At 38.2% G+C, this 50,077-nt stretch carries 39 protein-coding genes and 2 tRNA genes; 16 read left to right on the top strand and 25 right to left on the bottom strand.

Annotation, left to right across the window (positions count from 1 at the left end; all coding sequences use genetic code 11):
* Positions 1 to 11: 11 nt before the first annotated feature.
* Positions 12 to 725, top strand: coding sequence for an IS5 family transposase (locus NEOC65_RS01140; RefSeq protein WP_502710342.1), 714 nt, complete (start codon positions 12 to 14; stop codon positions 723 to 725).
* Positions 726 to 923: 198 nt separating this feature from the next.
* Positions 924 to 2,360 carry an F-box/WD repeat-containing protein gene (locus NEOC65_RS01135; RefSeq protein WP_213152371.1) on the top strand — a complete coding sequence of 479 codons (1,437 nt, stop codon included), beginning with the start codon at positions 924 to 926 and terminating at the stop codon, positions 2,358 to 2,360.
* A 300-nt stretch (positions 2,361 to 2,660) separates the two neighbouring features.
* Here NEOC65_RS01135 and NEOC65_RS01130 read toward each other — a convergent pair whose 3' ends face one another.
* Entirely contained in the window at positions 2,661 to 4,922 is a 2,262-nt protein-coding gene (locus NEOC65_RS01130) for an ATP-dependent DNA helicase (protein WP_213155426.1), read from the bottom strand.
* A 307-nt stretch (positions 4,923 to 5,229) separates the two neighbouring features.
* A complete protein-coding gene (locus NEOC65_RS01125; protein ID WP_213152373.1) occupies positions 5,230 to 6,894 on the bottom strand; it encodes an RNA polymerase sigma factor in 1,665 nt (554 codons plus the stop codon).
* Positions 6,895 to 7,170: 276 nt separating this feature from the next.
* On the opposite strand from NEOC65_RS01125, the gene NEOC65_RS01120 reads away from it, so the two are divergent.
* The gene (locus NEOC65_RS01120; protein ID WP_213155425.1) at positions 7,171 to 8,043 is read left to right on the top strand and encodes a competence protein CoiA; all 873 of its coding nucleotides are present in this window, start codon (positions 7,171 to 7,173) and stop codon (positions 8,041 to 8,043) included.
* A 64-nt stretch (positions 8,044 to 8,107) separates the two neighbouring features.
* Here NEOC65_RS01120 and rpsT read toward each other — a convergent pair whose 3' ends face one another.
* A complete protein-coding gene (rpsT, locus tag NEOC65_RS01115; protein ID WP_166154374.1) occupies positions 8,108 to 8,398 on the bottom strand; it encodes a 30S ribosomal protein S20 in 291 nt (96 codons plus the stop codon).
* A gap of 140 nt (positions 8,399 to 8,538) precedes the next feature.
* Here rpsT and NEOC65_RS01110 point away from each other — a divergent pair, with 140 nt between their 5' ends.
* From NEOC65_RS01110 to NEOC65_RS01080, 7 genes are all read left to right on the top strand, one after another.
* Positions 8,539 to 9,384, top strand: a complete 846-nt coding sequence (locus NEOC65_RS01110; protein WP_166154372.1) for an RluA family pseudouridine synthase — start codon at positions 8,539 to 8,541, stop codon at positions 9,382 to 9,384.
* Positions 9,377 to 9,832 carry a DUF3592 domain-containing protein gene (locus NEOC65_RS01105; protein ID WP_213155424.1) on the top strand — a complete coding sequence of 152 codons (456 nt, stop codon included), beginning with the start codon at positions 9,377 to 9,379 and terminating at the stop codon, positions 9,830 to 9,832. Before NEOC65_RS01110 ends, NEOC65_RS01105 begins: the two co-directional genes overlap by 8 nt.
* A gap of 411 nt (positions 9,833 to 10,243) precedes the next feature.
* Positions 10,244 to 11,476, top strand: coding sequence for a hypothetical protein (locus NEOC65_RS01100; protein ID WP_213155423.1), 1,233 nt, complete (start codon positions 10,244 to 10,246; stop codon positions 11,474 to 11,476).
* An 82-nt stretch (positions 11,477 to 11,558) separates the two neighbouring features.
* Positions 11,559 to 12,170, top strand: a complete 612-nt coding sequence (gene rsmD / locus NEOC65_RS01095; RefSeq protein WP_213155422.1) for a 16S rRNA (guanine(966)-N(2))-methyltransferase RsmD — start codon at positions 11,559 to 11,561, stop codon at positions 12,168 to 12,170.
* A 260-nt stretch (positions 12,171 to 12,430) separates the two neighbouring features.
* Positions 12,431 to 12,841, top strand: coding sequence for an F-box protein (locus tag NEOC65_RS01090; RefSeq protein ID WP_349305279.1), 411 nt, complete (start codon positions 12,431 to 12,433; stop codon positions 12,839 to 12,841).
* 206 nt (positions 12,842 to 13,047) lie between these two features.
* On the top strand, positions 13,048 to 13,488 hold the full coding sequence (locus NEOC65_RS01085) for an F-box-like domain-containing protein (protein ID WP_213155421.1): 441 nt from the start codon (positions 13,048 to 13,050) through the stop codon (positions 13,486 to 13,488).
* A 391-nt stretch (positions 13,489 to 13,879) separates the two neighbouring features.
* Positions 13,880 to 15,514, top strand: coding sequence for a CocE/NonD family hydrolase (locus NEOC65_RS01080; protein ID WP_166154109.1), 1,635 nt, complete (start codon positions 13,880 to 13,882; stop codon positions 15,512 to 15,514).
* Positions 15,515 to 15,582: 68 nt separating this feature from the next.
* Here the strand turns inward: NEOC65_RS01080 and NEOC65_RS01075 are convergent, their stop codons facing one another.
* From NEOC65_RS01075 to NEOC65_RS01030, 10 genes are all read right to left on the bottom strand, one after another.
* Positions 15,583 to 16,656 (bottom strand): protein arginine kinase, encoded by a 1,074-nt coding sequence (locus tag NEOC65_RS01075; protein ID WP_166154111.1) that lies wholly within the window; start codon positions 16,654 to 16,656, stop codon positions 15,583 to 15,585.
* Positions 16,643 to 17,203, bottom strand: coding sequence for a UvrB/UvrC motif-containing protein (locus tag NEOC65_RS01070; RefSeq protein ID WP_166154113.1), 561 nt, complete (start codon positions 17,201 to 17,203; stop codon positions 16,643 to 16,645). The genes NEOC65_RS01075 and NEOC65_RS01070 overlap by 14 nt, the downstream gene beginning before the upstream one ends.
* A 562-nt stretch (positions 17,204 to 17,765) precedes the next feature.
* Positions 17,766 to 17,838, bottom strand: a tRNA-Lys gene (locus tag NEOC65_RS01065).
* A 7-nt stretch (positions 17,839 to 17,845) separates the two neighbouring features.
* Positions 17,846 to 17,920 (bottom strand) — tRNA-Glu (locus tag NEOC65_RS01060).
* A gap of 102 nt (positions 17,921 to 18,022) precedes the next feature.
* Positions 18,023 to 18,574 (bottom strand): ribosome recycling factor, encoded by a 552-nt coding sequence (gene frr, locus NEOC65_RS01055; protein ID WP_166154115.1) that lies wholly within the window; start codon positions 18,572 to 18,574, stop codon positions 18,023 to 18,025.
* Positions 18,575 to 18,623: 49 nt separating this feature from the next.
* A complete protein-coding gene (gene pyrH / locus NEOC65_RS01050; RefSeq protein WP_213155420.1) occupies positions 18,624 to 19,346 on the bottom strand; it encodes a UMP kinase in 723 nt (240 codons plus the stop codon).
* Between the two features lie 402 nt (positions 19,347 to 19,748).
* Positions 19,749 to 20,222, bottom strand: a complete 474-nt coding sequence (locus NEOC65_RS01045; protein ID WP_213155419.1) for a hypothetical protein — start codon at positions 20,220 to 20,222, stop codon at positions 19,749 to 19,751.
* Positions 20,223 to 20,231: 9 nt separating this feature from the next.
* Positions 20,232 to 21,278, bottom strand: coding sequence for a tetratricopeptide repeat protein (locus NEOC65_RS01040; protein WP_213155418.1), 1,047 nt, complete (start codon positions 21,276 to 21,278; stop codon positions 20,232 to 20,234).
* A gap of 223 nt (positions 21,279 to 21,501) precedes the next feature.
* Positions 21,502 to 22,431, bottom strand: a complete 930-nt coding sequence (locus NEOC65_RS01035) for a DMT family transporter (RefSeq protein WP_213155417.1) — start codon at positions 22,429 to 22,431, stop codon at positions 21,502 to 21,504.
* Between the two features lie 131 nt (positions 22,432 to 22,562).
* Positions 22,563 to 25,802 (bottom strand): DUF1347 family protein, encoded by a 3,240-nt coding sequence (locus NEOC65_RS01030; protein ID WP_213155416.1) that lies wholly within the window; start codon positions 25,800 to 25,802, stop codon positions 22,563 to 22,565.
* Between the two features lie 159 nt (positions 25,803 to 25,961).
* Here NEOC65_RS01030 and NEOC65_RS01025 point away from each other — a divergent pair, with 159 nt between their 5' ends.
* A complete protein-coding gene (locus NEOC65_RS01025; RefSeq protein WP_166154127.1) occupies positions 25,962 to 26,657 on the top strand; it encodes a response regulator in 696 nt (231 codons plus the stop codon).
* A 416-nt stretch (positions 26,658 to 27,073) separates the two neighbouring features.
* On the opposite strand, the gene NEOC65_RS01020 is transcribed toward NEOC65_RS01025, so the two are convergent.
* The 9 genes from NEOC65_RS01020 to NEOC65_RS00980 all read right to left on the bottom strand — a co-directional run bounded on the left by NEOC65_RS01020 (position 27,074) and on the right by NEOC65_RS00980 (position 36,202).
* The gene (locus NEOC65_RS01020) at positions 27,074 to 28,474 is read right to left on the bottom strand and encodes an NFACT RNA binding domain-containing protein (protein ID WP_213155415.1); all 1,401 of its coding nucleotides are present in this window, start codon (positions 28,472 to 28,474) and stop codon (positions 27,074 to 27,076) included.
* A gap of 3 nt (positions 28,475 to 28,477) precedes the next feature.
* Positions 28,478 to 29,659 (bottom strand): methionine adenosyltransferase, encoded by a 1,182-nt coding sequence (gene metK / locus NEOC65_RS01015; RefSeq protein ID WP_166154131.1) that lies wholly within the window; start codon positions 29,657 to 29,659, stop codon positions 28,478 to 28,480.
* Between the two features lie 212 nt (positions 29,660 to 29,871).
* Positions 29,872 to 30,687, bottom strand: a complete 816-nt coding sequence (murI, locus tag NEOC65_RS01010; RefSeq protein WP_213152200.1) for a glutamate racemase — start codon at positions 30,685 to 30,687, stop codon at positions 29,872 to 29,874.
* Positions 30,684 to 31,343, bottom strand: a complete 660-nt coding sequence (locus NEOC65_RS01005) for a LysM peptidoglycan-binding domain-containing protein (RefSeq protein ID WP_249270195.1) — start codon at positions 31,341 to 31,343, stop codon at positions 30,684 to 30,686. The genes murI and NEOC65_RS01005 overlap by 4 nt, the downstream gene beginning before the upstream one ends.
* Positions 31,344 to 31,405: 62 nt before the next feature.
* Positions 31,406 to 32,134: an OmpA family protein gene (locus NEOC65_RS01000; protein ID WP_166154135.1), complete on the bottom strand. Its 729-nt coding sequence runs from the start codon at positions 32,132 to 32,134 to the stop codon at positions 31,406 to 31,408.
* Between the two features lie 403 nt (positions 32,135 to 32,537).
* Complete coding sequence (gene tolB / locus NEOC65_RS00995) at positions 32,538 to 33,914, bottom strand: Tol-Pal system protein TolB (RefSeq protein WP_213155414.1); 1,377 nt, start codon at positions 33,912 to 33,914, stop codon at positions 32,538 to 32,540.
* Entirely contained in the window at positions 33,911 to 35,011 is a 1,101-nt protein-coding gene (locus NEOC65_RS00990; RefSeq protein WP_213155413.1) for a hypothetical protein, read from the bottom strand. The genes tolB and NEOC65_RS00990 overlap by 4 nt, the downstream gene beginning before the upstream one ends.
* A 13-nt stretch (positions 35,012 to 35,024) precedes the next feature.
* Positions 35,025 to 35,456: an ExbD/TolR family protein gene (locus NEOC65_RS00985; RefSeq protein WP_166154141.1), complete on the bottom strand. Its 432-nt coding sequence runs from the start codon at positions 35,454 to 35,456 to the stop codon at positions 35,025 to 35,027.
* A complete protein-coding gene (locus NEOC65_RS00980; protein ID WP_166154143.1) occupies positions 35,453 to 36,202 on the bottom strand; it encodes a MotA/TolQ/ExbB proton channel family protein in 750 nt (249 codons plus the stop codon). Before NEOC65_RS00980 ends, NEOC65_RS00985 begins: the two co-directional genes overlap by 4 nt.
* Positions 36,203 to 36,252: 50 nt before the next feature.
* Here NEOC65_RS00980 and NEOC65_RS00975 point away from each other — a divergent pair, with 50 nt between their 5' ends.
* On the top strand, positions 36,253 to 38,523 hold the full coding sequence (locus tag NEOC65_RS00975; RefSeq protein WP_166154145.1) for a protein-disulfide reductase DsbD family protein: 2,271 nt from the start codon (positions 36,253 to 36,255) through the stop codon (positions 38,521 to 38,523).
* Between the two features lie 474 nt (positions 38,524 to 38,997).
* A complete protein-coding gene (locus NEOC65_RS00970; RefSeq protein ID WP_213155412.1) occupies positions 38,998 to 40,173 on the top strand; it encodes a leucine-rich repeat domain-containing protein in 1,176 nt (391 codons plus the stop codon).
* A 547-nt stretch (positions 40,174 to 40,720) separates the two neighbouring features.
* On the opposite strand, the gene NEOC65_RS00965 is transcribed toward NEOC65_RS00970, so the two are convergent.
* Entirely contained in the window at positions 40,721 to 43,369 is a 2,649-nt protein-coding gene (locus tag NEOC65_RS00965; RefSeq protein ID WP_213155411.1) for a hypothetical protein, read from the bottom strand.
* Between the two features lie 274 nt (positions 43,370 to 43,643).
* Between NEOC65_RS00965 and NEOC65_RS00960 the strand changes: the two genes are divergently transcribed.
* From NEOC65_RS00960 to NEOC65_RS00950, 3 genes are read left to right on the top strand one after another with little or no spacing between them, the layout of a single operon-like run.
* Complete coding sequence (locus tag NEOC65_RS00960) at positions 43,644 to 44,837, top strand: TolC family protein (RefSeq protein WP_166154151.1); 1,194 nt, start codon at positions 43,644 to 43,646, stop codon at positions 44,835 to 44,837.
* Between the two features lie 24 nt (positions 44,838 to 44,861).
* Positions 44,862 to 45,998 carry an efflux RND transporter periplasmic adaptor subunit gene (locus NEOC65_RS00955; protein WP_213155410.1) on the top strand — a complete coding sequence of 379 codons (1,137 nt, stop codon included), beginning with the start codon at positions 44,862 to 44,864 and terminating at the stop codon, positions 45,996 to 45,998.
* Positions 45,991 to 49,212 (top strand): efflux RND transporter permease subunit, encoded by a 3,222-nt coding sequence (locus tag NEOC65_RS00950; protein ID WP_213155409.1) that lies wholly within the window; start codon positions 45,991 to 45,993, stop codon positions 49,210 to 49,212. The genes NEOC65_RS00955 and NEOC65_RS00950 overlap by 8 nt, the downstream gene beginning before the upstream one ends.
* 175 nt (positions 49,213 to 49,387) lie before the next feature.
* Here NEOC65_RS00950 and NEOC65_RS00945 read toward each other — a convergent pair whose 3' ends face one another.
* Positions 49,388 to 49,543, bottom strand: a complete 156-nt coding sequence (locus NEOC65_RS00945) for a hypothetical protein (protein WP_213155408.1) — start codon at positions 49,541 to 49,543, stop codon at positions 49,388 to 49,390.
* A gap of 170 nt (positions 49,544 to 49,713) precedes the next feature.
* Positions 49,714 to 49,935: a transposase gene (locus NEOC65_RS00940; RefSeq protein WP_213155407.1), complete on the bottom strand. Its 222-nt coding sequence runs from the start codon at positions 49,933 to 49,935 to the stop codon at positions 49,714 to 49,716.
* Between the last annotated feature and the right edge of the window lie 142 nt (positions 49,936 to 50,077).

Genomic DNA, 50,077 nt, shown 5'->3' with positions numbered 1-50,077 from the left:
CGCTGATTACTTTGCTGGCTTTGGGATTGCCTGTTCCTTGTTATACTCGCATTTGTAGGCGTGCTAAAGAGCTTGGGCAAGAGCTTACAAAGCTAAGCCATAAGCGTCCGACAGACATAGCCTTTGATTCCACTGGAGTGAAAGTTTATGGCGAAGGAGAGTGGAAAGTACGCCAGCATGGCAAAGCCAAGCGGAGGACTTGGAGAAAGATTCACTTAAGCGTTTGCCCAGACTCACATGAAGTTATGTTGAGTGAATTGACATTGAGCAATAAAGCCGATGATTTAGTGGCTAGCCAAATGATCCCCAAGCTGCCAAAGAGCGTAAAGACCATTTATGGAGATGGTGCTTATGATAGACAAGCTTTCTATCGATCGTCTTATGTTCGGGGTATAGATCCTGTAGTACCTCCAAGAAGAGGAGGAAGGTTAAGCCAAGAGACGGACAAACCTTGGATGAAAAAAAGAAATGATAACTTAAAAGTCATTCAAGGCTTGGGAGGAGATGATGAGGCTAGGCAGCTTTGGAAAAAGCTTAGTGGCTATCATAGAAGATCGCTTGCTGAAACGGCAATGTACCGCTTTAAAAGAAGCTTTGGAGGAGATTTTCGCTCTAGGAAGCTAGAATATCAGCGGGCAGAATTATATGCTAAGTCTTTGGCGATAAACAAGATGACAGCACTTGGAATGCCCCAAGGACAATGGACTAATTTGATAAGCTTTTAAACAGACCAACTATTAGGTCATTTACGCAACAAGGCCTAATTACATGCAAAGTAAAGAAGATCTTTAAAATTTGGATGTAATATTAGATTTTTTCAAATTTTTTTGTTTGCCTTTTAAGAAGTTTAGCAATATAAATGAGTGTTTTTTAATTAAAATAGATTTCATTTTAGTATAAATAAGAATGAATAAAAGGTAAAAATGCAAGTTAATATTCCATCTTATTCTACTTCTGCTCTGCTAAATCCTTCTTATTCTTCCCCTTCACCTGCTTTGCGCCTACCTGAGGAGCTCATTACCTATATTTTCTCTTATCTCTCTAGAAAAGATTTAGTCCATGCAGGGATGGTATGTCGCCAATGGAATAGGATAAAAGAAGACCCAATTCTTTGGAGCTCCCTCTATCGTTGTGATTTCCCATTCTTTACCTTACATCATTCGTTATCTACTAAAGCTATGTACATTAATAGCTTTATAACCCAGAGCAATCTGAAAGCAGGCAAGATTCAAAAAGAAATTGAGCTACCCCCTTATTTAGGTAGCAAGACATTGTTTGATTTTTCTAGTAGTGCTGGCCTGTTATTAGTAGAGGCAGCTAATAGGGTTCGTCTCTGGAATATAGCCCATGGTCGGTTTCAGGATTTTCCTCCCCAGCTTAAAGGTGATATTTGTTCTTTGTTTTCACCAGATGGAAGCCTATTAGCTACAGCTTCTTCTGATGGAACTGTTCAGGTGTGGAATGTTATCACCTCTACACTTGTACATGACCTTAAAGGTCCTACAGGCACGGTAACCCATGCATTTTTTTCGGATAATGGAGAAATGCTTGCCATCCTCTTTGATGACAGGCTAGTAATCCTTTGGAAAGTCTCGACAGGTGAATGTTTACATACTTTTTCTCATAAAGAAGATATTATTCATGCCACTTTTTCGCCGGATGAGAAAATTCTTATGGTAGAGTATGACAATAGTAACCTACATCTTTGGGAAATCGCCAGTGGCCAAACTATCCATGTTTTTAGGTATGATGAAGAAATTTATGAGAGCAGCTTTTCTCCTGATGGAAAGTTACTCGCTACCATCTTTGCTGATAAAACCGTACGTGTATGGAAAGTAGCCAACGGTAAACTTCTTTATGTCTTGAATCATGAAGGAGAAGTATCTGATTGCCGTTTTTCAGCTGATGGAAGCTTGCTTGCTACAGCCTCTCAAGATCATACTGTGCGCCTTTGGAAGACAGCGAGCGGTCAACTTCTTCATACTTTTAAGCACGCTGGGGAAATCAACCATGTCGCTTTTGCACCTGATGGAAGCAAGCTTGCCACTGCCTCACAGAAGAATGGTGCTATCTTGTGGGACATCTTTTCAGGGCATGCTATTCATCATCTTAAACACGACAAGGAAGTACAGAGTGTAACTTTTAATCCCGATGGTAGTATTCTTATAACGACTAATTTCCAGGGGCAAGTGTGCCTCTGGACGGTAGGAGAAGGAGTCCAATTTGCTAATTTAAAAAGCCCAGACACTATTTATAATGAAATACGCATGGCTTTTTCTAAAGATGGAAGTATAATTGCTTTTGCAACAAATTCCAATGTACGCATTTTAAGTTTTAATTCTCTTTTTCTTCCTTCTTAGTTTTCATAAGCTTAATCTTTATTTGGAACTTAAGCTACCAGGAGATAGCTTTTATACGCTAGCTAAAGCAGATTTGATTGTTGGCAATCTTGCAGCAGAAGCCTGCAGGAAAAGCTTGAGGAGGTTTATTTACCTATGCAATCGCCTTAAGTCGGTCTAAATTAAACTTAGCTAGCTATCCCTTAAATATTTAAGAGTTTTTTACTTTAACTCCTAGGAGGCTTTCAAGTTCTTTACCCTCTAACCAAAATAACCGTGCCACCGAATTTTCCTTATTCAAGGTTAACAAACTTTATCCTTTTAGCTAGAATTCTTTTTAGCTAGATAAGAAGTCCTCTTATAAAAATTTTGCATCTGTTCGCGTAAATTCTCGCTGGGAATAAAGATATGCTGGCAAGGAGGAAGGCTGTTCAAAAATTGCTGCCCATACTTTTTTGTAATTAACCGTGTGTCCAAGCATACAATACAACCTCTATCATTTTTATTGCGGATAAGACGACCAAAACCTTGCTTGAATTTCACGATTGCATTAGGCAGAGAATACTCCATAAAAGGGTCGCCCCCTTTAGCTAAAATTGCTTCGGTACGCGCTTGAGTAATAGGCTCGGTAGGTACCTTAAAGGGTAGCTTAACAATGATGACACAACGAAGGGCTTCTCCTACTACATCGACTCCTTCCCAAAATGAGTCTGTTCCAAATAATACAGATCGATCTGTTTTTTTAAATTTATTAAGGAGGGTTTGGCGATTGTCATCGCCTTGTTTAAAAAGAGAATATTTATATTGTTGAAGGCGTGCTTGCAACACTTGGCAGCACATTTTGAGCATGGTGTAGGAAGTAAAAAGCACAAAAGCATTTCCTTGGCTGGCCTGAATACATTCCCAAATTTTCTCTGTCGCTGCTAGGTTAAATCTGCTATCAAGAGGATTAGGAATATTGTTAGGAATAGCTAATAAAGCTTGTGTGCGATAGTCAAAGGGAGAATCATAAATATTTTCTGTTAGCGTAAGTTTGCTCATGTAAGAAGGGGTAAGCCCTAAGCGCTGCTTGGTAAAAGTAAATTGCTTATTGGTAGCCAAAGTAGCACTGCAAAGAATTACACTGCTAAAGGGTTTGAATAAATACTCGGCTAGAGCTTTTGCGATATCTAATTCAGCATCGGCAATATTTACATTAATCATCGTTTTAAGCATCTGGGCTTCAATCCACCTTACTTTATTAGGAGGAGGAGCTGTATCTACAAACTGCTGCAGGATAAAACTCGCTTCTGCCAATCTTCCGCAAAGAGCCTCAATTTCATAACGAATACCCTTAGAGACTTCATTAAGAGGCTCTTGACCTAGCGCTTTAAGAGCATTTTCGATGCTACCGATCACTTGTACATATTTTTGTAAACTGGTAGCTAAAGCGTGAACATGGCTTTTAATTTCTCCTACCCATAAAGTATGCTTATAATGTTCAGGCAATAAGCGTAGTTTGTTTTCATTAAAAGGTTCTTCATTAGGCCTTATGCCCGTTTTTGCTATGTTAATGAAAGTATGAAGCTTATCAAAGCCTTCAGTAATCAGCTTAAGAAGATCGATACGTATGCCAGGAAGATCAATATTGAATTTACTTAAAAGGGAGCTGATTTCTGCTGGGGGCGCTTTAGAATTATAGTGAGCAAGAATTTTTTCTTTAAGTTGAGCTAACTTTCCTTGGGTTTTACCACCTTTTTCTGCTGCTAAGCGTCCTACAATTCGCAAGAGATCTAGCTGATTTACTTTTTGAGCAAAATATTCCGTAGCAATATCTTCAATATGATGAGCTTCATCTAAAATAACTTTGGTATAGAGGGGCAAAATGGAAGGGTCTTGATAATTTTTAGATTCAGCACGGCTAGCCAAATCAGCAAAAAGCAAGTGATGATTGACGATCAATAAATGAGCTTCGTTAGCTTCTCTTCGAGCCTTAAAAAAATGGCAGTCTTGATAAAAAGGACACTGGCTTTTACTGCAAGTATCATTTTCTGCGCAAACTTTGTCCCATAAATGCCCGGAAGGTTCAAAAGTTAAGGAAGATTTAGACCCATCATTGGTCGTATGCGCCCAAGCATCAATTCGCGCAAATTCCTCTGCTTCTTGGGGAATGAGAAGAAGTTGCTCTGCTCGTGTTTCCTCCACTTTTCGCAAGCAAACATAGTTGCGCATCCCTTTTACAAGGACTGCTTTGACAGTGATATTAAGCGCTTGGGCTACGATAGGAATATCTTTTAAAAGAAGCTGCTCTTGCAGGGTAATTGTATGCGTGGAGATAACCGAACGTTCTTTTCTTTGGGCGGCCCAGAGTATAGCAGGAATAAGATAAGCAATGCTTTTACCCGTTCCTGTTCCTGCTTCTATTAAAGCTATTTGATCTTTATTATAAGCTTCAATGATGTTTTGCATCATTTTTTGCTGTTCTTCACGTGATTCAAAACCTCTTATAATTTTACTAAGGTTTCCTTCAGGTTGAAGAATTTTTAAGGCTTTCTGCGCATCAAGTCCTTCACTATTCTTTTCTCTGGGTAGTAGGCTGCTCATGAAAGTTAGAGAGGGTGAAGTAAAAATAAAATTATTTTAGAATTTGAATGGAACTATATCGCTTTACAAGGATCTTTTCAAGGCTCCTCTTCTTATATTAAAATAAAGGCTAACCTTTATTTTTAAATGGTAAGAATAAGAGCAATTTCAGCTTATGGATTAATTTTTAGGGCTACAGGTAAAAAATAGGGGAAGGAGCCTATTTTATTCCCTTCCTGCTTTTTATGATTACGGTTTGCTTTTTTGTTAAAGTGATAGATAGCTTTAACTTTTTTATAGAAAAGCGGAAAGTTAAAAATCACTTCCTCTATTCAACCTCTAGCAAATCTAAAAAGGCTTTTAGCTGTTTAGAGCGGGTAGGATGACGCATTTTCCTTAGGGCTTTGGCTTCAATTTGTCGAATACGTTCTCTCGTCACATTAAACTCTATTCCTACTTCTTCAAGCGTTTTAGGCTTACCATCTAATAATCCGAAACGTTGAATAAGAACTTTTCTTTCTCGATCCGTTAAGGTAGAGAGCACTTCATTCATTTTATCTTTCAAAATAGAGTATCCTGTGGCTTCTGCTGGTGAATCGGCAGTCGTATCTTCTAGGAAGTCTCCAAATTGACTCTCTCCCCCATCTCCTACTTCTGCTTGTAAAGAAATAGGGTGCTGGGCAATCTTGTAAATCTCACGCACGCGCTCAGCAGTGATACCCAGTTCTACAGCAAGCTCTTCAGGATTGGGCTCTCTACCCGTTTCCATCATCAATTTTTTAGCGCCCCGTAAGACCTTGTTAATAGTTTCAATCATATGGACAGGTATGCGAATAGTTCTAGCTTGATCGGCGATAGCACGGGTAACAGCCTGGCGAATCCACCAAGTTGCATAGGTAGAGAATTTATAGCCACGTCGATACTCAAATTTTTCCACGGCTTTCATAAGGCCCATGTTACCTTCCTGAATCAGATCTAAAAAGGAAAGGCCTCTATTCGTATATTTTTTGGCGATAGAAATAACCAAACGTAAATTGGACTCAACCATTTCTCTTTTAGCTTCCTGGCTCTTGTCCATCCAACGTTGCAGCATGCGTACATCTTTTTTAAACTCTTCTAATGTTCTGCCTGCGGCAATTTCACGTTTTTTAAGTTTTCGTTTAGCAGAGGCAAGCTTGGCAGCGGCAAATTTATTTCTTTCTGCCCGTGGAGTTAATTCTTGAATTTCCTTTTCTAATTGTAAAAAACGGTCATAAGCTCGTAAGATGAGCTCACCAAAGTCTTCAATAATATTGTGTCTAACATGAAAGCGGCGCAAGTAAGCTTGAGTACGAATACGACATTTTTCTATTTCTTCCAATATCGAGGGTTTATTCTCTTTATTTAGCTCTGGATCATCAATTTTCTTAAGAAGCTCTACCAGATGTTGTTCTTCCTGTTTAAGAAGGGCACATAATTTAGGTAAAAGGTTAAGAAACTCTTGTTTATTGGACACTTCTTTTTCTGCAACACACTTGTCAAAACGCTCTTTTCCTTGTAGCAAATATTGGGCAATTGCTATGGTCTCAGCCGTGGAGTAGCCAAACCTCATAATGATGCGTTCGATTTGGATTTGCGCTTTTTCGATTCGCTTGGAAATTTCAACTTCCTCTTCTCGGCTTAAAAGAGGAACCGAGCCCATTTCTTTTAAATACATTCTTACGGGATCATCAGGAGTGCCTTCAGAACGTTTAGGAAGGCCTTCTAATTCTTTCGCTTCTTTCTTACGCTCCTTTTGGCGCTCAACTTCAGATTGGTTAAGAATTTGAATGTCCATGCCACTTAAAAAGATCAACACTTGATCAATCTGCTCGGGCGAATCAAAAGACATGGGAAGAATATCGTTAATTTCCTCGTAGGTGATATATCCTTGCTCTTTAGCAATGGAGACGAGTTCATCCACTTTCTGTTGATGTTGGTGAGAAAAATTGCTTTTAAAGTTATCTTTATTCATGTTGCTTTTATGTAATGGGATTGACGAATTGCAAATTTTTTGTGTAATATGTTTTTAAAAGCCCTGTGGAAAAGGTAGCTTTGTTGGCTCATAAAACGTTGAGAAAGTAATATTACAATCAATATTTCCTTAAAAAGGGTATAGGAATATTTAACTATTATATTGATTTTTGTCAATCTATACCATCTTTTTCTTTTAAGTAATGTCCAAGGAAAAATTAAATTCATACTTGGATAAATGCATTTTGTCAAAAGATTTTTAAGTGGGCGAAAAAATATGCACTTTTATGCCTTCGATGAAAAAGGAAATCAGGTGTCTGCTCATCAAGCAGATAAAAGGCTGTATTATTTTTGCAGAGAATGTCTAGGCCTGGTCAAATCTCGGGGAGGCCTCTTGAGACATTTGCACTTTTATCATCTAGAGCCTAATCGATCATGTCGACAAGATGGTAAATCTCTTGTTCATTTACAAGTGCAGCATTATTTACAAAATTGCTTGCCTGGTTGTGAATTAGAAAAAAGATTTCCTCTTATCAATCGTATTGCAGATCTGTTTTGGGAAAAAGAGGGCTTAGTAATAGAAATTCAATGCTCTCCTATCTCTGCCCGTGAAATAGACGCGCGCAATCTAGATTATGCTAGCCTAGGCTATCGAGTTCTTTGGATATTACATGATCGCTTATTCAATCGTCATCGTTTGACAGCTGCTGAGTATTTATTACAAGATTCCTTTCATTATTTTACTAATATCGATTCTGAAGGAGTAGGATATATTTATGATCAATGCGATAGAATAGAAAAAGGTAAACGAGTGCTTACGCTAGGCTTTCGAAAAGTAAACTTTTTCTCCTACCATTCTCACCTCAAAGAATCCATGGTGTTTGGTAATTATCCACCTTGGATAAAAAAAAGGCTGGAATCATGGAGAGGATATTTTACAGGCGATTATTTAGATTATTTTTTAACAATGCAAGAACCAGAAAAAGCTGCTTTATTGTCAGCTCTTTCAGTAGATGAGCAATCAGGAGTTATGCAAGTAGGAAAAAAACTACAGCCAGGTATAAAGAGAAAGTTAAAAAAATTAATCCGTCTAATTAGCTATTTTTATCGCTTAGGATTAAATTTCATACTTGAGAAATTAGCAAAATAATATCCTGCGGAGCAAGTGCCCCTTATCTTCTAAAATTTATGGTGCAAATGCTTCGCAAAGGTGTTTATAAGGCTTTGGCCGCGCGAGCAGCAAAACGTGCTTTCGTACGATTGGCTTTATTGACTTTATAGACGCCTTTTTTTACACCCTTATCCATTAGGCTGTAGATTTCGCTTAAATGCTTATGATTTAACGCGGCATCTTTTTTAGAAAGGTTTTCTTCTAGAGCACGTACCGCTGTTCTGACTTGCGATTTGAACACTCTATTAATCTGATTTCTTTTGATGCTTTGAAGATCTCTTTTTAATGCTGACGAACGTTTTTCTTTTTTTTTCTCGGTAGGTGCTTGAGCCATTTTCCCTCTTAAATGTTTAATGACATAAATTTATATAAGAAGAAATTATAGGCATTGCTGTATAATTCGTCAAAGCCAAACTGAAATGCTTGGTATTAAAAACATCTACCCTTAATAGCATTAAGCTCAAGAAGTATTGTATGAAACTTATCTTAGACCAAAATCTTTCCTTGTTAGAGGCTTTAACCCTTTTATCCCCAAATAGTTCCAAAACAACTTTACGTTCCTGGTTAAAAGAGGGGCGGGTGTATGTCGATGAGAGTGTAGAAAAAGTCAGCAGCAAGCTTATTAAAAAAAATCAAACCATTACCGTAGGAGCAAGGCCAGATCCTTATATACAAGATTTACGAGTATTATATGAAGATTCTCATTTAATAGTGATTGATAAGCCTTCTGGTTTATTAAGTGTGACTAGCGCTTTCGAAAAAGAAAACACAGCGCATGCTCTTTTGAAAAAACATTTTCGTCCGCGCAAGGTCTATGTGGTTCATCGGTTGGATCAAGATACCTCAGGTGTTATGCTATTTGCTTTTTCAGAAAGAGCTTATGAAAAATTAAAAGCCATTTTTGCAGAGCATCATATTGTAAGAGAATATATAGCTATTGTAGAAGGTCGTATGGAGCAATCTCAAGGTAAATGGGAATCCTACCTTTATGAAGATGAAAATTATTTTGTACACTCTTCTTCAAATCCAGAGCGTGGTCGTTTGGCTATCACGCATTATCAAGTGATAGAAATGAGTAAGCACTATTCCTTGGTAAAATTTACCCTAGAAACAGGAAGAAAAAATCAAATTCGCGTTCAATGCAAAGCTGCAGGACATCCTGTGCTAGGAGACCTTAAGTATGGCTCTTCGGTTAGTCCTGTACGCAGGCTATGCTTGCATGCTCAAGGGCTGGGATTTAACCATCCTATCAATGGCAAACAGATGCAATTTAAATCTTCTCTTCCGCAAGCTTTTAAAAAATATTTTAAAAATGCATAAAAATCTGTTGTGGCTTTCTTTTTTATCTTTAGCCGCAGGCGTGGTCGGTTGGTTTACTTTTCGAGCGCTTTATTTGACCTATTTTTACCTAGCTTTTACGGCCTCTGCTCCTGTAGAAAACATTCAATGGGCAATTGTGCCCCTAAGCGAAGATCGTTTGGTAGTTAAAGCAGACTATCGCTTTGTGGTTAATGACAAAGAATATCATGGAAAAACTTTATTTAAAAATGATGTCTTTCGAAACCCCTGGGCAGCAGAAGAAGCTTTAAAAACATATAAGGGCCGTGAGCAAAGGGCTTGGTATTCACCTCTAGATCCTCAATATTCTTCTTTAGACCAATCTTTCCCTTTTAAAGAAAATATTTATGCAATCATTTTATGGATTTTATTGCTATATTTTATTTGGATAGGAAGGTCTGTAGCCAGGCTTACATGCGCGTTTACTTAGATAGCTAATATATGGAAAGTATTAATAAAAAACTACTCGCCTACAAAAAACGATTTCAGGGGACCTTAGCTTTTTCTTTTTCCACGCTACTAGATGGAGAAATCTTTTAACAATCTTTATTAGCCTTAAGCTTATAATTTCTATAAGACTAAATTATAAGCTAGCGGATAGCGATAGAGCTTATAAAGGCCTTGCCTTGTAGCCCAAGCGCTAATGCTAGCCTTTCTACCTCTTAAGATGGGCTAAGAATAAATGAAAAAGAGTTTATTTTTGCATGAGATCTCTTCAAAAAATTTAAAGATTTATCTTGTTTTGAGTTTAAGAGAAATAATGTATAAAAATTAATGTTGAGGTTTAAACTTATTAATCCTTCTGGCAAGATATCATCTTAATATTTAATAAATTGAACTTATGTATAAATCCTATAGCTCACGTTACACTATCCTACTTATCATTATTGCCTTCTACCTTTTGCCTGTCATGCTTTTGAGTAGCTATGGGAGGCTGTATATGCCTGTACAAAAAGGGTGGAATTTACTGGCTTTTGGGATATTTTGTAGTAGTATAGGGCTCATAGGAATTTTTTGGATGATGTGCCGTTTAAGCTATAGAGCCGAGCAGTATGCAAGGGATAATCAGTCATCTGTTCTAGAGGCTTCAGAATTTTCTCCTAAGCAGTCCAATATTGTTGAGCTAGACATGACTCAAGCCAAAGCTCTAGAAGAGCTTCAAGAACAGTATAATGAATTACATGCGCATGTGCTAGCTGCTCAAAAAGATTTAGAAGCAAAAACTAAAGAATTGCTGGAAAGAGAACAGAATAATCAGCATTTACAAGAAAAGCTTATTACTTCTGCAGCAGAGTATGAAATGAGCAAGCAGGCTTATGAATCCGCTTTAGACCAGCAAAAATTGCTTTTAGTCGATTCTCAAAAAACAATCACTGAGCAACGCGAATGCATTGATAAAAAATTGCAGCAAATTGCTCAACTAGAGATTAAAGTGTCAGATTTGACGTATGAAATTAAAACATTGATTCAGCTAGCAGAAATTGAAAATCAAAGCATGCCTATTTACTCAAGTCTTCCTTTAGAGCAGGCAAGCTCAATCTATCCTCCTCTTTCGAACATATTTGAAGAAGAAATTGCCTGTCTTCCCGAGAAAAAAGTTCGAAATAGCATGCAAGCCAATATACAATTAAAGCGCTGCATTGATATTGCCCAAAAAATTACGGGAGCAAGCCATTATTATAACACTTCTTCACGCTTTAAAGATTTGGCTGTCGATAACTATACTTTAGATTTAAGGCGCCTCTTTGATAGTTTACGGGCAGAAAATGCCAGCGCTATTATTTTTTATTCTCAAAAAGAAAATAAAATTTTATTTGTTAATAATCAATCCAGGAGCTTGCTAGGCTGGAGTCCAGACAAATTTGTCCAGAGCTTTAATGAGATTGTAGAGCCGAGCAAAGATATTTGGAGGCAGGGTATTGCCAGCTTAGCTATTAAGAATGACAATCATATCAGCCTAAAGATGAAATCTAAAGCAGGAGCACAGGTAGAGGTTCATGCTTTGTTAGGCATCATCCCTACTGGCATTTTTCGCTATCATGTGCTAGGCGTCTTATACTCTTCCTTATCTTAAACAAAAAGGGCAATAAATTTCCTTATAAGCAAAAAAGTTTAATTTTTTTTGTTTATGGAGGATTAATTTTTTAAAGTAATTTATGTTATATATCATTGCAGGTCGCTATAAAAACAGAAAAATTCAGTCCCCTAAACATACTCTCACCCGTCCCACTACCAATAAACTACGGGGAGCGCTCTTTAATATTTGTCAAACTTATATAGAAGATGCTTCTTTTTTAGATCTTTTTTGTGGATCAGGGGCGATGGGATTAGAAGCTATAAGCAGAGGGGCGGCTCAAGCAACCTTTGTAGATGAAGCTAAAGCAAGCCTTCAATGTGTGCGTGAGAATATACAATCTTTAGGGGTGGAAAAGCAAGCCCATCCTTTATGGGGAGAGGCTAGTACTGTATTAAAAAAGCTAGCTAAGCAAGGAGACCAATTTGATATCATTTATATTGATCCTCCTTACGAAACTAAAGGTCTATCAGAAGAGATCCTCAGAATTATAGATGAAAGCACCCTGTTAAAGGTTGAAGGAAGGTTATTTATTGAGGAAAGCAAAGCGATGGTAATAGATAAAGAAAAGTGGCTTACCTTGCAATTAGAAAGCGCGCGAAAGATGGGCCGTACCCAACTTGTGCAGTTTAAAAAGATTAGTTACCCTCAACCTCCCTGCTCCCATCAACATGAGTTACTTGATAAATATTAATTTTCACCGGGATAACTTATCTAATATCTTTTCTTACACAAGCTACTTTATTTCAGCTGGCATGCTTTCTGATGAATTCCTCTCTACCCGTGATTTCTTACCCCCTTTCAGAATAATAGAATTTTTGGGAAGGAGGCTTTAAGCATCTAAGGATAATTCTATGGCGTTCTTTCAAAGCGTTAAGAATGTTTTTAACTCTATTAATCAAGGATGCATTATAATGGGATGCTTTTTTTTTTAACTTTAATCTTTTTAATTGTATAGATCTGCACCCTTGGCGTCTTATTACTGAGGCTCCTCCCTCAATAAAAACGATCCCAGAGGAATTGATCGTGCATATTTTTTCTTTTCTCTCCCCCAAAGAGCTTGTGAATGCTCAACAAGTATGTAAACACTGGAAAAAAATAGGAGATGAAGAGACATTGTGGAAAAGATATCCTCAACAACATTTCAAAGACAAACCCTTACATATTAGCTTTTGTCTAAAAACACCTCGGTCTTTTAAAAATAGTTATCTTTTTTATAGCCGCGGGAAATTAATAGAACGGAAAATTAAGCTAGAGGCTGCTGCTTTGCGCGCCCATCCCGATTATAATGTAAGCTTTACCGAGATGATGGTATCGATGAATCAAAGTCAAAGCTTTAATCATCAAAAGAGATTAAGGTTTTGAGAGGAGACGGGCAAAGAGAATAATACTGATAAGATAATCTGTATAAATATCAAGAATATCAAGTTTCATTTTTTTTCTCTTCTTTTCAAAGAAAAAGATATATCTTTAGAATAATCTATTCAACTCATCTGCGCGTAAGATGTGTAACTTAAAAAGACTATTGCGGTGAGAATGTTTTTAACTCTATTAATCAAGGATGCATTATAATGGGGTGCTTTTTTTTTAACTTTAATCCTTTTAATTGTATAGATCTGCGCCCTTGGCGTCTTATTACTGAGGCCCCTCCCTCAATAAAAACGATTCCAGAGGAATTGATTGTGCATATTTTTTCTTTTCTCTCCCCCAAAGAGCTTGTAAATGCTCAGCAAGTATGTAAACACTGGAAAAGAATAGGAGATGAAGAGACCTTGTGGAAAAGACATCATCAACAGCATTTCAAAGACAAACCCTTACATGTTAGCTTTTGTCTAAAAACACCTCGGTCTTTTAGGAATAGTTATCTTTTTTATAGCCGGATGAAATCAAGAAGACGGCAAACTAAGCTAGATATTTCCGCTTTGCGCGCCTCTCCCGCATATAATCCAATTTTTTCCGAGAGGCTGTTATGGATGAATCAAAGTCAAAGCTTTAATCATCAAAAAACTTAAGGTTTTGAGAGGAGATGGGCAAAGAGAACAATGCTGATAAGATAATCTGTATAAATATCAAGAATATCAAGTTTCATTTTTTTCTCCTCTTTTCAAAGGAAAAAATATATCCTTAGAATAATTTATTCAACTCATCTGGTGCGTAAGTAGCTTAAATTTTTCAACAAAAAAGCAAGGGGAGTTCAAGAGGTAAATCAGCTGTAACTTTTTTTGAAAATTTAAATTAAAAACTGGCCTTACGTACAGATGAGTTAGTTAGGCAATTTTGCTCTTTTTTTATTTCTTATAATTGCTTCCTTTCTCAATTAAAAATAGCATCTACTTCACATATTTTTTGACTTTACCTCCCCTAAAATATTAAACTCATTCATTAACTTGAGGTAAAGAACGCATGCATTTAAAAATTTTGACAATTTTTTTTCTTTTAAGTACTTCATTATGTTGGGCCAAAGATAATTTTGTTGCCGATTTGACAGTTAAAATCCCCATGCGAGATGGTTATGAATTACCAGCAGATATTTATTTTCCCGCGGAGGGAAGGGAAAAAAAAGCTCCTTGTATCTTATTAAGATGCCCGGCAGGTCGCAAAGCAATGCCTTGGGTGGGATATACCTCCCTCACTCATTTTGGCTATGTAGTCGTTATGCAGGATACCCGGAATGCTTTAGATATCAATGGAAAGACGGCTCCTTTTATCACCGATGGCTGGGGAGCTTTACAAGATGGGTATGATACAGTTGAGTGGTTAGCAAAAAGCCCTTATACAAATGGAAAGATTGGGACCTTAGGTTTTTCAGCCGTAGGTTGCACCCAACTGCTGCTAGCACCTTCTGCACCCCCATCTCTTAAATGTCAGTATATTGGAATTGCCGCTGGTAGCTTATATCATCACGCCATTTTTCCAGGTGGACAGCTACATAAAAATCAGGTAGAAGGATGGCTAGGATATTATTCTAAAGATACAGGTGTGTTAAGCTTTGTAAGCTCTCAGCCTTTTTATAATGCATTTTGGGAGGAGTTAGACTCAATCAAGGTGGCACAAAAAGTGAGAGTACCAGGATTTTTATATGGAGGGTGGTATGACACCTTTTTGCAAGGGACCATCGATGCTTTCGTCTCTCGGCAGAATAATGGAGGAAAAGGTGCTTTAGGAAAGCAGAAACTGCTGATAGGGCCGTGGACTCATTGGTGGCCTATATCCTCCAAGCTAGGTGATTTTCCAGTTCCTCCTCAAGGATTTTCTCCTTCTTATGATATGTCTCCTCAACGTTGGTTTGATTATCACCTTAAAGGCATAGAAAATGGTGTAGATCAACTGCCTCCCGTTACCTATTACGTTATGGGTCCTTTTGATGGCTCGCCTTCGAAAGGAAATGTATGGAAAACTGCTGAAAATTGGCCTATACCTGCTAAAAATAAAGCTTTTTATTTGGGGCAAAAGCATAAATTAATAACCGAGATAACAAAAGAAAAAAGGGGTGTCTATTCCTTTAATGCTGACCCTAAAAATCCTGTTCCTACAATAGGGGGGCGTAATCTCTTTCTAGATTGTGGCCCTAGAGATCAGCGAACGATTGAAAGTCGTTCCGATGTACTGGTATTTACTACCGAACCCTTAGAAGAAGACATGGAAGTGACTGGACATTTATTAGCTAAATTATATGTAACTTCCAATGTTTCTGACACCGATTTCGTCGTACGTTTAAGTGATGTTTACCCCGATGGGCGTAGCATTTTAATTTCCGATGGAATCCATCGAACAGCCATCCAGTCTTCTCAACTAAAAAGATGGGCTTCTTTGCAAAAGCCTTATGAAATTGAAATTGATCTAGCTTCTACGAGTATGGTTTTTGCCAAAGGGCATCGCATAAGAGTCTCAATTTGCGGTTCAAATTTTCCTCGCTACGAAGTTAATCACAACGTGGGCTTATTAGAAGCGACTTCTGGGCGGTGTGCTGTGGCTCGCAATAAAATCTATACAGGCCCTGGTTATCCGTCACGACTTATTTTACCGCTAGTTGAGTAAGGCTTGCTTTATTTAATAAGGAAAGAGGCTTGCTAATTATAAATTAGCAAGCTAGGCAAGCTTTATTTTTAGACTCTTAGATGAGCTTGAAGAAGAGCTTTATGGATGAACTCGGCTCTTTTATGGACAATTTCTTCCTGGGGTAGATGGGTTTTCTCATGAAATTCTGCTAGCAAATGAGATCTTCGACAATTAAAGAATAGTTGATTGATGGATTGGCGGGAGATGCCTTCTACCCAGCCCATCTCTATTCCTAATTTAAGGAGGCTGATCGCATTGAGGGCTTCAATAGCATCAATTTGATAAGAATGCGTTAAAATACCAAAGGCACGGCTGATTTTATCTTTAATATAAGGATTACTACTCGCTCGAATTTGATTTCTGGCCATATTTTCTTCGACAACCATTTTAGTAGCAAAGGCATTTAAATTAGAGATAATCGATTCCTCGGTAACGCCTAAGGTATAATTGTTTTGCACGACTAGCAAATCACCAATGATTTCTTGGGGAGAGCCGCGAATGCCGGAGCAAGCAATGCTTTCCTCTTTATTTTTTTCTACTATTTCCTCCATTTTTCCTGTATGGACAAGAGCGGGAAGCTGAAGATAGATAGAAACAAGTAAAGCTGTTCCGCAGCTACCTATATCTGCAGTAAGAAAGCCATATTTAGCATTATAAGCAAAAGAAATGTTATGGCCAATAGTGGTTTCAATTTTTAGAAGTTTATTCCAAGCCTTCTCTAGTTCGCCTTTACATTCGATAAGTTGCAAGTGGAGGTGATTGCGAATATTAAAAGAAGCTAAAAATTGTCCCGACGCGTCAATGATAAAAGCTTCTCCTGAATGAGCCTGGATGAAATTATCATTAGACCAGAAATGTTCTCCTAGAAATTCTTTCTCAAAAGGTTCCATTTCTTCTGCCCGAATAAGAGTAGCTTTCTCAAGTAGATCTAAAGAGAGGATTTCTTTGCTTAAAACTGAAACCACCTGCTTACGTCGCTCTGTACTAAGTTTACCCGGGAAATTGAATTTTTCAAGGTTTCGATGTAGATGAAGAATGGAAGCTAGCCAAATATCATTATCATTGTCTTGCCAAAGTTTTTTCTGGTTAATAATAACATTAGATTTATCATTGGGGGCCATTGCTTTTCTCCACATTTTCTTCTGTCAAAGCTCTAATTTGATCACGTAGCCATGCAGCTTGTTCATAGTCTTCTCTTTTTAGAGTCTCATTGAGGGCTTCGTTAAGAGCTAGTAGACGCAAGGAGGGGCTGATTTCTCTAACCTCACCTGGGCTGCGCCCAATATGGAGTGGAAAAATTTTTTTATTAGCTTTTACGCGAGGAGGAACTTTATCAAGAATGAGGAGTTCTTGTAAGATAATGTCATCAAAAACCTCGTAGCAGTTGCTACATCCTAAAGAGGCCCCTACCCGTAATGCTTCTAAAGAGGTATTACATTCTCCACAAGCCAAGCTGGTTTCTCCCACCATATGGCCCATCTCTTTTTCACTTGTTTGGCCATGTAGCTTACGTCGCAAGATAGGGCAGTCTGAACACATGCCGGTTTGCGAGATGTTATTTCCTATGAGCTCCGTATACCAAATGGCGATAGGTTTCTTGCATTCTGTGCATTCAATGGGTCGTTCAGGAACTTGCTCTTCAAAAAATTCAAAGGCTTTTTTAACCATAGTCGATCTTTTGATAGATGTTATATATTTACACCTACTATAGAAAATGTGAGCAAAAAAGTATAAATTTATTTTCGTAGGGAGAGTTTTTTTTTTTGCTTATTTGGCTTTGGCGTCAATGAGCAGTTTTTTTTCTCTAGCTGGCAGGATTTTAGTAGAGGCTTAAAGCTTAGCATTAGCTTGCGAAAAGCTTAAAGTTTATCTATTCATTTATAAAAAGCTAATTTTTCTCTGATTTTTATAAGGCTAAGAGCATAAACTTATTTTAGTATCCTCTTCCTTTAAGTTTAATCAATTGATAGGATGAGGACGTTTAGTAAATGCAGAAGGTAGGTGGATAGGGAATTTAATTAGATCAATATAAAAGGGAAAAATGAAAAAGCAGATGCTTTGTAAGCTTAAAGGGCTTATTTAAAAGGTAAAGGATTTCTAACGAAAAAATAATCGGCTGGGCTTACTGGCAATGGGCTTGATAAATGCTTAACTTAAACTAGCATGAGTAGAAAAATAAAAGCAATTCAAGGGATGAGATGGAAAGCAAAGTAGAAATTGCTTAAAAGCTTGAGACTTGATGGACTCGAACCATCGACCCTCTCATTAAAAGTGAGATGCTCTACCGACTGAGCTAAAGTCTCGTGCAATTGACCCCAAGGGGATTCGAACCCCTGTTATCGGAATGAAAATCCGGTGTCCTAGGCCAGGCTAGACGATGGGGCCTGACTGGCACCTTATAAGGTTGAAAAACTTATAAGGTATTTTTTCTTCAAGTTTCCTTAAAGAGGCCTAATGTTACAGGATTTTGACTTTTATAAGCAATAACTAAATGGTGATAATTTCTTTTTCTTTTTTTTCTGCTAGCTCGTCAGCTTCTTTGCAAAACTTATCGGTCAACTCTTGAACATTTTTCTCATTCCTTTTCAGCCCATCTTCAGTAAGCTCACCAGCTATTTTTTGTTTTTTGGCAGCTTCATTAAACTCGCGGCGTATATTACGGATGCTAATTTTTGCTTCTTCTTTCTTTTTATGGCATTGCTTAACCATTTCTTTGCGCATATTTTCATCCATAGGAGGAATCTTAATGCGTATAGAATTAGCATCCACAATAGGCATGAAGCCTAAATTAGCTTTTTCAATGGATTTGCCAATCGCATTTGTTGTAGAAGGATCAAAAGGGGTAATTAAAAGCGTGCGCGCTTCAGGGGCAGTCACATTAGCAACTTCTTTGATACGCATGCTAGAGCCATAAATTTCTACAAAAATGCTATCTAACATACCAGCATTGGCACGATTAGTGCGTAGAGATTTTAAATCATTTTTCAAATGTTCAATTGCCACTAACATCTTGGATTTCGCTTGTTCAAGAATATTCATTATACAACTCCATTTTCCTAAATTCAGGCTGTCTATTAAGATACTTTTCTTAACTAATTAATGTTCCGTCTTCCGTTTTCGATAATATTTGTTTTAAAGATTCTTTTCCAAGAGCTTCCATGCTAAACACAAAAATAGGAAGCTGATTATTCATGCAAAGAGCGATGGAAGTTGTATCCATAACCTCTAGCTTTTCTGTAAGATATTGGGAGTAAGATAAAGTCCTATATTTTTGTGCTTGAGGGAATTTCAAAGGATCTTGCGTATAGACACCCTTGACTTTGGTAGCCTTAAGCAAAACATCAGCTTGTATTTCGCAAGCACGTAAGGCAGCAGCGCTGTCCGTAGTGAAATAAGGATTACCGGTGCCACCTACGAAAAGGACAATATGGCCAGCAGCAAGGTAATCGTTAGTGCGGTTCCAGTTATAGCTTTCAGCCACTTTAGGACATTCCAGGGCGCTTATTAGCTTAGTTGTACAGCCGATAGAAGTTAACGCTTGCTGTAGGGCTATACCATTCATAAGGGTAGCTAGCATACCCATTTGATCTGCCGCAGAGCGAGGGATTTTTGAGCCTTTTAATTGAATGGCTCGAAAAATATTTCCTCCTCCAATGACCAAAGCTAATTCGAAACCCTCTTGCTTTATACCTTTTAGCGATATAGCTAGCTGCTCCGTAGTCGGAAAATGGACGCCAAAAGGTTGCTCCCCTAAAAGGGTTTCTCCAGAAAGCTTTAACAAGATTCGCTTAGCGTTAGATAGATTTGTCATCGTTTTTTTCATCCTACAAAAAGGTATAGATTAAATAAAAAATACATTCTAGAAAACCTTAATTGCTACTTGCCTTAAAATAGCATTTAGGGTTGGTGCCATTAAAGCTAGCTTGCAGTTTTCCTTCCAGCGACGCATTGAAAGTTTACTTCAAGTGATTATAGCCTATTTAAGGCGCTACTCTCAAGCTAGTTTAGGTTAGGCAGGGAATGAAAAGGATAAAAAGCTTAAAATATACTTAAGAAGTAATACGCTCTCGAGCAACTCTTTATGTCATCATATACTTAGTAAAAAGCTTGTTTTTACGGGTAGGGCCAGCTTGGAAAAAGGTTAATTTCTTTTTTGGTTATGTAGATGTAGTTTCTTTAAAAGGTGTAATTGAGAATCTTAATAGATAAGAAATTAAGCCTGCTGGGAAGAATTGGTAGAGTAGCTTTTATAGATTTTGATATGCATAATTTTCCAATCGCCTTCTCGGTTTGCTAGGTGAAATTCAAGATAGAATTTCTGATGTGTTGACGAGCCTTTTAACAAGATTTGGTAAGTAGCTTGATCTTTGGCTACATTAGTAAACGAAACATTATTTCTGGTGAGTTGAGTAGTTAAAACCTTTCCATAAAGATCCTGGGTGAAAAGTCGAAAATATTTGAAAGAAGAAGCTTGTTGAAACTCTTTACTTGTACTAAGAAAATAAGCATCATTAATATTTCTTTGTTGAATGCGTTCTAGAAATAGGTGTACAGCTTGGACTACCGCTAATTCCTCTTGCTCCGTGGGAGGATGTAAAGATAAACGTTCTTCAAAAAAATCTATAACAGACTCTTCAGCAGCTAACGATAAAGACAGAGTGGTAAATAAAATAAACAAATATTTCAATGGATGCTCTTAAGAAAAAGGTTTAAATAAGCCATAATTTTCCATTAAGCTTTCTGCCTTTTTATAATGCGTACGTTTTAATTCTTCATACACACGTAGTCCTTGCGCATTAAATCCTTGTTGGAAGTAAAGAAGGCCCAGCTTATAGAAAGTTTCTCGATCACCCGGGTTTAATTTTAAGATGGTTTCATATTCTTTAATTTCTTCTTTAGGCATTTGCAGATCACGATAACTATAAGCTAGTTGGGCATGGACCCAAGGGTCGTTGGGTGCATAATCATTAAGAACCTTAAATTCTTCAATGGCTCGTTCGGCAATGGCACGGAATTTCTCTTCCATCTGAAGGGAATAGCGCTCTACAGGCATCCAGCGTTCCTCATCATATCCCTCTAACTTACGCGGATCTACATAAAGGCCGGAAAGCATAACGTAAGCATTGGCAAGCGAGGCGTGGACCTCCAAGCTAGTCGGCTCGCACTTGACAAGCTTGATATTTTCTTCTACAGAAGTTAGCAAGAGAAGTTCTTTAAAGCGATGGACATCTTGCCAATGCCACCAACAGCTAAATTTTTCTATAAAAGAATGTAAAGATTTTAGCCATTGAGGGAAGGAATAGAAATTATATTCTTTGCCGTGAAGGTTATTAGCTAATTTGCAACATGCATTGGCTAAAGCAATATGATGTTCTGGGCAGCCTTCTTGATAATTCAAAAGGCTTTTGCAAGCAGCCAAATAACGTTGAATGATCTCTTTATGCTGCTCAGGCTTCTTAGCCTGGTAATAAACTTTCAGGATGAAATAAGAAAAGAAAGTAAGAAATACTCCAGCTAAACACATAGCAAGTAAAGCTGATTGTGTCAATAAGCTAAAAAAGGTAACCATTAAGATACCTTCAATCACACCTAATATCAAAAAAATCAAGTGTAAGATCACATAAGAGCGCATCATCCCTTCAAACTGAGGAATAATAGAAGCAATGATAGGGTTGATATGATCGTTATAAAAGAAAGTATTAGCTTGAAAGTAAGTTTCTCCTTCAATGCGGGAGGATGACATGGTACTACTCTTGATAAAGCTTCAGGAAGACCTTTTATAAGGTTTGCCCTAAATTTAAACAAGGCTTTTTATGTTTACATCCCCTTTTTGTTAGCGGTGAGAGGCTTAATTCTATCATTCGATAGTAATTTTAAGGGAATAATGAGCGCCATGCTGGATAGCTATTCATGAAAAAAGTAATAAACTAGGGCAAGGCAATATAAACGAGGCAGATGCTTTTTCTTTAGCCGGTCGTTTGTCGGTTCACCCTAACGCTAGATTTTTTTAATTCTTCCTGATAGAAAAGACTCAAACCTAGCAAATTAAGGGCCGAAGAAGTGAAAAAGGCTAAGCCTAGTTCCTCTCCCAAGAGAGCCCACCCGAATAGAGCAGAAAACATTGAAGTGGAAAAGCCTGCAAAAGACATAAAAGTGGCAGAAAAACGTTTCATTAGCCAGCCGTAAAGATTATAGCAGATAAGATTTGAAACAAGTAACAACCAAGCCGCACAAATAAAGAAGGGGACAAGGCTGTTAAGATTAACAGGTACGGGCTTCCAATCTTCTACTAGCAGCGAGTGAAAAAGGGTAATGATTCCACCTATCAGCATGCTCATTCCATTGGCAAACAAAGGTGAATAAAGATTTTCATTAACGAGCTGACGTAAAAGAATCCATCCATAAACGCTTGTAGTAGCGGCAATAATCACAGCTAACTCTGCCCAAGAAAACATAAAGAGATGGCCCGCTTTTTGCTCTGCAGATGTTTCACTAAGTAACATAGGAATTATGCCTACAAATCCAATCATTAATCCTATCCATTTTTTTATCGACATTTTCTCTGTGAAAATAAAATAGGAAAATAAAGCAGATATAAAGGGAGAAAGGCTATAGATAAAACAGGTTTTAAAAGAGGTTAAATATTTAAGACCCCAAAATTCGAGGACATTGGTAATGTAAATGTTAAAGAAAGCCAGGCGTAAGATACGACCAAAGCTGTGCCAATTCATGGAGATATGGGCACCCTTGCGGTAAAATTCATAGGCTAAAAGAAGTATACCCGCAACTAGCATGCGTGATCCAATCAGGAAAAAAGGCTGTGCATATTCTAGAGCAACTTTGCCGACTGTGAAAACGCTAGCAAAAAGGGCAAAAAGTACAAATACAAAAAACATCAATCGATCTCTTTTAAATTATCTATAGGATATAGTAAAAAGCAAAAAGATTCAATTAAGAAGGAGTAAAAGGATGGCGGGTACATTCATTGGCAACTTTAAATTTCCTGGATGCAATCGGTATAATTAATTTACGCCTTCTCTCTCCATTCTGTGGTATGTAGGTTAAAACTTAAATTTGCTAATTTGAGTAAATAAAGTGGGTGAAGGGGGTGGAGCTTTAATGCTTTACTCCAGGCTTGAATTGCATCGGTTAAATGATTTTGCTCTTCCTCTATACAAGCCAGCGAGCGCCATGCTTCTTCATCGCGAGGAGCAATTTGTAAAACTTGCTTTAGATGATAAAGAGCAGAGTCAAAATCTTTCTCAATTTTATTAATCAGCGCTAATTGCTTATAGGCTTCCACATAGTAAGGATTTAAATCAATCGCTTTTGAGAAAGCTTGTTTGGCACTTCGATTAAGTTTTAAATGAGTTAAGACTTGGCCTTGAAGATACCAGGCTTCTGGAAGATAAGAATGCTTTTCATTGATTTTCTTAAGAATATCGTATGCTAATAGAAGTTTTTCAGAGCTATCAGCGCAGCTATCCGTTGAATAATTAAAATAAGAAATAAGCTCTTTGGCTGAAAGTAGCTGAAGGGAGATACTTTGAGGGTATAATTGCAGCTGGTGGCTTAATAGCTGTGAGCTTAGATTGAAAGATTTATTCTCTTTGAGATCGATGCCCAAATTTTGAGGGATTGGGAATAAAGCAAGATGATCGATTTCAAATTGCCTAAAATGTATAGAGGCAAGATCAGCTCTTCCTAGAAGGGTAAGCGCTTGACCATATAATCGATGAACACTCAAATCTTGCCGACAATCTAAAGCAAATAGTTCTTTAAAAGAAGAGACGCTATCAGGATATAAACCAATTTCAAAATAAATTTGGCCTAAAAGCAAAAGAGCTTTTTCTCGTGGCGAGCCCTGGACATTCTGTAAGGCTTCATGTAAATCTTTAAGCGATTCGGGGTAATTTTTTAATGTATAAGCCAGCTGAGCCCTTTCTAAAAGAAGATCAGGAAGGGGATTTTTAACTTGGCGAAAATAACTTAAGGCTTGGACTAAATCTTTTTTAATATAAAGAAAATAGCGGGCAGCAAAATCATAGGCATTAAAGCTATACAAATGCATTTTAAGGATATTGTAAGGTGTAGAGCCCCTCTCTTCGAGGAAATAAAGGGGAATGTGCTTTAAAAAAGTAGCAAATATCTCTTCGGCTTGTTCTTTTTGATCCTGGGCAAGATAAGCTTGGATAAGCATGCCTTGAACGGCAGGAATTTGCTGCCTAGAAGGAGCCAGCTGAGGATATAAGTCAATCACCCGCAGCCAATCTTGCTTTTGAAAGGCTGCAATATAAAATCCTAGAAGGATTTCATCATGGAAGAGAGCATGTTGAGCCCTTTGAATTTGCTTCAGCCAACTAATGCTTGGTTCGGGCTGAGATACTAGTAAATAGCCTAAACCTAGGCGCAGCTTATTATCATCCGATAAAGGCTGATGAGCGCAAAGAAGTTGCAGGAAAGAGGCTCCTTGCTTCTCTCCCGTAATGAGCATAGAAATGGCCAGAGGCTCTAAGATAGAAGAATCTAGGCTGCTTAAATGCCTAGCATGTTCGACCACTTCAAAATATTTCCCTTCTTCATAAGCAGTCAAAACAGCTATACGGCGGGCTGCTTGATCGCAAGGAGTAGCTTTAAGTACTCCTAAAGCTTTATCGGCAGCTAAGGTAAACTGCTTTTTTTTGTACAAGTATTGTGCATCTGCTATTTGGTTAGCGATTTCTGAAGCCTCCAGGACTGGCAGAGAACTAAAATTAAATTGTTGTATAGCTTGTTGAATAAAGGCAAAATGATGAACGTTATCTTGAAGAACTGCCTGTTGATATATTTTAATTACTGCACGTTCAATGTCTTGCTGGAACTCTTTTAGCTCTTCTTCGAAGGGTAAGGTAGTAGCCAATCTTATAAGATCTATGGCTTTTTGAGGTTTATTTTTAAGCGACCAAAGACATTCGGCTTTTTGCAATAGCTGCTGAGCTAAGGTATAGCGCTGGAAAGCTCTTTTTTCTAAAGCCTGCCATAGGTCAAGATAGGCGTAGATTTCTTTAGAAATTTCAGCACCATTCTCAAGTACCTCCAAGATTTTAGATGCTAAAGCATGGATGAGTGTTGGCAGGCAGGAGGAATCAGAAGAGAGAAGCTTTTGGCTGAGAATCCAGCCCTCTTTCCAGTAATCAAGATGGCCCTTTTTTATCGCTTCTTGCATAGAGGCTGTTAATTGCGAGACCAACAGCTGATGAAAATTACTTTCATACAAATGGTCTGTTATTCCTTGAATAAATTGCGAAGCTTCTTCAATATTTCCTGTGCAAATCATTTCAGTAAATCTCTGAGCAAATCGCTTACTTATTTCCTCTAATTGAGGAAAAGCATGCATTCTCTCTAAGGTGTGAAGGTAAAGCGGTAAGCTTATAAATGTAAAACCTTCAATTTCTTGCAAAAGCTGGGCTTTAAAGGAATGAGCAAGGTAACTTTTTTCTTGAAGGTAATAGACATGGGCGTTGGACGTTAATTGGAGATAGCTTGCAGCTTTTTGATAAGCAAAAGGGCGTGCAGGTGGGGGCAATTTTTCGGCTTCTTTCACGTAGCTTAAAGCTAATAGCAGATTAGCATCCTCTTCGACAGCCGCTGGGGAGATGAAAAGCATGGCTTTCAATGCTTGGCGGGCTTCCTCTAATTGGCCTACCTCGATTTGAGCGTATAAACAATTAAGCCTCACTTTTTCTTCTGGAAGATGGCGTTGAAAACTTGCTTCCATCCATTTAGATAGCCAAGATCTAGATTGGCTAGCTTGCCAATGGGTAAGGGCTTGAGGATAATCTTTGAGCAAATAAAAATAATAGCCTTTAAAGAAAAGGAACCAAGGATGATCAACAGTAGTATACAAAAGGCATTGATCAAGCGCTTGATGTAAGGCGTCTATATCTTTTTGCAAAAAAGCATTTAAGGCTAAATTTAAAGATAATTCAAAAGCTTTATTACTTCTTTTATTAGTAAGATGCTGCAGGGCTTCTAAAAAATAAGGTTGTGATTTTTCTGCCCCTAATTTCTCACGAGCTATATACCCTTCATATAAATAAAAGTCTGCTGATGAGAGGGCATGATCGCCATGTAAGAGATGGAGGTGTGCTTCATCGTATTGTTGGCTAGCAAAATGCTCATAAGTTTGGTCAAGAAGGGTTCTTGAATCAAAAGTAAACCCTATAAAGAGAGCAATAAACAGCAAGCTAAAACAAAACGAAAGAGTAAAAATTTTAAAATAGGACATTAGAACCAACCCTAAAAATCTTCTACATTAAACTTTATAAAAAAAAATTTTAATGTAAGAAAAAAACTGTTAAAAAAAGTATTTTAAAATTTGATGAAATAAAAATCCAGCCTATGTTAAAATAGAGATAAAAAGAATTTACCTTGAGAAAGGCGTATCATGCAAAAATCAAAAATTGTACTGCTTGAAGATGAGGAAGATATAGCGGCATTGATTAAATTACAAGCAGATATTTCTGGCTATAAATTGCATACAGAAATTGATGGCCTGAATGGATTAAGGGCCATTGAAAGAGAGAAACCGGATTTAGTGATTTTAGATATTATGCTTCCTGGCTTAAGTGGCCTAGATGTTTGCCGAAAAATGAAAATTCATCCCGAATTAAAAGATATTCCGGTCATTATGATTTCTGCAAAAAGTGAGGAATTAGATGTGGTGTTAGGGTTGGAATTAGGGGCCGATGATTATGTGGCAAAGCCTTTTTCCCCTAAAGTTTTATTTTCACGCGTTCGAGCTGTACTGCGACGTGGCAAAGATACCCATGAAAAAGCTTTAAAAATTATTGCGTTTGGTAATTTTACAATAGAATTAGAACGTTATTTGGTAAGAAAAAACGATAAATCTATTTCTTTGACCCTTTCAGAATTTGGGATTTTAAAGCGCTTGGTAACAAATATGGGTAAGGTTTTAACCCGTAACCAATTGCTTGACGATATTCAAAATAGTGACGCTTTTGTGGTGGATAGAAATATTGATGTACACGTTGCTTCTCTTCGTAAAAAATTAGGTCCCAACTTTCAATGGATTGAGACGGTCCGGGGTGTGGGCTATCGCTTCTTAGAAGAGGAAGAATAACAAATAAAACGACTTATTCTATAGGCCGAGGAAAAAATCGCGCCTATTTCTTAAATTTCATGCTTATCTTTTTTCTAATACCTTTTAAAGAAATTACGTCTACATAACCAAAAAAGAAATTAACCTTTTTCCAGGCTGGCTCGACCGGTAAAAGCAAGCTTTTTATCAAGCATATGATTACATAAAGAGTTGCTCGAAAGCGTATAATTACATTTTTAATTAACTTTTTATAAATGCCACCTTTTAATTGATAGGTTTATAGAAACATAGAGGTCTGTTGAAAAGATAGTGTTCCTGTTTTTTGAAAAAAATGTTACCTTTCCAATAGCTTCCTTGCTATTTAAAGGTCTAGTCTTTCCATATGATTTTATAAAAAACTTGCTAAGCATCCCTATTATGTAAGGAAATTTTAAACCCTAAGAAAGGGTGGTAAACTTATTTTCTTTAAGTTTTTTTAGCCGCTCTAGATCTATTTTAGCGTAAGCGATACGTTGAATAGAGAGATGAACTTTTCCCGGAGTATGGTTTTTATAACGCGAGACATATTTACATTGAGTGATGCAAACTTCTCCTTCTTGGCGCTCTTTAGCTTTGCTGTAGAAAAGAGCTGCATGAATAGCATCTTGTAAAGACTCTTCATCGGGTTTAGGATGTTTATCCAGATGTAAAATGACATGCGATCCAGGGACATCTCTAGCATGTAGCCAATAATCCGAGCCACGGGCATAAGTAAAAGTTAATTTATCGTTAGCATGGGCGTTCTTGCCTACCCATATCTTTAATCCTGCTTGAGTCACAAATTCGTGATAAGGTAAAGATAAATTTTTCTTTGTCGAGTGATTCTTTGTTGTTTTCTTAGATAGCTCCTCCGAATGTATTTGGCAAAAACTTTCAAGCTTTTGCTTAGTCTCGAGCTGTTGCACCTGTTCTAGCATTAAAGATAACTTTTCTATGGCTAGATGGGCTTGCTTTAACTGAGCGGAGAGGGGGGCAACCGCTTTTTTTAATTTTTTACTTTTTTGAAAGCGTTTAGAGGCTTCTTCAGAGGGTGAAAAGGTAGGGTCTAAGTTTAGGATGACTTCTTGATTACCTTTCAACCAATCATTGACCCTGACCTGGCTTAACCCCTTCGTTATTTTATATAGATTGGCTTGAAGAAGGGAAGCTTCATGGTGTGCTTGTTCCCAAAGAAGAGCTTTCTGTAGCTCTTCTGAAAATTTGGCTTCGGCTTTCCGAGTTTTATTTAATTTATTTTTTAGCTCGGCAACCAGTGCATTTCTTTTTTCAAGAAATTCAGCTTCTAATTCTTTCTGTCTGTAGATAGCTTCCACTGAAGCACTAGTAATATTCTCAGGCGAGTCGAGTGGCAAAAGAGGAGGCAGAGTTTTAGGAGGAGTATAAAAAGTATGGATAGTGGGATGCAAAGAAACTAGAATGCACTGTTGGATATCAACAAGATAGCAATTGGGTTTTTTAGGAATAAGTTCGCTGATAAGAGTTTGGGTGAGCTTTCCTTTTTTAAAAACCATCCATAAAATTCTATCTTCATTGATAAGCTCGCAGCTTTCTAAATACCAGGTCCGTAAATGATGGGTCAGTTGCTTAGAAAAGAATGAAGAAATATCTTGACCAGGGTATTTGGTAAGATGGAAGCGCAAAAAGGCTTCTTGAAAACAAATCAATAAGGAGGGTGCGTCTTTGAAATGAAGGATAATCTTTTGAGGATGTGACGCTGTGCAGTGATCAAAAAGCGCTTCCTTTAAAGAAGAGTTAAGTTCTTTAAGAATTTTTTTCATTTGATCGATTGTTAATGACATACTCTATCCTGCGGCAAAAGATTCCATTTTTACACATTCTAACAAGGAAATAATCTTATCTGTTTTTTCCCAAGTAAAGTTTTCTTCATGACGCCCAAAATGCCCACCAAAAGCAGTAGAGAGATAAATAGGTTTTTTTAAGTTAAGCATTTGAATGATGCCTTTAGGTGTTAAATCAAACACTAAAGGGACGGCTCTGCTGAGAATATCTTCACTCACTGATCCTGTACCAAAAGTATCTACTTTAATAGAAAGGGGATGGGAAACACCGATAGCATAAGAAATTTGCACTTCACAGCGCCGGGCTAATTTAGCTGCCACGATGTTTTTTGCCACATAACGAGCTGCATAGGAAGCGGAACGATCTACCTTAGAGGGATCCTTGCCTGAAAAAGCCCCACCTCCATGATGGCCCATTCCTCCATAGGTGTCTACAATAATCTTTCTTCCGGTAAGCCCACAGTCGCCCGCAGGGCCTCCAATCACAAAACGGCCGGTAGGATTAATGTAGAAAAGAGTATTATCCGTAATAAAGCCTTTAGGAGCTATCCTATGCACAAGTGCTTGCATATCATGGACGATTGTCTCTCTTTTAACTCCTTCTGCATGCTGCACGGAGATCACAACGGTATGAAGACGGATAGGTTGATTTTTTTCATCATACTCTATTGTAATTTGCGTTTTCGCATCAGGTCTTAGATAAGGAAGCTGTTTGTTTTGTAGGATGTGATGGAGCTCTCGAACAATTTGATGGGCTAGCGTGATAGGTAAAGGCATTAATTCGGGTGTCTCTTCACAAGCATACCCAAACATTATGCCCTGATCGCCTGCACCTTGTTCTTTATAAAGGCCTTCTCTTTCATTGATACCTTGAGCGATGTCTAAGGATTGCTTATGAATAGAGGTTAGCACGCCACATGAGCGATAGTCAAAGCCCTCTTCTAATTGATCGTAACCTATATATTTAAGAGTATTACGTACGATTTCTTGATAATCTACTTGTGCTTTAGTCGTAATCTCTCCTGCAACCACGACAAGGCCTAAAGTTACCATTGTTTCGCAAGCCACTCGGGAGTTTTCATCTTGCTCAAGACAAGCATCTAATATAGCATCAGAAATTTGATCAGCGACCTTATCAGGATGACCAATCCCTACTGCTTCGGAAGTAAATAGAGAATGCTTCATGCTTATCCCTTAAAGTTAGCAAAAACGATAGCAAGGCTCTTGTTATCGTTTAAATTAAAAGATTAGATAATCAAGAGAGGAGATTAAACTTTAAAGTTTAGCAATCTTTTTGTTTTTTAGCATAATAAAGTTATTAAATATTCTTGAGTATAGATAAGAATGTGTATTTCTCTACGTTAAGGAGGTCTACTTGTATGGATAGATAGGCGACTTTAAATCTCAAATTTCATTTTTAAAGGGATGTCTACTTTATCAATGGAATGTCCCAGAAACTTGGAGCCATGCAAACGAAATTTTTCAGGATAATCCGAAACATAAAAGCGATGAGGAGGTGTTTTACCAGGGGAGGCATGTAAATGATGAGTCTCTAAAGTGAGCGATACATGTTCTGCGCAGGTGCTAGCCGAGTCGACAATGCAGACATGCGGGCCTATTTCCTTTTGGATCAAAGAACGAAGAAGAGGGTAGTGAGTGCATCCAAGAAGTAATGTATCAATGCTGCTTTGCTTTAAAGGGGCAAGATAATCTTTGATAATTAGCTGGGTGGCCGGATGATCGAATAGGTGCTCTTCAATAAGGGGTACTAACAGGGGGCATGACATGGAGTAAACTTGGCAAGAGGGGAGCTTTTTTTTAATTTGTTGGGGATAAATACCTGATTCGGTGGTCGCTCGTGTAGCAAGCACACCTATTCTTAGTTGGCGTGAAGCTTTAGCGGCATGCTCCACCCCTGGCTGAATCACATCAACAATAGGGATTTTAAGGATCTGTTTCAACTTATCTACAGCATAGGCTGAAGCTGTATTACAGGCAATGACTAGTAATTTAATTTGGTGTTCCATTAAAAAGATTGCGTTTTCTATAGAATAACGCAGGATGGTATCGGCACTTTTGTCGCCATAAGGCAACCTGGCAGAGTCTCCGAAATAAATAATTTGTTCATGAGGAAGCTTATGCATGATTTGTTTCATCACTGTTAGCCCGCCGATCCCTGAGTCAAAAATTCCAATTGCTTGCGAATTACTCATGGGATTCTAAGATTTTGGCCAACAACGATTTTATCATGGGAAAGGCCATTAAGCTCTTTAATGGCTTGGATAGTCGTTTGATGCTTACGCGCAATCTTTTCTAAAGTGTCTCCGGGTACCACTTTATAAATCTTAACGGATGGAAGCCCAACTTTTTCTGAAACGCCGCTTGTGGGATTTAAGGCCTCTGCAACTGATTTGATCGCTTGATGAAGGCTATCGATGTTTTGATTTTGAAATTCAATAATTTTTTCAAGCTCCGTAAGCTTTTGCTTATATTGGGAGAGGGTGGTAGCTATTTCATTCGAGTAGGTTTTAAACTGCTTAGCGTCCGAAATGATCCCTTGAGTAAGGAGCTCCAGGCTATTAATTTTTATTTCTAGGGCTTTAGAAGAATCTTTCCATGCTTCTGTGTGCGCATGCCCTGCTTCCATCCATTGCTGGCGCATCGAGTCGATAATCGTTTCTAAAGTACGGACTTTCTCATCATAGGTTTTGATTTCAATTTCGTGATTGCCGACCTCATGGCGTAAATCATCCAGATTATGGCGCATTTCACGCAGAACAACGGCTGTTTGATCATTATAATAGCGATTAGGGGCTGCATCAATATTGCCTAGAAAGCAAAAAATTAAAGGGATGATAAGGAATATCATAACTTTTATAACTCCAGGTTGCTTGCGCAACCTGAGCCTTGGGAAGAAGATTTCTATAAACATTATTTTTGATAAATTTTAAATTCTGCTCGACGATTTTGTGCCCAGGCCTCTTCGTGGCTTTCCATCACGGCAGGACGTTCTTTACCATAAGAGATCGTAAAAATATTATCAGGGCTGGCGCCTTCGGCAATCAGAGCATTACGAACAGCGTTAGCACGCCGTGAGCCTAAAGCTAGGTTATAAGCTTCTGCTCCTCTTTCGTCGGTATGTCCTTCAATAAAAATATAGGTGTTAGGATTTCTTTGCAGATAGTCTACTACCTTGCGTAAAATACTCATGTTTTCCTGGCCTTTGATCAAATTGCTATTATAATCAAATTTGATGCTTTGGAAAATACCCGAAAGGCCTTGAATAGTACTAGGATCTTTGAAAAATTGAATGTCGGGGAGAGTACTGCCTGGATCACCTGGATTTTCTCTCGGCTGTGGGCTAACAGATTCTGCCATGGCTAACTCGGCAACGTTGGGCTGATCTTGTAAGGGTATAAAGTCTTCGTGAGCATAAATATTTGCAGAATTGCTTGGTTTACCCAGGGTATAAAATTCATCAGGAGAATAGACTTGGCGCGAATCGCCATGTTTACCGCCAAGAGATTTAACACCTCTTCCAATATGACGCCCAGCGGTTTTCGTATCTTCCCATACATCATCGCTCGTGCGCCTGCAGCTTGTAAAGGATAAGCTAATAAGAAGTATATTCAAAAGCAGGCAATAGGGAGTTAATTTCATAAAATCCTCAGGCTTTGTGGCTATAAATAATTACAAAAATAAGATAGTAACATAAAAGGGGAAATATTCTAAAAGAGCTTTTTTAATTAGCTTGTTTTACAAAAGAAAGATAAGAATAAGACTCTATCTTCCTTGAGAGGTTTTTAGGGTTTTATCTCTTTAATTTTAAGCAACTTGCGTTTTAACTTGTTTTAAGTGTATGAGCCTAGAAAAGCTCTAAAAAAGCTTTTTTATGGGTCTTAGTTTTTTTACTCTTACTTAAGAGGAGCTAATAGGATTTAGGGCAGCATTTTAATCCTAGGCATGCTCGAAGCAAAGGCTTTGAGGCTCAAGCGTAAGTAGCTCATGGGAGAAAAGAGCCATCAAGAGACTTAAAGCTTGACTGACACTATAAGGCAATGAGCTATTTGCTAAACTTAGGCTCCCATGCAGGAAAGCGTTTCAGGCCTTTTCCTGAGGAAATTTTTACTGCTTCTGTTTGATGCATATTGATCAAATAGAGTTCGCTGCTATTATCGCCCGCAGAGTTAAAAATAAGATGCAAGCTATTAGGAGCCCAGGTAGGATTTTCTTTGTGACCCCCTCCTTTAGTAATTTGCCTTTCTTGCTTTTTGTCAAAATCATAAACCCAAATTTGGCGGATATCCTGGCTTTTTGCGCAATAAGCTAGCTTACTGCCATCGGGGGACCAGGCAGGAGCTGTGTTCTCTCGATTTGATTTGCTAATCAAGAGAGCTTTAATGTTTTTAAGGCTTGCTCCGGGTTGCGGAATGTCTATGACATAAATACGGGGTGATCCATCTTTGTTAGAAACAAAGGCAACCTTAGTACCATCTGGGCTAAAGGTAGGGGTTCCTTGCGTGGCTAGATAGGTAGAAAAAATTTGTTGAGGTTTACCTAAAGCGCCTTTTTCAGGATTAAATGCTTGCAGGAAAAGATCAGGGTTGCCGGTATAATCGCAAATGAAAGCTACCTTATCCCTTTGTTTGGCAATAGCAGGCATCAATTGATTACCTTTAAGCAAGCTGAAGCGCCTGCCTACTCCATCTTTTAAGGAAGCTATATAGATTTTTGACTGCCCCGCTCGATAAGAAACATACATAATGCTTCCGCTCGTATGGCCTTCTTGAGGAGGAATATAGGTAGGGGTCACAATAAGACTGTTTTCATGGGTAATTTGTCTGGCGTTAGCGCCATCGTAATCAGCTTCCCATACTTCTGCGATAGACTTAAGACCCTGCGAGATTTTACACGTGTAAATGATTCGCGTGCTGGCTATGCCTTCGCTGCCAAATAAGCTTTTATGGAGGCTATCGGCTAAACGATGTATGTGCCGGCGATCTTGATTAAGGTCTCCACTTAAAGAAATATTATTGACTGATTTTTCATGCTCACTATTCATGGAAAGCATCTTTGCTGACAGTTGATTGCCTTTGATCAATATTTTCAATACATAGTAAGCATTCAGGCTTTTCCAGGTGGAGCTATTAATGGAATCAATAAAATCACCAACAGGTACGTTAGATTCATTTTTTATTGTAAAGGTCATGCCATTGTGATTTAAGTCAAACTGTAAAACTTGTTCTAGCTGTCGAATGTAAGAGATAGTAAAGGCAGAGCTTTCCTGATAAAAAGGAGCTAGATAAAGAGGTATTAGCTTATTTTCCGTGGCTAATCTAACTACAATTTTCTGATTGTCTTCGCTTGCTATAGCTGATAAATTGTGTTTAAAAACTAAAAAAAGAAGAAAAATTATTAGATAATATTTTAGGTGATTCATAATTCATTACTTAATTGAATGATAAAAGTATATTCTGGTATGCCGGCAAACTCCCTTCCTAGAGGAGGAAATTTTAACATAGGCAAGTTTTTTTCTACATAGAGGCGATTTAAATGGCTGGGAGATTTAATGACATTCACTCTAATGGCTCGGCCTAAGCGATCGACAGTTAATTTCAGTTGAACTTCCCCATGTTCGGGTAGTTTTAATAAAAGTTTAAGGCGGCTAGCTAGCTCATCTCTATAGCTTCTCTCTATTGCGGGGGAAGGAAGAGTCTGAGCTATAGGCAGATTATCTATTTGCAATGTAGGGATAGCATTAGCTGAGGCGAGTGCCGTCTGGCTTGCTTGAGAAAAAGAAGCATTTTGATGAGCTCGGTTCTGCTCAAGCTTGGCAATGCTGGCCTGGGCAGTAGCTAGAAGTTTTTTCTTTTTTTCTTGTACTTCAAGGCTTGCTTGTGAATTAAAGCCTTTAGGTTGAGGCTCTGGGGAAGACTTTTCTAAAAGAGCTTTCATAGGTTTCTTCTCAGCCGCCTTGGCTGCAGTAGATGCAGGACTAACGCTTTTTTTAATATTATCTTTTTTAAGAGAGGGCTTGCCGGTGGTTGAATGGGTGGATTCATGAATTGCATTCTCTTTTTTTATAGCTGCTTTTTTATTAGGCGTTTTTTTAGAAGCTGTAGGGCTTAAAGCTTTTATACTTTTTTTATCTGGCGAGGGAGGGGGGGCAATTTTTTTATTAGATTCTGCAGAAGCCAAAGAAGTTTTGCTAGGTTTCATCTCTTCTACGTTAAGAGGAAGAGGTGGAGGAGAGGTAATAAGTTCAGCGGCAATTTCTTTTGAAGGTTTAGGGCTGGGTAGAATATTAGAATTGGGAGCCATTTTTTCTTTGTTCTCACTAGGCGCAAGAGGGGATTTTGCTTGCACTCCTGGAGGAGTAAGCTGAATTGTATGCACGACTAGACGTTCGTTATATTGGCGAGGGGCTTGTTTGGAAAAAGGAAGCGAGATCATGCTTAAAATCATTCCTCCATGGATTATGAGGACCAAGAGAGTGATTTGCCATAACATCTTATCGCGGGGGTAGATACTACTCATAATTACTTAGAGACTAGGCAGGTTTAAGAATCACATCTAATTGAGTAAATCCTGCTTTTTCAGCTGTATTCTTAACGGCTTGATAGGTTCCGAAGTGGGCCGTGCGGTCATGATATAGCTGAGGCTGGGCATCAGGATAACGCTTTTTGGCCTCTTTTAACAAGGTAAATAATTGTTCTATAGTCACCATTTGTTTATTAAACCAAATAGTATTATCTTTGCGTACATGAATAGAGATAGGGCTGCTAGCTTGAACAAAGTTTGGGCTGCTTTCGCTCAGGCCAGAAGATGCTTGAGCAAGTTCAACATTATCAAGCTCCAGCAGAGGTGCTATCAATATAAATATAATTAAAATGACAAAGACCACATCGATTAGAGGAGTTAGATTAACAATAGGCTCTTCGATATTTTTATGGATAGAATTCTTAATGAATCGCCTGCTCATGAGAAGTCCACTTTTCTATATTGCATCTCTACACAACCCAAAATTTCGCTTGCAAAGCTTTCCATTTCAATCTCAAAGTCGCGAATAGCATGCTTTAAATAATTGTAACCAATCAAAGCAGGGATGGCGTCTATGAGTCCTAAAACTGTTGTTGCCAAGGCAAGAGAGAGCCCACCTAGTACCATTTGGGGTGTATTGCCTGCTGCTTGTACCTGAAAGTCGGAAAAGCTTGTCAATATGCCCCATACAGTGCCGAGTAATCCTAAAAAAGGGGCTAGACTTACCACCGTAGATAGAATAAAAAGATTTTTTTCTAAATTTTTAATTTGATGAGCAACCTGGGTAGCTAAGGAGCCTTGTAGAAAATCGATATCTGTAAGAGAAAGAAAAACTGCATCTTGCTCAGTTTCCTTATTTTTAGGTATAAAAAATTTATTTTTATTAAGGACTTCCAGAGTCTGTTTTTTAAGAAGAGAGTAAAGATCCATGTAAGGGTTGCTATAATATACTCTAGTGGCAGCTTCGCAATCTAAATTCAAAGGATTTTGCTTTTGCAGTTGAAAGATATCATAGAAACGGGCTGCTTGTTTCCTTGCCTGGTAGGTATGCCAGATCTTATGGAGTAAAATGATCCAGGTCATTATAGAAAGGAAAATGAGGCCAATAAAGATCAATTTGCCTAAAAAATCAGAATGCACATAGGCTTCATAGAAGGGATTAGTAGCTACAAAAATGTTTACATTCATTCATAAATCCTTTAAAATATAGCCTTTAATTAAAAAAGAAGGGGTTTACATTGGCAGCCAAGTTTCAACATATGGCCTATGGGTTACTCGGCTTTTTGATCATTTTCATCCCTCTCTTATACAGTGAAAATCCTTCTCAAGTCAATCAACTTCATTCATTTCCATCTAATCTGGGCTTGATCGAGCCCCCAGCGAATGACTCTTCTTTACCTATTAAAGCTTATGTGCATTCCGAAACGATAAATTTCAGGGCCGCCGAGCCCTTTTGGATAAAAGTCAGCCTTACCATAGCCCCCTCTTGGAATATTTACTGGAAAAATCCGGGAGATACAGGCATGCCTGTTTCCATTATTTGGGAGCTGCCACCTGGGTTTAAAGCAGATGAGCTGCAGTGGCCTTATCCGCAACGTTTTGAATCCCCCTCATTCATTGGTTTTGGTTATGAAAATGAGGTGCACTTTTTGTGTCGAATTTTCCCTCCTGAGCACCTAAGCCATTCTGAGATTTATAAGTTTAAAGCGACTATTAAATACTTAGCTTGTTCAGACTCTGCCTGTTTGCCAGGAGAAACTAACGTGCAGATGAACCTTACCCCTACTTCTTTTTCCCCAGTCATCGATAAGTCTTTAACTGCTGTTTTCGAACAAGCGCGCCGTTTGTTGCCCAAAACTAATGGGAATTTTACGGCCAAGCGTGTCAATGATTTGATAGAGCTCACCCTGCCATCTCCTTTAAAGCATGGAGAGAAAATTATAAATATTTATTTCTTTCCCGAAGAAGGACAAAGCATAGACTACCATTTAGAGCCTTCTGTATCCTTGCAAAAGCCTTCTTTTTCTTCTTACTCCCTTGTGTTTAAAGAGAAAGATTCATCGTTGCCTACAACTTTCCTTAAAGGTGTTTTAGTCTTGGCTATTCAGCAGGCCGAAAAAATTGTGACGGAAGCTATCGAGGTAGCCGTACCTATCCAAGACTTCAATAAAAAAAATTCTGCGTGGGCTTTTAAGGAGACTTTTCCTCGCCCCTTAGATATTACGTTGCCCTCCACACCTAGCGATTATGAGGGGGGATTGGGCATGGCTTTGATATTAGCTTTTTTGGGTGGAATGCTTTTAAATTTAATGCCTTGTGTTTTACCGGTAATCTCTTTTAAAATTTTAAGCTTCGTTAAAATGTCCGGACAAAGCCGCCAGTTGACCTTGCAGCATGGTTTGATGTTTAGTGCAGGCGTTCTAGTTTCCTTTTGGATATTGTCTGCAGCTCTTTTGATTTTAAAGGCTTATGGCCATGCTGTAGGCTGGGGATTTCAGCTGCAGGAACCTGCTTTTGTCGCTTTGTTGTCAGCGGTCCTATTCATTTTTGGTTTAAGCTTATTTGGTGTGTTTGAAATGGGAACTAAAGTGGGCTCTTTTGCGGGGCAGTTGCAGCATCAAGGGATAAAAAAGGGAAGGGGCGCTTCCTTTTTAAGCGGGGTACTAGCCACGCTCATAGCTACCCCTTGCACGGGCCCCTTTTTAGGTACAGCAGTGGGTTTTGCCATGACTTTACCTTTCTACCTGTCTTTTTTGATTTTCACTTCCTTAGGAATGGGAATGGCGTCTCCTTATCTTATCCTATCTGCTTACCCCTCTTTTCTGCGTTTTTTACCTAAGCCGGGAAAATGGATGGAGACCTTTAAACAATGCATGGGTTTTATCATGCTTGCTTCCGTGTTATGGTTAACGTGGGTCTTTGCAGCTCAAACAAATGCATTAGCTCTTATCCTGCTCTTAGGGGCCTTTTTTATGGTAAGTATAGCTTGTTGGATTTACGGGCGCTGGGCGACCCCTCTTCATTCCAAATTAAGCTACAGGATTGCTGTAACCCTCGCCCTTTTATGGCTGCTGGCTGCTCTATACGCTTTACTTTATGCTTCTAAGGTTGCCTCCCACTCTACCTCTTCTTCTCCTGCTATAGTTGAGCAAGAGGCTATATGGGAAGAGTTTTCTCCCCACCGGCTTGCAGAGTTAACCTCCCAAGGTATTCCTGTTTTTGTTGATTTTACAGCTAAGTGGTGTTTAATATGCCAAGCTAATCATATGATATTGGGAGGGGCGGACGTTCATAATCAATTTAGCGAGCAGGGCGTAGTACGAATGAAAGCGGACTGGACAAAAAAAGATGCCGCCATCACGGAAGAGCTGCAAAAATTCGGACGCCATAGTGTACCCTTGTATGTGCTTTATCAGCAGGGGCAAGAGCCTTTTATTTTTCCTCAGTTATTGACTCCTAGCTTAGTCATCAACAAACTAAAAGCCATAAATAAATTTTCTGGAAACTAAAATATCAGGTGATTGATTTTTTAAATCCTCTATTCGTTAAAAGTTCTTGTTACTCTCCAAAATGGCTGGATAGCTGATTATCTAGCTTCTTCTTGGCTAAAAATTTTAAAATTCAGTAAATTTTTCTTTCTTTTTATTTGGGTTGATCAGCATTCGGTTGCCTGCAACATACCTTTAGCTAACAAACAGAGCCTTATTATCTCTTTTTAATTGCCCTAATGGCTCTTGAGTTGTTTTATTAGAAGGCCTATACTAGGATATAAAAGAGAAGAAGGTGAGGAAAGAGCAGGACCATTTTTTCTCTCTAGATAGAGGTAGTTGTAACAATTGCTAATGAGAATATTTACCTAAATTGGGGAGCTTTTCTTGCCCGTCCTGTTTCTAAAATTTGTTTGCTTTTTTGCTTCTATATAGATATGTTTAATCTCATAAAAAGCACAAAAATAGATATGCAATTTAATAATAGGACCCTCTATGAGCCCAATTTCTATGACTCTCGAACTTCTCCCTGATGAAATACAAGTCCACATTTTAAAGGATTGCGCTAGCCCTTCCTTATTTGGCGTTTGTACAAGATGGCAACACCTGCTAGCTAATGAAGTTATACCCTCTCTTTATAAGCAAATAGGTAAAATGCACTTTCCTCAACGAAAAGCTACCGAGCAGGCTAACCTTTTAGATAAACTTTACAAGCTCCCAGCTGGGCTTTCTATACAAGCAAAGGTAAATGAAATTTTTAGGCAAACCTTCGCTCTAGCTAAATCTCTTGCTCCAGCGGAATTTAGAGGCCAAATCGAAGAAAGAAAATATTTTACCCTGGCTAATTATACTTTACTTCTTTTAAACATTAATCGTCTTTTAATAGAGTCTAGATTGCCGGGCTATAAAAAATATTTAAACCGACCAGACATCAAAAATCTGCCCTTAAAAAAGAAAGAAAAGCTTTTAGCAGGTTGGATTAAAAGGTATGGCAAAAATATTAAGAAATTTGAGCTAACAGGAAGCGAATTGACTTCTTTGCCTTCCGAGATAGGCCGATTGTCTAAGCTACATCAGCTTAAATTAAACGATAATCGCTTATTTACCCTTACGGCAAAAATAGGAGAGCTTTTTAATCTAAAAGAGCTTTGCTTGAACGGCAACCATCTCACCTCACTTCCTGCAAAGATAGGCCAGCTCTCTGAGCTCCAAGAACTTTTCTTAGGCGGTAACAAGCTAATTACCCTTCCTGCAGCCATCGGGCAACTTTCTAAGCTGCGAGGGTTGTATTTAAACGATAATCAACTTACCATTCTTCCCGCGGAAATAGGAAACCTCTCTCAGCTGCAAGAGCTTTTCTTAGGCGGCAACAAACTAACTACTCTTCCCTCAACAATCGGGCAACTTTCTAAGCTGCAAGAGCTGTACTTAAACGATAACCAGCTTACCATGCTTCCTGAGGAAATAGGAAACCTCTCTCAGCTAAAAGAGCTTTTCTTAGGTTGCAACAAACTGGCTATCCTTCCTCCTACGATAGGACTTCTTTCGCAGCTGCGGCTACTTTGCCTAAGCAACAACCAGCTAACTGTTTTGCCTGCAAGTTTAAAGCAGTTGCCCGCAGGAATAGATCTTAACCTGGATGGAAACCTGCTGGAGAGCATTCCCTCTTGAATTGAAGCAGCGTTTTAGCCTCACTATTTAAGTAATAATCTTATAAGGCGTTTTAAATCATTTTACCTGTGATTATAAAAAACGTAAGCGGTCACGCGAATTATCAATTGATTCGCGATAAATAAAACAATTTTTAGAGTTTGTGTTTACTTAATCATATGTTGAATAGTATGCAATCATTATACGGGCAGCTAGTTACAGAATAAAAGCCATGATTACCTACTGGTAAATCCTCCCTACTAAAGGAGGAAAAGCTGTTTTAGCAATTTCTTCTCTTTTTGCCTCTTTCTAAGCATTCTGCTTAAGGTTTTTAATTTCTTGTACATTGCATAGAGGGTGTGTGTGTTATTTTTCCTCAAAAACAGGTAGAAGTAATAGACTCCTTAGCTACTCCTTATGCAATCGCTTAGCCTAGCAAAGTCTCTCTTTAACTAAAAACGCAGTTTTTAGAGCTTGAGTGTGCAGACTTAGCTTTTCTTAAGCACTATAAATGCACCTCTTCCTATGAGGCTGGCAACTTTATAAGGAGAGTGGCTAGCGATAAACTTTAAAGGCGAGCATCATTGACCAGCTCTTTAATAAATCCTATAATTATTTGGTTTTCTTCGGGATTTAATCCTGGATTTATTCTTATAGTACTAGAGCCTTCTTCTGCATTAACGGCGATAATGATGCAATTAGGGTGATAAAATCCAAAGCTAGCTCGAGAATGTACCTTTATCCCTTTCTTTAGGCATTTTTTATAGAAAAGCCCCATAATAGCCCTACTTTTTATGGCATGACCTTTCCCTATAAGTTTTATATCGATAAAGGAACATTCCATCTCTGGATCTGCGGTGCTAATGCGTATCTTCTGGCTACTTTTCTTGCCTAAGGGCTGAAGAAGCCGGGGAACATGATCAAGGATTTCCCTAGTATTCTTAAAAATAGCCGCTCGATAACTATCCATTTGCTCAGTAGTATACTTATAAGCAAGAGAGAACCATTGAAGACTTAGTTTATCGGTTTTATGGGCAATGTCTTCAGTTAAGGAATCAAAGGCATCCCAGGGAGCTTTTCCATTATTAACCATGTAAAATGGGGACCCATAGTAGTTATCCATTCCAAACATATCAAATTTCTGTCCACTACGGAAAAAGACAAAGTTTAACTTACCCTCTTTTATTTCCTCCTGGAAGGTGGTAAGCAAATCGCGGGCTTTAGGAGAATTGATATAATCGATTGTGCAATCGACCGCTACCGTAAGTTGCTTATTTTCGTTTTTTTGCGCTAGTATTTGTCGGATATCTGCTGTGATATCCCTTACCGCATAGTGGGTATGTTTGGCATCAATTTCAATATTAGGATTAAATTGACAAGCGTATAGATCAATTTGCTTTAAGCTTGTATCTTGTAAAGCGTTCTCAATACGCTGGTCGTTGCCTATAAAGCTTGCTTGCTCATAATAAAAGCCTGTACTAAATACTCGGGTAGGGTGAGGGTTCAGTTTTGATAAGGCCGCATTGATTCCAGCGAATACGTTGACTGCCGTCTTACCTAAGCCTGCTTTTATCAAGGGACGCAGTTCTTCTGGAATGTTTGCTAACTGCTTTGGCAAAATAGTAGGGAATGCCTTTTCTTCAAAAGGAGCTGTAAGCGTTAAAAGGTTAGCAATTTCGCAATGAATCAGCTCAATTTCCTGTGCATACTTCCTATAATCGTTCATAAAAAGTTCTGCTGTGGCCAGATGTTCTTTTATTTTAAACAAGGAGATTTGAATGATTTCACGTTTTATTGGATGTTTTTGCAACTCTTTCCATTGCTTGCCCCTGATTTCATTAAGTAGACCCCTTAAAAGATGTAAGGTAGATTCGCCTAAAATAGCTAGATGAGGAGAGTGGGCATGCATTTTTGGAGAAGAAATTTTTTCTAAGAATCTTTCAAAGAGTGCTAGCTTGGTGAAATCAAGCCTATCAGGAAAATAAACATCTTTGTTAGGAAAACCTTTAGCATCAGGACCTTTAATAGGGTATTTAATATCCGGCCTAATATTAAAGCCATTAAGAATATGTGCACGCATGTTAATAGCGCCGATATACAAGCCGGTTTGCTCAATAAAATCTAAAAAGGCAGGGTGCTTTTGAAGAATTTTTTTACCTTGTAAGCTAGAAAAGAGAGGTAAAACTTTGATGCCTGCAATTTCGTCAAGCTTTAACCTGCAAATGCAGGTGCTATTTTTTTTCAACAATTTTTTAAATTTACCTGTAGAAATTTTACTAAATTCAGGATGCTGCTTTCTAAATTCTTCAATTGACCTATCAAATGAGCGATTAAGGCTTGTACGTAGTAAATTCAATTGCTTTTCAAAAGCTTTTTCCTTTTCTCTTTCTCCCTTAGTTTTGGCTAAGTCTTCCAAAGAAGGAGTTAAATCCACTAGTAAGCTAACATTCATCGTTTGGGAAAAAGCTTTGCGTGGTTCCTTGGCAAACTTTGAAAAATGTGCATGTAGGGCTTGAGTAAGTGTGTTTTCCCATTTAGCTTCGGGCATTGCATTATCAATCACATAGAAGTTTAAAGGAAAAAATTGAGTAACCTCGGTAGTATCGGTAAGAATGAGAGGGCTCTTACGAGTAAATGCTAAATTTTTATTAATTTCAGCTCCTAATTCTGTATTTTGTCGAAATCCCATGCGATGGTAATGATAATTCGTATAGGGTCCCACCTGGAATAATATTCCAATTTTTCTTTGCAATAATTTCATCATGTTAAGATAAATAGGGGCAGATTTTTCCAAATAATTGGTCGCCATGAACTCAATTTGTTTCTTTAACTGGGGATCCTGTGTTTTTTTATAGGAATCCTTCAGCAGCGCTAGGTTAAGACTCCAATCTGTTTGTGAATTCTCTATGGTTGCTACGCTTTCTAAAAGTCCATGATAGGATCGTCGCCTTATATGCAGAAGGCGGTGAGCTAGGTCAGATATTAACTGTAAGAGTTTAGTAAGACCTTCTTTTAGGATTGATACAAAAACTTCCCCTCCAAGGGTAATATTTCTTTTTAATACTTTAATGAAAGATGAAATACGCATTTTAAAAGATGCTAGGGCGCACTCATGGGTTTTAGATGAGCAAGAAGAAGAAATACTACTATAAATTTTAGGGGCTACGGCTTCTTGAGCCATTAAAGGATTTTTAGAATGATAGTTAGGAATATTCATTTCTATGTTATTATCCATAATTAAGTTATTTATTTTTCTAACAATTAGATATTGTATATTAATTGTAGTAAATAATAAAAGAATTATTTCTGTCAGTTTTATTTAAAACAAAAAAATTAGTCTTATTTTTTACTTGAAGGTTTTCTTCAAAAATCCTATAGCAGGTAATCACGTCAGCGGAAAATATTAACACATACTCTTGTAAATCCCTATGAGATTGTCTAAGTTCCCAAAATTAAGTTTAGCGCTTTACTTTTACCTCTGGCCTTGGCTAATGGAAGCAAGATTACTAACTTTAGATGAGGCTACCCAGCGAGCTTTAATTTATTCTCCTGCCGTAGCCATCGTTGAGACCGCATGGAAAGTTAGGCAATCGGAGGAATATCAGGCAAGCTTTCTACCAAATCCCTTAGCTTCCGTAGAAATTGATAAAGCTAATTTAATTGGGAAAGAGAAAAAAAGAGCCAGAGATCGAGGATTTTCTTGCAATTTATCGCAATCCATTGAATTAGGGGGTAAAAGACATCTTCGAAAACAGACTGCTGGGCTCCAAACCTCATTAGCCTTCAAAGAAATAGAAGTTACAAGGTTAGAGGTAAGTTGCCAGGTAAAGAAAGCTTTTATTGAAGTGGCTGCTGCGCAAGAGTATTTGCGCTTTGCTCAAGAACTCCAACTAAGTGCCCAAGAGGTTTTTTTTTCCACTTCGGCAAAAGTTGAAGGAGGAAAAATATCTTCCTTAAAAGGAAAGAAAGCTAAGTTATCGGTATTAACCGCTCATCTAGCTTTAGAAAAAGCTCGCAATAATTTTGAAAATTCTAAAAAAAAGCTCGCTCTGATTTGGGGAGATAGCCGTCCAGACTTTACTTCTGTTGATTATAATCTTTTAGAAATTACTTTAGTCGAGGATCTTGCTGCCTTCATTGCTGAGCAAAATGATAATATTGCAACGAAGCAATGGGATCTACAGATAGCAAATGCTGACCTCCTGATTGCGAGTGAAAAAGCGCAACGTATTCCTAACCTTGTAGTTACCGCAGGATATGTCAGCTCTGCTGAGGACGGAGAGGGACTATTGCTTGGATTTTCCATGGCTATTCCGATATGGGATAGAAATCAGGGCAACATTTCTAAAGCCAAGCATTTATTAAAGCAGCTTTATAACAAAAGAAATAAAGACAACTTGCAAGCGCGCCTGCAATTAGAAGCTGAGTATGCACAACTTCTCACTGCTTACCAAGAGGGCCTATTATATAATAATGATGTTTTGCCTATAGCTTTAGCGACTTTTGAAGGTGCCAAACAGGAATACTTGCAAGGAAAAAATGATTACCTTGAACTTCTAGAGGCCCAGCGTACTCTTCTTGATGTGCATGACAAGTATATGCATGCTTTAGTGGATTATCATCAAAGAAAAATAGAGCTCTATCGATTGGTAAGGGTGGGCTATGCAGATACGCAGGGGCGCTAAAAGGTCTGACTTAAGGAGACGTAAATGAAGAAAAAAATTTTTTTATATATAGGATTAGCTTTTCAACACTATTTGGCAGCAAGCCAGGAATTTAAACCTGAATCTTCCAACTTTATCTTTTTAAGTAATGAACAGATTATAGAGGCACAAATTGAGACATTAAAAGCTTCTCCTAGCATATTGCAAAAAACCTTTGGGGCGCCAGCTCAGATTGTCATCAATGAGCAACAGCAAGCCATCATTGTAGCTAGAGTTTCGGGGGTAGTGAGCGATATAAGCAAAAATGTTGGAGATTATGTAAGCAAAGGAGAAACATTAGCTGTATTACAAAGCCGGCCAATGGCGGCTTTTAAAGCTGCTTATCTTACCTTGCTGAAGCGTTCTTCCTTAGCGCAACAAACTTTTGAGGCTGAAGCTATTCTTAAAGAAAAGAAAGTAACATCTGAACAAGCCTATCTTCAAGCACTTTTAATCGCTGAAGAGGCTAGCATTAAACAAGAGCTGGCAGAGCAGCAACTCTATCTCTTAGGAATGAGCAAAAAAGATGTAAAACAACTGACCCAAGAAGAGAACTATGACTTATTCAGCTATCAGATTAAGTCTTCCTTAAATGGCGTGATAACTAGCAAAATTATCAATATAGGTTCATTGCTAAATGCAGATCAAGAAGCTTTTAAAATTGCTGATCTAGACACTGTATGGGTACAGATAGGAGTATATGCGCAAGATCTTCCTTACTTTAAGCTAGGGGATAAAGTGCAGGTGGCTCTTCTAAATGAAGAAAAATTTTCTGATGTAGCAGAAATTATCTATCTTAGCCCTATCCTTGATAAACAGACCCGTAGTGGAACAGCTATAGCTTTGCTAGCTAATCCATCTAGAAAATGGTATCCAGGCTCTTATGTTCGAGTAGAAGTTATAGCCGAAGAGGTGGAAGTGCCTATAGCTGTGCTTAAAGAAGCTGTTCAAGTTATTGAAGGAAAAACTTTTCTTTTTATCGCCCATTCCCAAGGATTTGAAAAATGCGAAGTAGAGATAGGAAGAGCTGATCACACTCATGTAGAAATTCTTTCAGGAATAAAGCAGGGCACTCCCTATGCAGCTACGCATGCTTTTATTTTAAAAGCAGAAGATGGAAAGAAGGCTATTAAAAATGATTGAAAAAATCCTAAATTTTTCTATTACTTATCGTTATCTCATCCTCGCAGCTACTGCTTGCGCCATGCTTTTGGGTATATCTGCTTTAAAAAATCTTCCTATGGATGCTGTACCCGATATTACTAACAATCAGGTGCAAATTAATACCCTGGCTATAGGGCTGACACCTATGGAGGTAGAAAAAAGAGTGACTTTTCCTATAGAAGCTGCCCTAAGCGGTATCCCAGGACTTGAGAGTACACGCTCTCTTTCACGCAATGGATTTTCTCAGATAACAGCTATATTCAACGATCAGGTAAATATCTACTTTGCTAGGCAGCAAATCAATGAAAAGCTAATGGATGTTCGGAATATTTTACCAGCTGAGGCTGAATCTAAAATGGGACCTATCTCCACAGGTTTGAGTGAAATATTTATGTGGTCAGTGGATTACAGTCCTGAAATGAGACAATCTAAGCAGCAGGAGGCAGGCCTAGGGTTGCATGCAGACGGAAGTTATTTAACGCCTGAGGGGCAATTACTTAAAACTGATGTGGAATTAGCTTCTTACTTGCGTACTGTTCAAGATTGGATAATCACCCCTCAAATTAAGGCTGTTAAAGGGATAGCCGGTGTTGATGCACAAGGCGGCTTCATTCGCCAATATCTTGTGGAGCCAAGTCCTGAGAAAATGATGGCTTTTAATATCAGCTTACAAGATTTACTTACCGCTATTGAAGAAAACAACCTTAATGGAGGAGCTGGTTACATTGAACGCGGGGGAGAATCCTTGATTGTTAAAGCTGATGGAAGAATAGAAAATCAAGAAAATATTGGAAATATCGTGGTTGCCATGCGTGAAGACATGCCGATTTTCATTCATGATGTGGCAGAGATAAGCATAGGAAAAGAGCTACGTAGTGGTAGTGCTAGTAAAGATGGTAAAGAAGTAGTGATTGGCACAGCACTGATGCTAATCGGCGAAAATAGCCGTAGCGTAGCAGAAGCGGTAAAGGAAAAATTACAATGGATCAATACAACCTTACCTCTCGGGATTATTGCCCAGCCTGTATTAAATAGAAGTAAATTAATAGATACAACTATTCAGACTGTAGCTAGGAATTTGATAGAAGGTGCTCTTTTAGTTATCGTCATATTATTCGTTTTTCTAGGAAATTTTCGTGCAGCTTTGATCACTGCCTTAGTGATTCCTATTTCTATGTTGATAACCGCTATAGGAATGGTTCAAGCTAAAATTAGCGGTAATTTAATGAGCTTAGGCGCACTTGATTTTGGGCTGATTATCGATGGAGCTGTTATCATTGTGGAGAATTGTTTAAGGCGTTTAGGAGAAAAGCAAAAGGCGCAGGGAAAAAACTTGCAGATAGAAGAGCGTTTAGAAGAAGTGAGGCAAGCTAGCAAAGAAATGATACAACCCTCTGTTTACGGGCAAGCGATTATTATCGCAGTCTATCTTCCTATACTGACTTTATCCGGGGTAGAGGGAAAGATGTTTCATCCTATGGCTTTAACAGTGCTTTTTGCTTTGTTAAGCGCTTTTGCTTTATCTTTGACATTTATACCTGCTATGGTAGCTATTTGGATCACCAACACCATACGCGAAAGAGAAAATTTCTTTATTTCCAAAGCTAAAAAAGTTTATGAGTGCCTTCTTTGGAGGATCCTTAGTTTTCCTTACCTAGTGGCTACAGTTGCTATCTTTATGGTGGCAGCAGCCCTAATTTTGTTTAGCTTTCTTGGGCAAGAGTTTATTCCCACTTTAGATGAACAGGATTTAGCCATTCAGGTTTCAAGAATTCCTAGCACTTCCTTAACTCAAGCTACTTCCATGCAGCTACAAATAGAAAAAGCACTTAATAAATTTGATGAAGTGGCTTTTGTTTATTCAAAAACAGGTACAGCTGAAATGGCATCAGATCCGATGCCTCCCTATGCCTCAGATACTTTTGTTATCCTTAAACCTCGTTATGAATGGCCAGATGCTAAACGAACTAAAGAAAATCTTGTAAAAGCTATAGAGACTAGCCTAAAAAAGCTCCCTGGCAATATTTATGAATTTACACAACCTGTGGAAATGCGCTTTAATGAGCTAATAGCAGGGGTAAGAAGTGATTTAGCAGTGAAAGTCTATGGGGATGACTATAAGGTGTTAAAGAAAACTGCAGAGGCTATTGCTCAAGTCATGCAACAATTACCAGGAGCGGCCGATGTTACGGTAGATAAAACTGATGGGCTACCTACTTTAGAAATTAATATAAATAGAAATATTTTAAGCCGTTATCATCTGAATATAAAAGAGGTTGTAGAAATGGTGGGAATGGCAATTGGGGGTGGAAAAGCAGGAACTCTTTTTGAAGGAGATCGGCGGTATGATATTATTGTTAGATTGCCTGAAAAGCTAAGAAATGACTTGCTAGCCTTATCAAGGCTGCCGATACGTTTGCCGCTTGCTACCCGTAAAGCGAATAAAAAAATTGATTTTCCTTATATTCCCTTAGGTGAAGTGGCTAATTTAGATGTAACGACAGGTTTAAACCAAATTAGAAGAGAAAATGGAAAAAGGGTAGTAATAATTCAGGCTAATATAAGGGGCGCTGATATGTCTACTTTTGTAAAGTTAGCCAAAAAGAAGATTGGTGAAGAAGTTAAAATCCCTGCTGGCTATTGGATAGCCTGGGGAGGACAATTTGAAAATTTAATAGCTGCTAAAGAGCGTTTATTGATAGTGGTACCAGCAGCCTTTCTTTTAATTTTTATCCTGCTTTATGTAGCCTTCCATTCGATTCGGCAAGCCTTTTTAGTTTTTAGTGCTATTCCCCTAGCTTTTACTGGCGGCATCGTAGCTTTATGGTGGCAAGGCATACTTTTTTCCATTTCAGCAGCGATCGGATTTATTGCCCTTTCGGGTATTGCCATATTAAACAGTTTAGTTCTTATAAATTGCATCAATCAACGGATCTTAAAGGAAGCTTCAGCTAAGGAAGCAATCGTGAAGGGCTCCATAGCACGCTTTCGTCCAGTTGTCGTGACAGCTCTAGTAGCAGCATTAGGATTTTTGCCTATGGCATTAGCACAAGGGGCAGGAGCTGAAGTGCAGAAACCTTTGGCCACTGTGGTCATTGGGGGTCTTATTAGCTCCACTTTGTTAACCTTAGTCGTATTACCAGCTTTATATATTCTTACTATCTCTTTAAAAGAATTTAAAACTTTTAAATAAAAATAACGGATTAATTTTTCTAAATTGATTTAAAAATCCAGCTTCTTCAGCAAGACGTTGGTATTTTAAGGGAGCTTTTCAATCCAAAATAAATAGCTAAGAATGTTGAATGGTAACTATTCAGACGGCCTTGTTGCGTAAATGAACTAATAGCTGTCTGTTTAAGGCGCAGCCTTTATCTAGAAGCTAGCACCCACTGCCCTTGGGGCATTCCAAGTGCTGTCATCTTATTCATCGCCAAAAATTTAGTATATAATTCCGCTCGCTGATAGGGCAGTTTTCTAGAGCGAAAATCTCCTCCAAATCTTCGCCCTCCGCTTTGCGTTGCCATGCTGGCGCACTTTCTACTCTCCTTCGCCATAGACCTTTACCCCTGAAGTCAAAGGCTATGTCTGTTGGACGCTTTAAGGCTTAAATTTTTAAGCTCTTGTCCAAGCTCTTTAGCGCGTCTACAGATGCGGGTATAGCAAAGAACAGGCAATCCCAAAGCCAGCAAAGTAATCAAAGACAAAAGAAATCCTTAGAATAGGTTAGGAAGGATAGATGATAAACAGCTCTAATCATCAACATGCATAGGATAGCGTCAGCAGAGTAAATTCTTGGGGGTCCTTTCTTACCCGTGCTTTTATTTTCTCTCCATCCTTTAATGGTTTCATCCGAAAACCATAAAGTTATGCTCCCTCTTTGTTCTAAAGCTTTGTTATACTCGGACCCATTACGCATGCGGTAGTTAAGCTTTTTTTCATAGCTTGCCTGTAGTTTTGCTTTAGCAAATTAAATTTTATAGCTCTTAGCTGTTAAAGAGCAATCTTATTGCCTACTCTTCTTAGCATTTACCTTATACACATCTCGAGCCCACGAGACT

The organism is Neochlamydia sp. AcF65, from assembly GCF_018342435.1.
Lineage (GTDB): Bacteria > Chlamydiota > Chlamydiia > Chlamydiales > Parachlamydiaceae > Neochlamydia.
Note: the sequence above shows the minus strand (reverse complement) of the source record. Positions and strands in the feature narration are given on the sequence as shown.

What these genes read in the sequence shown, in the direction of transcription:
- NEOC65_RS01075 (WP_166154111.1), bottom strand. Translation starts at nt 16,656, where the DNA reads ATGGCCCCCAATGATAAATCTAATGTTATTATTAACCAGAAAAAACTT.
- rpsT (WP_166154374.1), bottom strand. Translation starts at nt 8,398, where the DNA reads ATGGCTCAAGCACCTACCGAGAAAAAAAAAGAAAAACGTTCGTCAGCA.
- NEOC65_RS00960 (WP_166154151.1), top strand. Translation starts at nt 43,644, where the DNA reads ATGGAAGCAAGATTACTAACTTTAGATGAGGCTACCCAGCGAGCTTTA.
- NEOC65_RS01025 (WP_166154127.1), top strand. Translation starts at nt 25,962, where the DNA reads ATGCAAAAATCAAAAATTGTACTGCTTGAAGATGAGGAAGATATAGCG.
- NEOC65_RS00970 (WP_213155412.1), top strand. Translation starts at nt 38,998, where the DNA reads ATGAGCCCAATTTCTATGACTCTCGAACTTCTCCCTGATGAAATACAA.
- NEOC65_RS01030 (WP_213155416.1), bottom strand. Translation starts at nt 25,802, where the DNA reads ATGTCCTATTTTAAAATTTTTACTCTTTCGTTTTGTTTTAGCTTGCTG.
- NEOC65_RS01080 (WP_166154109.1), top strand. Translation starts at nt 13,880, where the DNA reads ATGCATTTAAAAATTTTGACAATTTTTTTTCTTTTAAGTACTTCATTA.
- NEOC65_RS00940 (WP_213155407.1), bottom strand. Translation starts at nt 49,935, where the DNA reads ATGCGTAATGGGTCCGAGTATAACAAAGCTTTAGAACAAAGAGGGAGC.
- NEOC65_RS01005 (WP_249270195.1), bottom strand. Translation starts at nt 31,343, where the DNA reads ATGATATTCCTTATCATCCCTTTAATTTTTTGCTTTCTAGGCAATATT.
- frr (WP_166154115.1), bottom strand. Translation starts at nt 18,574, where the DNA reads ATGAATATTCTTGAACAAGCGAAATCCAAGATGTTAGTGGCAATTGAA.
- NEOC65_RS01110 (WP_166154372.1), top strand. Translation starts at nt 8,539, where the DNA reads ATGAAACTTATCTTAGACCAAAATCTTTCCTTGTTAGAGGCTTTAACC.
- NEOC65_RS01070 (WP_166154113.1), bottom strand. Translation starts at nt 17,203, where the DNA reads ATGGTTAAAAAAGCCTTTGAATTTTTTGAAGAGCAAGTTCCTGAACGA.
- NEOC65_RS01130 (WP_213155426.1), bottom strand. Translation starts at nt 4,922, where the DNA reads ATGAGCAGCCTACTACCCAGAGAAAAGAATAGTGAAGGACTTGATGCG.
- NEOC65_RS00990 (WP_213155413.1), bottom strand. Translation starts at nt 35,011, where the DNA reads ATGAGTAGTATCTACCCCCGCGATAAGATGTTATGGCAAATCACTCTC.
- murI (WP_213152200.1), bottom strand. Translation starts at nt 30,687, where the DNA reads ATGAGTAATTCGCAAGCAATTGGAATTTTTGACTCAGGGATCGGCGGG.
- NEOC65_RS01135 (WP_213152371.1), top strand. Translation starts at nt 924, where the DNA reads ATGCAAGTTAATATTCCATCTTATTCTACTTCTGCTCTGCTAAATCCT.
- NEOC65_RS01105 (WP_213155424.1), top strand. Translation starts at nt 9,377, where the DNA reads ATGCATAAAAATCTGTTGTGGCTTTCTTTTTTATCTTTAGCCGCAGGC.
- NEOC65_RS01000 (WP_166154135.1), bottom strand. Translation starts at nt 32,134, where the DNA reads ATGAAATTAACTCCCTATTGCCTGCTTTTGAATATACTTCTTATTAGC.
- NEOC65_RS00980 (WP_166154143.1), bottom strand. Translation starts at nt 36,202, where the DNA reads ATGAATGTAAACATTTTTGTAGCTACTAATCCCTTCTATGAAGCCTAT.
- NEOC65_RS00985 (WP_166154141.1), bottom strand. Translation starts at nt 35,456, where the DNA reads ATGAGCAGGCGATTCATTAAGAATTCTATCCATAAAAATATCGAAGAG.
- NEOC65_RS01085 (WP_213155421.1), top strand. Translation starts at nt 13,048, where the DNA reads ATGGGGTGCTTTTTTTTTAACTTTAATCCTTTTAATTGTATAGATCTG.
- NEOC65_RS00955 (WP_213155410.1), top strand. Translation starts at nt 44,862, where the DNA reads ATGAAGAAAAAAATTTTTTTATATATAGGATTAGCTTTTCAACACTAT.
- metK (WP_166154131.1), bottom strand. Translation starts at nt 29,659, where the DNA reads ATGAAGCATTCTCTATTTACTTCCGAAGCAGTAGGGATTGGTCATCCT.
- tolB (WP_213155414.1), bottom strand. Translation starts at nt 33,914, where the DNA reads ATGAATCACCTAAAATATTATCTAATAATTTTTCTTCTTTTTTTAGTT.
- NEOC65_RS01125 (WP_213152373.1), bottom strand. Translation starts at nt 6,894, where the DNA reads ATGAATAAAGATAACTTTAAAAGCAATTTTTCTCACCAACATCAACAG.
- NEOC65_RS00950 (WP_213155409.1), top strand. Translation starts at nt 45,991, where the DNA reads ATGATTGAAAAAATCCTAAATTTTTCTATTACTTATCGTTATCTCATC.
- NEOC65_RS01020 (WP_213155415.1), bottom strand. Translation starts at nt 28,474, where the DNA reads ATGTCATTAACAATCGATCAAATGAAAAAAATTCTTAAAGAACTTAAC.
- NEOC65_RS01035 (WP_213155417.1), bottom strand. Translation starts at nt 22,431, where the DNA reads ATGTTTTTTGTATTTGTACTTTTTGCCCTTTTTGCTAGCGTTTTCACA.
- NEOC65_RS00945 (WP_213155408.1), bottom strand. Translation starts at nt 49,543, where the DNA reads ATGGCAACGCAAAGCGGAGGGCGAAGATTTGGAGGAGATTTTCGCTCT.
- NEOC65_RS01120 (WP_213155425.1), top strand. Translation starts at nt 7,171, where the DNA reads ATGCACTTTTATGCCTTCGATGAAAAAGGAAATCAGGTGTCTGCTCAT.
- NEOC65_RS00965 (WP_213155411.1), bottom strand. Translation starts at nt 43,369, where the DNA reads ATGAATATTCCTAACTATCATTCTAAAAATCCTTTAATGGCTCAAGAA.
- pyrH (WP_213155420.1), bottom strand. Translation starts at nt 19,346, where the DNA reads ATGACAAATCTATCTAACGCTAAGCGAATCTTGTTAAAGCTTTCTGGA.
- NEOC65_RS01100 (WP_213155423.1), top strand. Translation starts at nt 10,244, where the DNA reads ATGTATAAATCCTATAGCTCACGTTACACTATCCTACTTATCATTATT.
- rsmD (WP_213155422.1), top strand. Translation starts at nt 11,559, where the DNA reads ATGTTATATATCATTGCAGGTCGCTATAAAAACAGAAAAATTCAGTCC.
- NEOC65_RS01040 (WP_213155418.1), bottom strand. Translation starts at nt 21,278, where the DNA reads ATGTCATCCTCCCGCATTGAAGGAGAAACTTACTTTCAAGCTAATACT.